Below are 57,373 nucleotides of genomic sequence, written 5' to 3'. Positions count from 1 at the left end.
GTGAAGGCGTTCATCGTCCTGGCCGCGGGCAACGAGGGTTCCGACGAGCTGATCAAGGCGATCCAGGAGCATGTACGCAGCCGGCTGTCGGCGTACGCCTATCCACGCAAGGTGGAGTTCGTCGACTCCCTGCCGAAGACCCTCACCGGCAAGATCCGCCGGATCGAGCTGCGCCAACGCGAACTCAACCCACCCGGCTGAGGCGGGAGCGCGGCCACCCGCGCGGCTGAGGCGGGAGCGCGGCCACCCGCGCGGCCCCAGCTGTTGCTCGCCTGGTCAGCCAGGCCTGTGCTCACCGGCGAGGCGCCGACGCCTTGCCCACGTGCCACAGGCATGCTCAGCGTGGTCATTTGCGGCCCGGCGAGGCGGTGACCGGCGCCTACCGCCAACCGGGGACGGGGCGGATGTCACGACTGCTGGTACGCCTTCGCCTGCAGGTGGTAGAGCTCGGCATACAGCCCGTCTTGTCCGACGAGATCCTCGTGGCTGCCCTGCTCGACGACCCTCCCCTGGTCGAGCACGACGATCAGATCCGCCATGCGTACGGTGGAGAACCGGTGCGAGATCAGCAGCGTGACCCGCCCGGACCGGGCGTCTCGCGCGCCGGCGGCGACCTGCTCGAACAGCGCGTGCTCGGTGTGCGGGTCGAGGGCGGCGGTGGGTTCGTCGAGCACCATCAGCAACGGGTCCGAACGCAGCATCGACCGGGCCAGCGCGAGCTTCTGCCACTCGCCGCCGGACAAGTCCACCCCGCCCTGCCACGACAGGCCCAGCTGGGTCTCGACCCCGCCGGGGAGGCGTTCGGTGAAGCCGGCGTTCGCCTTCGCCAGCGCGCCCCGCACCGCGTCCTCGTCGTCCATCCGGGGTAGGTCGCCGACGCCCACGGCCTCCCGGATCGCCAACTCGAAGCGCATGAAGTCCTGGAAACCGGCCGTGAGCCGCTTCCGGTACGCCTCGATGTCGATGTCGGCCAGGTCGATGTCGTCGAGGAGGATCCGGCCCTCGGTGGGTGCGTACATCCCGCACAGCAGCTTGACCAGCGTGGTCTTTCCCGCACCGTTCTCGCCGACGACCGCAACGACTCCGCCGGCCGGTAGCCGCAGCGAGACGTCGGACAACACGGACCGATCGCTCCCTGGGTAGCGGAAACTCACCCGGTCGAGGTCGATTCCCGTCCGCAGCTGGGTTGGAGGTGGCTCCGGCTCACCACCCGTGACCGAGGGACTGGCCTGCCCTTCGAGCCAGTGGTAGTGCTCGGAGGCGGTACGGGTGCGGAGCAACGACCCGGCAAGATCGGACAGGCGGCCGGCGGCCAGCACCACGGCCGCGGCGAGCCCCAACGTCAGTGCCACATCCCCGGCCGTCGCCCGCCCACCCGCCGCCTCGCGCAGCACCAGGAGCAGGGCGCCGACATAGGTCACGGCAAAGAGCAACCACCCTCCGGCGTTGACGGCCACCGCCAGGAAATGCCCTGTCTCCATGCCCCGGTGCACGTCCCTGCTGACCTGGCGGTGGCGGTCGAGCAGCTCATGGTGCAGGCCGTAGACGCGCACCTCGGTGGCCGGTCCGGCGGTCGAGGCGAGCGTCAGCAGGTGCTCGGCCGCCCGGCGGCCCTCGGCGGTACGCAGGTCGGCGGCCCGTCGCAGGGCTTCGGCGCGCTGGCTCAACCACGCCGCCGGGAGCGCGATGACGGGGACGAGCAGCAGGACCGGCTGCAGCCTGCCCAGCAGAATCGCCGACACCTCCAACTCCGCCAGGAGAATAGGACCGATGACGGCAAGGGTCATGCCCGTCGCCAGGTCCTCCGTGCTGCGTTCGAGTAGCCGCAGCCGGTCCCAGAACGCGGGGACCTCCACGTGCTCCACCCGAGGTGCGCCGCCGGCAAGGGTGAGCACCCGGCGCTGCATCACCATGATCGCCCGCTCCCTCTGCCGGATCGTTGTCCACCGGTAGAACGTCGGCGCCAGCGCGGTCAACGTCAGCCCCACCGCACACACGGCGGCGCCACCGAGGATCTGGTCCGTCCGACTGGACGTGATGCCGTCCACCAGCGGCCGCAGGCCCACGGCGAGAAGTAACGGCGACACCGCGCCGATCACGCGCACGCCGATGAAGGAGAAGACCACGACCGGTCCGATCTCCCAGGCGATGCCGAAGAGCAGCCGCCCCGTCCGCAGCCATGCGTTCACTGCTCGCTCACCGCCGCTTCACCGAACCGGGACGCCTGGAGGGTGAACATCTCGGCGTACGCGCCACGGCGGTCGAGCAGGTCGTCGTGGGTGCCCTGCTCCACCACCCGGCCACCGCCGAGCACGACGATCGAGTCCGCCCGTCGCACGGTGGAGAAACGATGGGAGATGACGATCGTGGTCAGCCCTTCGGTGATGGCCAGGAAGCGTTCGTAGAGTTCGGCTTCGGCCCGGGCGTCCAGGTGGGCGGCGGGCTCGTCGAGTACCAGAACCGAGGCGCCGTGCCGGACCGCGAACAACGCCCGGGCGAGGCCCACCTTCTGCCACTCGCCGCCGGACAGGTCGGCACCGCCGGCGTACGCGGTCGACAGCGGTGTGTCCCAGCCGAGCGGGAGCGCATCGATCGGCCCGGCGATCCCGGCGTCGGCGGCGGCTGCCTCGATACCGGCACGGTCGCCCGCCGCGTCCGCCCGCCCGAAACCCACATTGGCGTACGCCGGCACCTCGAAGCGGGTCGAGTCCTGGAAGACCGGAGCCAGTCGGCGCCGCCACTCGGCCGCGTCGAGCTTCCTCAGGTCGGTACCGTCGACGGTGATCCGGCCCGCCGTCGGCTCGTACGACCGGCACAGCAGCGTGATCAGGGTCGACTTGCCGACGCCGTTGGCGCCGACGATGGCGAGCGAACGTCCCGCGGGGATGAGGAGATCCAGGCCACTCAGGACCTCGACCGTGCTGCCCGGGTAGGAGAACGCGACGCCCTCGAACCGGATCTCCTCGATCGGCCGTCTGTCGACGGCCCGTGTGTCGACCGGGAGTCTGTCGACCGGTGCCACGTCGCTCCCCGGCGGTGTCGCCGGCCGGGTCGTCTCCGGTGTCGCCTGCGGTGTCGCCGCCGAGTGCCCGGCCTCGGCAACGGCGGCAACGGCGCCGCCGTATCGGCGCAACGTCGCCAGCGCCAGCTCGTTCTGCAGGCTCGCCCACGAGGACGTGTGGATACCGGCGAGGCTCACCATCAGCGCCTGCACGTAGACCGCCGCCGGGGCGGGTGCGATCCGGCCCGCCACCGCCTCCCATGCGATCCACGCCAGGCCGAGCAGGACGACGGCGAGCAGGACGAGCGCCGCGACCAGGGGGCGGCGTCCAGCAGGAGCGAACACCTCCAGCATCGACCGGCGCCACAGGGTCGAGAAGCGGTCGAGCAGGAACCCCGACAACCCGAAGACCCGCACCTCCTTCGCGGCTGGCGGGCGTACACCCAGCTCGTAGTAGTACGTCGTACGCCTGGCCAGCTCGGTGCCGCCATGATGGTGCTCGGCCTCTACCCGGGACGCACGCTTGTCCTCGTACGCCGCCCAGATCCCGCCGACGAACAGCGCCGCCCCGAGCGCCGGGTGGAACGGGACGAGCATGACGCAGGCGCCGGCCAGCATGAGGCGCCCGGCGACCACGCCACTCACCGTCCGTACCAACCGCCCGGGCCGCGACCACGGCGAGCGGAACGTCTCCCGGCCCACACTGATCAGATCGAGGGCCGTCGGGTCTTCCAGATGCGCGACACCCGCGGGCGTCAGCACGGCGTCCATGAGTTCCCGCGCCAGGGCGGCGTCGATCCGCTCGCCCAGTGTCGTGACCGCCGCCATCTGCAGAGCGCCGGACGCCCACTGCAGCAGGAAGAAGGCGCCGGCGGCCCCTGCCCACCACAGTGCCGCCCGCCCGGCAGGTGAGTCCAGGCCGTTCGCTGCCACGTCGGGGACCTCCCCGACGACCGCGCCGAGCGCGGCGACGGCGGCGAGGGGAGCCGCCGCGGACACGAGGACCGCGAGAACGCACACCGCACACAACGCAGGGCTCGCCCGGACCGCGACGCCGGCGAGATGCCGGTAGGAACGCACGTTCGTCGACAGGGAGGTCCGGAGTCCGTGGGTCGTCATCGAATCGCGGGCACTCTCATTTCCGGCCCTTCTGTGGTGGCATGGCGAACGTCATTCTGCGCGGGAAAGAGAACAAAAACGAGTCTTGTCCCGCGCCCGCCCGTCATGATGGAATTGAGCCATCGGGCCGAGAGGCCCGTTTTTCTTTCCCTCCGAACCCGCGCCGGCCCACACGTCGGGAGCGAGGAACCCGGCTCTTCCGGTGCCGTCCGCCCGAGCGTGATATCACGGAGGCAGGGACGGGGGCAGGCCATGGCGACATTTCTCCCCACCCCCCAGGACCCGGCGAGTCGTCTGCGCGAGTTGGAGGCGATGATCGACGCGATATCCAGTCTGGTGATCACCAAGCTGGACATCCACGGTCGCATCGAGAGCTGGTCCCCTGGCGGGCAGGCGATGTTGGGCTACACCGACGACGAGGTCCTCGGCCAACCGGTGTCGATGTTCTACACCGAGGAGGATCGGCAGGCCGGGGTCGCCCAACGCGAGCTTGCGGAGGCGCTCCGCTCCGACATGACCACGTTCGAAGGTGTTCGGGTGCGCAAGAACGGCGAACGGTTCTGGGCCGGCATCACCGTCTCGCCGATCCGCGACGACACCGGTCGGACGACCGCCTTCGTCCGGGTGATGCGTGATCTCAGTAGGCGCCGCCACCACGAGGCGCAGCTGCAACGACAGCGGGACGAGATCGTCGAGCTGTCCACACCCGTCCTGCAGATCTGGGACCGCGTCCTCGTCCTTCCCATCATCGGCACGCTCAACTCCCTGCGCACGGCCCGGCTCACCGAAGCCGTCCTGAACAAGCTCGCCGATACCCGGAACGACGTCCTCATCATCGACGTCAGCGGTGTGCCGGTCATCGACACCAACGTCAGCCAGCATCTGCTGCAGACCGTGCAGGCAGCCGCGTTGATGGGTACGGTCAGCATCCTGAGCGGCGTGCGGGCAGAGGTCGCGCAGGCGATGGTGCGCCTCGGTGTCGATCTGGGGCAACTGCGCTCGAGCAGCTCGCTCCGCGACGCGTTACTGCTCGCCCTTCGACACCTTGGCGAACGTGGTGCCGCGGGGCTCAGCCGTACTGCGCCTCGTAGTTCTCGCTGATCAGATCCGCCTTGCGCTGCAACCGCTTGTTGAGCCGGGAGAAGACGGCCTCCACCGAGTCGGTCGAGGAGTAGAGCTTCTGCAGCGCCGCGTCCATCATCTCGCCCGCACTCGGCACGATCGGTCTGATCAGGTCCTGCGGCTTGGTCTTCGGCAGCTGGTTCAGCGCGGTCCGGTAGTTGGGGTCCTCCTTGGCCTTGTCCACCAGGGCCTTCTCCTCCTGGGCGGCCTCCACGACCGGCATGTAACCGGTGTCGATCGTCCACTGGGCCGACTTCGCCGGTTGGGAGAGCCACCGGAGGAACTCCATCGCGGCATCCTTGCGTTCCTGGGCTGCCTCACGCATGACCCCGATACCGGAACCGCCGGTCGGGCAGCCGAACCCGTCGTACTCGGGGAGGAACGTCGTACCGACATCGAACTTCGCGTCGGCGGAGACCGACGCCAGGCTTCCGGTGCTGAGCATCGCACATGCCGTGACCTGGTTGGTGAAGTCGACCTGGGAGTCGGCGGACAGGTAGGCCGCCTTGTCCTTGCGCACCAGGTCGACCATCCAGTTGCCGGCTTCGAGCGACTTCTCGTCGTCGAGGGTGACCTTGAGGCCGTCGGAGTAACGGCCGCCCCACTGCCAGACGTTGCCCTGGAAGTACCAACTCGCATAGACGCCGGCGAGGGCAAGCGCGTATTTCGTGTGGTCCTGGAGCGCCGGTGCCCATTCCTTCAGGTCGCGCCAGTTGGCGGGCCCGGTCTCGGGCAGCCCTGCTTTGCCGAAGACCTCCTTGTTGAAATAGAAGAGCGGTGTGCTCCGCGCGAACGGAATCCACCACACGGTGTCCTTGACGGTGCCTTCGTTGATGAAGTTGTCCTGGTAGAGGTCCGCTGTGTAGTCGCCGCCGAAGTAGTCGTTGAGCGGTTCCAGCTTGTCGGCGAGGTGCATCTTCCGCCAGGTGACCTCAGAAAGAACCACGATGTCGGGGATCTGCCGCGCGATGAGCGACGCGGAGAGCTTCTGGACAGTGGTTTCGTACGAACCCTGGAACTGCCCTTCGACGAAGATCTCGTCCTGCACGCCGTTGAACTCGTCGATCAGCTTGTCCATCGCGATCCCGAGATCACCACCGAACGAATGCCAGTAGACCACGTGCAGGCGGCGCCGGTAGTCCCGCGGAACGCTCCCGACCACCTGGACATACTGTCCACTTCCGCAGCCGGCGGCCAGTGCCGCGGCCGCTCCGCCGGCGGCGGCGAGAAAGCCCCGGCGACTCAGGGCACCTCGTGCCGTCATGCCAGCCCGTCCCCTCATGAAAGAGCCCTTCCCCTGCCAGTCCTCACAAAGCCTGTACGCATGGCGCCGGTACGCATGACCTCAGCCCTTCGTCGCGCCCGCGGTGAGTCCCGCGATGATCTGCCGCTGGGCGAAGAAGAACACGACGAGGACGGGTACGACGACGAACACCGAAGCCGCCATCACGACGCCGTAGTTGGTGTAACCCTCGTCGCTCTTCAACATCAGCAGACCCACCGGCAGTGTCCGCATCGTGTCGGTCGTGGTCACGATCAGCGGCCAGATGAACTCGTTCCACTTCTGCACCAGGGAGATGATGACGACGGTGACGACCATCGGCCGCGACATCGGCACGATGATGCTCCACAGAATGCGCAGATGGCTCGCTCCGTCGACCCTCGCCGCCTCGGTCACCTCGATCGGGAGGGTACGCATGTGCTGCCGGAGCAGGAACATCGCGAACACGCTGCCGAGGCCCGGCACGATCAGTCCGGCGTAGCTGTTGACCCAGCCGAGGCCCGCGACCGTCAGGTAGTTGGGCAGGAGCACGACGGTTCCGGGCACCATCATCGCGCCCAGGAACACCATGAACACGACGTTCTTGGCCGGAAAGCGCAGGAACGCGAAGGCGTACGCCGACAGCACGGCGACACAGATCTCCAGCGCGGAACCCACCACCGCGAAGACGATCGAGTTGACGTAGAGCCGGCCGAAGGGCGCGGCGTGCCACGCGTCGACGTAGTTGCGGAGCTCCCAGGTCCACGGCATCGGGAACCACTCCGGCGGGAAGTGGTGCACCTCCGCCGAGGGTTTGAGCGAGCTGATGATCAGCCAGTAGACGGGCACGAGCGCCGCCAGGGCGACAAGGGCCATCAGCAGATAGAGCGCGATCTTGCCCAGGAGCGGCACGATCGGCGATCCGGTGTCGGTAGGCCCGGACGTGGCCGGTCGCTCCTCGGTGGACGTGGTCGTTGGCGTGGCCGTGCTCATCGGTAGTGCACCCTCCGCTCGAGGAATCGGGCCTGCGCCGCGGTGATGAGCAGCAGGATGACGAACATGATGATCGCGGCGGCACCCGCGCGGCCGGCGTCGAAGGCCTGGAACGCCTCCTGATAGATGAACCACGACAGCGTGGTCGTGGCGTCGCCGGGACCACCGCTGGTCATGATCGCGATGATGTCGAACGCCTGGAACGACCCGATGACCGTCACCACGGCGACGAAGAACGTCACCGCCGAGAGCAGCGGAAGGGTGATCCGGCGGAACAGCGTCCAGGCAGTCGCACCGTCGATCTTCGCCGCTTCGTACAGATCGGCAGGCATGGTCTGCAGCCCGGCGAGGTAGATCACCGCGACGAAGCCGATGTTCTTCCAGAGATAGACGAGCACCAGGGCAGGCAGTGCCCAGCCCGCATCGGTGAGCCAGTCGGGCGAGCCCACACCGATGACGCCGAGCAGCTGCTTCATCAGCCCGAAGTCCGGGTCGAAGATGTAGAGCCAGACGGTACCGATCGCGGCGCCGGTCACGATGTACGGCGCGAACGACGTCGTGCGCACGAGGTTGCGGCCGAACAGCCGCTGGTTGAGCAGCATGGCGATGGCAAGGCCCGCGACCATGCTGCCGATGGTGATCCCACCGGAGAAGAGGATCGTGCGCAGGAGGACGCCGAGGAAGTCGGGATCGCTCAGCATGTCGATGTAGTTGGCGAGCCCGACGAACGGCTTGAACTCCGACAGCAGGTCCCAACTGGTCAGGCTGAGGTAGAGGTTGTAGAGGACGGGCCAGTACGAGAACACCCCGAGCAGGATGACGTTCGGCGCGACGAAGGCCAGGAAGAGGAGATACTCACGGCGCCGCGAGGCACGTGCGCCAGACCCGTCGGGTGGGACCTTGCCCGGCGTGGTGCCGCGGTCGGCCACGGCCGTTGGTGAGCGTTCGGGGGCTGTCAACGGGCGTCCTCCTCCGTCGGGCGGACCACCGCAGGAAAGTTACGCGATCTGCAGAGGTGCCGCAGGATACCGGCGGAGGTTAGGCCTCTTTGCCCTGGTATGCAACACCTTCCCGGAAGTTGTTCACGATCAGTTGTGCGATTGCTCGCCGACGACGGCGTGCGGTGCACTGCCGTTCACCTCACCGGGTCCGTGGCTCGCCGGCGCTCCCGGTCAACGGGTCGTGCGAATCACCTCGTCCCCGGTGGTCGGCATCGGTGGCGGCCAGGGAGGGTAGCAGTCGCCTGTGGGCTTCCTGCGTACGCGCGAACGTCTGCCGCCGAGCTGGCAATTACGCCGGAGCGTGCGGTGACGAACTTCGTGTTCAGGCTCTACGTCGCCGGGGAGGCGGACCCCTCACACGCCGCCGTCGCCCGGCTGCGCTCACTCTGCGAGTCCCGGATCTCCGGGCATTACGAGCTGGAGGTCGTCGACATCACGCAGCGCCCTGACCTGGCCGAGGTCGACGGGATCGTCGTCGTTCCCACCGCGATCCGGCGGGTGCCGTTTCCGGAGCACCGGGTGATCGGCGATCTCTCCGATGACGTACGTACCGCCGCCGGGCTCGGTTTTCCCGATCCGGACCAGCTGGCGGCGGAAAGGCGGGGGTGGCGATGAGCGACGGCGCGGCGCTCGACCGGGTTCCGACCGGAATCAGCGGCTTCGACCTGGTTGCGCTGGGCGGCCTCCCGGCCGGTCGGTGCACGCTCGTGAGCGGGAGTACGGGTAGCGGGAAGACCCTGTTCGCCATCGAGTTCCTGGCCCGCGGAGTCGACCGGTTCGACGATCCGGGCGTCTACGTCACCTTCGAGGAGTCGCCGGCCGACCTCCGCCGGAACGCGGCGGCGATGGGGTTCCCGATCGAGCGGTGGGAACGCGAGGGCAAGTGGATCTTCGTCGACGCCTCGGCCGAGATCGCCGGCGAGACGACGACCGTCGGTGTCTACAACTTCGCCGCCATCACGGCCCGCATCGATGCCGCGGTCCGACAGATCGGCGCCCGCCGCGTCTCGCTGGACTCGGTGGGGTCGATCTTCACCCGTTTTCCCGATGTCGCCACGGTTCGCTACGAACTCCACCGGATCGCCACGGCCATGGAAGGGCTGGGCGTCACCTCGGTGCTCACCGCGGAACGCACCGTGGAGTACGACGGCGTGTCGCGCCTTGGTGTTGAGGAGTTCGTCCTCAACAACGTCATCATCCTGCGGAACGTGCTGAGCAACGAGCGGCGCCGCCGGACCGTCGAGATCATCAAGCTGCGCGGCGCGGCGCATCGCACCGGTGAGTGGCTGTTCACCATCGACGAGCGGGAGGGCATCGTCGTCATCCCGCTCGCCTTCGTCGCACCCCGGGCGACGGCGTCAGCGGAGCGGGTCTCCTCGGGCAATCCCGGTCTGGACGCCCTCTGCGGCGGAGGCTTCTACAAGGACGCGGTCGTCCTGCTCACCGGACCCACCGGGACCGGCAAGACGCTGACCAGCCTGAAGTTCGCCGCCGAGGCGGTTCGTACCGGCAAGTCCTGCCTGCTCTACACCTTCGACGAGAATCACGACCAGCTCGCCCGCAACGCCGCCGGCTGGGGCCTCGACCTCGCCGCCATGGAGGCCTCCGGGCTCCTTCACGTGTCCGCCGACTATCCGGAGATGGCTTCGCTGGAGGTCCACTTCCTCAACATCAGGCGCGCCATCGAGGAGATCCGTCCGTCGCGACTCGTCATCGACACGTTGTCGGCCCTCGAACGGATCGCCACCTCGCGCGCTCTGCTCGACTTCGTGATCGCGCTGGGATCCCTGCTCCGTCGACACAATGTCACCGCGCTGCTGACGGCCGCGCCGAGTGGATACAGGCCGACGGCCGTCTCCTCGGCGATCGCCGTCGAGCTCGGCAGCCTCGCCGACGTCACGATCATGCTCCGCTACGTCGAGGCCGAGGGTCAGATCCAACGCGCGATCGCCGTGCTCCAGACCCGCGGCTCCGCCCACGACAATGCGATCCGCATGATCGACATCGATGCCGACGGGATGCACATCGGCGAGCCCTTGTCAGTCGTGTCGCATGTCATCCCGGGAGGGCATTACGTCCCTCCGACTCAGCAGTGACTACTCAACCGGACTGCTCAACAGGGGACCGCTCAGCAGTGAGCGGGGGCCACCCGACGTCACTCGGGCCTGACATCACTCGGGCCTGACATCACTCGGGCCCGCCGGCCGAACGGCTGGCAGCGATCCACCGGTCCAGGAGCGTTGCCGCCGCACCGGAGTCGATCGCACTCGCGCACCGCTCGACACCGGCGGCGAGTTGCTCCGCCAATGCCGCGTCGCCCCGCTCGACCGCCACCAGTGCGGCAGCGGCATTGAGCAGAACGATGTCGCGGACCGGCCCACCCGCACCTTCCAGCAGCCGGCGTACCGTCTCGGCGTTCTGTTCGACGGCGCCGCCCCGGAGATCGGTCGGCGTGGCACGCGGAAGGCCCACGTCCGCGGGATCGACGGTGGTTCGGCGTACGCGACCGTCCCGGATCATCCACACCTGGGACGTGGTCGTCGTCGTGAGCTTGTCGACGCCGTCGTCGCCGCGGACCACCAGCGCCGAGCACCCCCGCGCGGCGAGGACGTCGGCGAGGACGCCTGCCATCCGTACGTCGGCGACACCCACGACCTGGTGCCGGGGACGGGCGGGGTTGAGCAGTGGCGCAAGGACATTGAAGACAGTGGGAACGCCCAGCTCCCGCCTCACCGGCGCCGCGTGCCGGAGCCCTGGGTGGAAGCTCGGCGCGAAGCAGAAGGTGATGCCGACCTTCTCCGCCAACGTCGCGACCCGCTGCGGCTCGAGGTCGAGATCGAGGCCGAGGTACTCCAACAGGTCGGCCGAGCCGCAGGTCGTGGAGGCGCCGCGTCCGCCATGCTTCACCACCGGGACGCCGGTCGCGGCGACGACGAGGGATGCCATGGTGGAGACGTTGACGACACCGCTGCGATCGCCGCCCGTCCCTACGATGTCGACGAAAACCCCGTTGATCGGGAGGGTGCCCGCCTGGTCCATCACGGCGCGCGCCATGGCCGACACCTCGTCCGCGGTCTCGCCCTTGGCCCGAAGTCCCACCAGGAAGGCACCGAGTTGGGCCGGCGTCACATCGCCGCGGACGACCTGATCCATCGCCCAGGCGGCGTCCTCGGTCGAGAGGTCCCGCCGGTGGGCGAGCGTGCCGAGGATCCGGCTCCAGGACGCGCGGTCCGCCTCGTGCGTACGCGTCTGCATGGTGGTTGTGGTGGTGGTCGGGTCGGGTCTCATGTCGGTCTCCTCCACAGGGTGGGCGCTCGGTGCCCTCGGATGAGACCCGTGCCTGGAGGATGATCCTCGAACGGCCGCCGCACCAAAGGGCGGCCGCGAAAGTGCGCGCGAAGCGTGGGCCGCCTACAGGGCGGGCCACCAGCGAAGCTGTACCGGTCGCGCGATCACGGCCCTCACCATACCGGCCGCCTCGCCGGGGGACCTTCGCCACCGGCCTAAGAACTCCGCCACCGGCCGGAGAACTCGGCCGGCCGGGAGGCTTCCGTCGGTTAGCCTCGTCCTTCGCTGCCCGCCGGTTGCAGGAGGTACGTGAGATGGCCGCGATCTCGGCGACACTGGCCGCCAACGAGCGGATCCGCGCCCGGCTGGCCCGCGGCGAACCCGTCCAGCACCTGGCCTTCGGGGAGGCCGGCATCCCGGTGCATCCTGCGTTGGCGGAGGTTCTCCGGCGGGCGACCGGTCGTGGCGGGTATCCCTCGGTGGCAGGCGACACCGCGGCGCGGGAGGCGGTCGCCGGCTATCTGGGTCGACGTGGCCTGACGGCCAGCCATGCCGATCCCGACCACGTGCTGCTGGCGCCGGGAAGCAAGTCCCTGCTGTACGCCGTCCTCGCGGTCCTGCCTGGTGACGTCGTACTCCCCCAGCCGTCCTGGGTGAGCTACGCCGCGCAGGCCGCGCTGATCGGCAAACGGGTGCTGCACGTGCCGGTGCCAGCCGAGGCCGGCGGGGTGCCGGACCCCGCGCTGCTGGAGGAGGCAATGAGCCGTACGCCTGGGGCGGATGGCAGCCCACGCCCGGGAATCCTCGTTCTCACCAGCCCCGACAATCCCACCGGCACGGTCGCTGGCGAGGCCCTGCTACGCGACGTGTGCGCGGTCGCCGAACGGCACGGCCTCGTCATCGTCTCCGACCAGATCTATTCCGACCTGACCCACGACGGGACGGTGCCGACCAGTCCGGCCGAGCTGGTGCCGGACCGGACCGTGGTCACGACCGGGCTGAGCAAGAACCTCGCCCTCGGTGGTTGGCGGATCGGTGCGGTCGCGCTGCCGCGGTCACCGCTCGGCGTCTCGCTTCGCGACTCACTGCTGCAGTTCGCGAGCGAGGTCTGGTCGGCACTTCCGGGGCCGATGCAGGAGGTGGCGGCGTACGCATTCGCCGATCCCGACGACCTCGTCGCGCACGTCGAGCAGACCCGGCGGTTGCACGGCACCGTCGCACGCGCCGTGCACACGATCCTCCTCGACGCAGGGGCGCGGTGCCGCGCACCACAGGGCGGGTTCTACCTCTACCCGGACTTCTCCTCCCTCGGCACAGCCGGAACACCTGGTTCGATCGGAACGACTCGCTCGGTCGGACTGCCCGCCGACGGCGAGTCGCTCGCGGAGACGCTGCTCAGTAAGCACGGCATCGGCGTACTTCCTGGCTCGGCGTTCGGCGACGACCCGAGCAGGCTCACGTTCCGTGCGGCGACGAGCCTGCTCTACGGCACCGATGACGAGCAGCGGTGGGCCGCGCTGCGCGATCCAGACCCGGTTCGCCTGCCGTGGATCAGCGAGTCCCTCGATCGGCTACGCGCCGGTTTCGCCGCACTGACCGGCGCCGCCGGGGCACGCGGGTGAGCATGGTCGGTGTCATCTCCCGGTCGCGGAGAACCACGCCCCGGTAGGTGAGGTGACGAAGACGACCGGTGCGATGCAGGAGTCAGGCAGGTCGACAGTGGTACTGATCCTCGCGTCACCACTGGCGGTCGCGGGGACGAGGCCGGTCTCCACGTTGACCGTGGTCGCAGCGCCGGTGTCGTCGGTGCTCACGCAGCTGACGATCGCCTTGAACGAAGGGGACGGGTTGACGCCCTGCCGGTCCGGTGGCACCGGGGCTCGGCGGGCGAGGACCAGTCCCTCGACGTTGATCTCCAGCTTTCCGTTGCTGTGGAGCTTGCCCTCGGCCTCGTCGATCTCCCAGGGCAGTCCGCCTCCGGCCAGGTCGCGAATCGGGTTCGCCGTACCCGTGAAGGGTTCGCTGACGGGTGCCATCGTCTCGAACGCGAGCATCTCCCCACGCCCCGAGGCGCTGGCCGCCGCTGGCACGGCGAGCAGAAGGGCGAACAGACTGGCTGCGAGCACGGTCGTACGTCGTCTCATCGTTGTCTCCCTCTCCCCGTGTGGCGGTGACTGCCTCCTTCCACACGTCCGCCACGGACGAAGGGTTCACCGCACTGCCCACTCCGGGCGGGTGACCCGGCTGGTCGGACGTACGCAGGGACTTCAGGGGCGTACGTCGAGCCAGACCACCTGGCTGGGGCGCCACCGGAAACCACCTGACGTCGGAGCCGAGTTTCCCCTTACGTCATGAACGAAACCGAGATACTCGCCATCGGCGAGACGCGGGTCTTGCCAGCGACGCCACGCGCCGCCCTCACACCCATCGGTCAGCGATTCGGGCGCTCAGCCTGCCCGTGAGCCGAGACCCACGCGGCGATCTGCGCGCGGGACGTAAAGCCCAACTTCACCAGGATGTTCTCCACGTGGCTCTCCGCCGTCCGTTGCGCGATCACCAAGGCCGCCGCGATTTCCTTGTTGCTCTGCCCTTTGGCGACGAGTTCGGCGATCTCGCGCTCCCGCCGGGTGAGGTGCACGGCTTCGCCACGCGCAGGGGCCGGCCGCGCGTGGTGCTCCTTCTCCCGCAGCGCAAGGGAGATCGCCTGGTCGAGGTTCAGGTTGGCGCCCTGCAGGACCATCGCGTCGTACCCCTCCGCGCCCAGTGCGTCGCGCACCCGGTTCACGCACGCCTCGTGGTATCCCGCCAGATGTCCGTAACCCGACAGTGGCGCCCCGGTCGACCGCTTCAGCTTCTGCAGTGCCCCGAGCAGGCTGGCCGAGTGCTGGAACTGCCCCACCGAGGCGGCAACCCACGCCAGCACCTCGAGGTTGAGCGCGATTCCGAGCCGTGCGTCCAACGACCGGTTCATCCGAAGGCTTTCCTGTTCGATCACCGTCGCCCGGCGCGCATCGCCCTGACGCCACACGTCGATTCCCATGGCCATCAGGGCGTACGCCTTGCACCAGATGTCACCGACGGCGTCGGACAGCTTCACGCACTCCTCCCCCATGGCGATCGCCCGTTCGGAGTCGCCGAGGAAGGAGTAGCCCATACAGAGCCGGATGAAGGTCAGTGCGAGTCCCTGCTGGTTTCCGGCAGCGAGATGAAGCTGGCGCGCCTCGTCGTACCGGCGAAGTGCGGTGGCACTGTCTCCGGAGTACATCGCGGCAAAGCCGGAGAACAGCGCGACGTAGCCCAGGATTCGCGGCGAGTCGAAATGCTCACCCAACCGCCGGGCCTCGTCGAGCATCACCTGGGCGGCCGCGGTGTCGCCCTGGATGATGGCCAACCAGCTGTCGGACCAGAGTGCGTCGGCGCGGGCCCGCGTGGGGGTGGTGTCCGCGGCGAGCATGCGGTCCAGCCAACGCCGACCCTCGATGAGGTAGTAGCTCCGTACCCAGTGGAAGAGCAGGTCGGCCGCCATCCGCAGGCCGTTCTGCGCCTCGCCGGGGGTCGTGAGGCAGTACTCCATGGCGGCCCGGAGGTCGGCATAGTCGAGAGTCAGCCCGCCGAACCACTCGACCTGGTTCGGTCCGAACTGCTCGACGGCCGTTCGCGCGGCGATCCGCTGGTAGTAGTCCCGGTGCCGCAGTCGGGTCCTCGCCTCGTCGCCGAGGCCGGCCAGCTTCCGTCGACCGTACTCCCGGATGATGTCCAGCTGCCTGTACCTCGCGACCCGCCCGGACTCCTCCCTGACCAGGATCGACTTGTCGATCAGCTCGGCGACGAGATCGATCACGTCCTCGGTCTTGATTCCGTCGCCCGCACAGATCGCCTCCGCGGCCGTCAGGTCAAAACTTCCGGAAAAGACCGAGGTACGCATCCACAGCAACTGTTCGGCGCTCGACAACCGCTCGAAGCTCCAGTCGATCAACGCCTGCAGGGTCTGGTGACGTGGGGCCGCACTTCTGGGGCCGGTGGTCAGAAGCCTGTACCGGTCGTCAAGGCGTTCGAGGATCTGCTCCGGTGTCAGCGTTCTGAGCCTGGCCGCGGCAAGCTCGATGGCCAGCGGAATGCCGTCGAGCTGGCGGCAGATTCCGACCACCGCGCTCTGGTTCGCCTTGGTGAGGGCGAAGTCGTGGTGGACTGCGACAGCACGGTCGACGAAGAGCGCCACAGCGCCGGACTGCGCCGACAGATCACCCGGCAGCGACGTCTGCCCGTCCTCTGGCAGCGTAAGGGGGTGGACCGGCATGGTGTGTTCGTCCGGGATGTTCAGGGGCTGCCGACTCGTGGCGAGGATGCGCAGTCCGGGAGCGGTACGCAGGAGGGCGTCGGCGACCGTCGCGCACGCCTGCAACAGATGCTCGCAGTTGTCGAGGACGAGGAGGACCTGCCGGTCCCTGAGATAGTCGGTGAGGATCCGCAGTGGATCGCGACTCGACTGGTCATGGACCTGGAGCGTCTCGAGCACGGCCTGGACCACCATGCTCGGATCGGACAGCCTGGTCAGATCGACCAGCCACACCCCGTCATGGAATGCCCGCTGCATTCCCGCGGCGATCCGGACGGCGAGCCGCGTCTTGCCGACCCCGCCGACACCGGTGAGGGTCACGAGCCGTGCGTCGGAGAGCAGCCGCCGGACCTCGGCGACCTCGGACCGCCGGCCGACGAATGTCGTCGCGTCTGCCGGCAGATTGCCAGGCCGGTGTGCGGCGTGTGCAACGCTGGACATCATTTCCTCGAGACGCCCAGCCGACCGTGTCCTCGGTCCGGCTGACCGTCATCCGCCAGCGTATGTTCGTCTCCCGTCCACCGCTACCCGGCGGTGCGCACACTGTGGGAACAGGCGGTTTGGTGCGGGCGGATTTCACTCGTTGAAATGCGCGAAAGGTGACGACCCACAATGGGCGCTGAGCGTCGAATACGACAATACGCCGAGTTCTGAGTCACCGGAAAATCCAAAACGCCTGAATACGCCCCACTCCAGAAAGACCCGGGAATTCAGTCGTACGCAACATCGGCGAGCTGGCGGACCAGTCGCTGACCTGACAACAAGGTCATCGGAATGCGTACGAACTGGCGCTCCCCACGACCGGTGCCGATCGGCAGGGGCAGGGCCGCGAGATGGTCGATCTCGTACGGATCGGTCACCACCTCGGCACGGCCGATCGCGTTCACGCTCCAGCCGCGCCACTGCTCGAGGTCGATGTCGTCGACCTCGAAGGCGACCACCGCGTCCCGCACGGCGCGGGCCAGGTCGGAGCCGACGGCCGTACGGATGATGACAGCGTCGCCGTCGAGGACGAAGTTCACCGGCTGGACCGAGGGCAGGGTCTTGTCGGTGAACACGACGCGCCCCACGAGTGCGCCGTCGAGCAGCCGGAGGCACTCCATGACGTCGAGGACTTCGAATTCCTCCATTGTCTGGAAGCTTCGGGCAGCGCCTGCCATGGCGCCCGCCTCGTCAGCGCAAACCATCCGGCATCACCGCAATCGACCTGGTCATGAGGACGCCTCGTGCGAATCCGGGAGGAGCCACCATGCCGCCGTGTTGGGGGGCATCTTCTCGCCCACACCTGGGTCGCTGGCAAGGAGCGGTTCCCCTTGCGCGGGAGCTGCGACCGGACGGGACGAGCAGTTGACGACGCAGGCGAATCCGTCGCCCCGGGTGAACGCCAGAACGCCTGGCTCGCTCGGCAGCCAGCGCAGCTGATCCGAGGACAGCGCGGGAATCCGGTGCCGCAGGGCTATCGCCTCACGGTAGAGGTGCAGCATCGAACCGCCGTCGCGCAGCTGCTGGTCGACCGCGAGCTCGGCGAACCAGCTCGGCTGGGGAAGCCAGGGCCTTGCACCGCTTCCGCGGGAGAAACCGAGGGACTCCTGCGACGACGCCCAGGGCAGCGGCACGCGGCAGCCGTCCCGGCCACGGCGTACACCGCTTGTCCGCTTGAACATCGGATCGGTGAGAACGTCGATCGGCAGGTCGACGACCTCGGGAAGCCCGAGCTCCTCACCCTGGTAGAGATAGGCCGATCCAGGCAGCGCGAGCATGAGCAGGGCAGCGGCCCGGGCGCGCGCCCGGCCGAGCTCCAGGTCTCCAGGACCCGCGCCCGGCGCACCGCCGGCGAACCGGGTCACCGACCGGGGCACGTCGTGGTTGTTGAGCACCCAGGTCACGGCCGAACCTTCCGCCGCGATCGTCTTCATACCGGCATCGATCACACCGCACAGGTCGGTGTCGTTCCACGCGGTGTGCAGGAACTCGAAGAAGAACGTCTGGTGCAGTTCGTCCGGACGCTGGTAGTCGGCGAGCTGGCGGGGGTCGAGGACGCCGACCTCGCCGATGAGGACCCGCTCGCGGCCGTCGGCGCGCATGTACTCATCGGCGATGGAGCGCCACTGGCGCCACACGTCGTGCACCTCAGGCTGGTTCCATGCGTACGGATTCACCGGGTCACCGGTGAGCTCGTCACCGGCCGCGTACTCGTGGTCAGGCAGGCCGTCCCGCTTGTGCAGGCCGTGGGCGACGTCGATCCGCAGGCCGTCGACACCGCGGTCGAACCAGAACCGCACCACCTGGTCGAAGTGGTCGACCACGTCGGGGTGGCGCCAGTTGAAGTCGGGCTGCTCGGGGGCGAACGTGTGGAGGTACCACTGGCCCGGCGAGCCGTCGGGGTTCGTGGTGCGTTCCCAGGCCGAGCCGCCGAAGATGGACCGCCAGTTGTTCGGCGGCAGCTCGCCGTGCGTACCCCTGCCGTCGGCGAAGTGGAACCGCTGGCGTTCCGGGCTGCCGGGACGGGCACGCAGGGCGGCGGTGAACCACGGGTGCTCGATCGAGCAGTGGTTCGGGATCACGTCGATGATCACCTTGATGTCGAGGCGATGCGCTTCTGCGACCAATCGGTCGAAGCTCTCGACGGTGCCGCATTCGGGATCGACCGCGCAGTAGTCGGCGACGTCGTAGCCGTGGTCGTGCTGCGGCGACGGGTAGAACGGGTTGAGCCAAACACCGTCGACACCCAGCATCCGCAGGTACGGAAGCTTCGCGCGGACGCCGTCCAGGTCGCCGATCCCGTCGCCGTTGGCGTCCTGGAAGCTCCGTACGTAGACCTGGTAGATGACGGCATTCCGCCACCACCCGGGTGTGCTCGGCGCGCCCGGGGGGAGCGGCGAGCCCGGGCTGGCCTGCGCCTGGGGCCGGGTGACGCGGGGCGTACGCAGGGCGCGCGGCGCGCGTGCCGGGCCGGCGGACCGGGGACGCGACGCGCGAGCGACGCGGGCCTCCGGTGGCGCTTCGGCGGGGCTGGTGACGAAGGGCATCGGGTACCTCGGGCCTTTGGTCAGCTTCTCGGATGCTGCGGCGCGGAGGGCGACTGGTCGGGACTTAGGTCATCGCCTCTGGGTGCCGTTAGACCACGGTGGCGCCGGCAGATGGCCCCACGCATCGGGGGCTCTACCTAGATGCGTACCTAGATTTGGTCCCGAGCCGGGTCCCGGATCGGACGTTGGCAGGCAAGCCGGGCGGGACCTTGGACCTGAACGGGTCACCGCCGGTCCCGGATTACGCTGACGAGCAGGCCGGCGAAAGTCCCGCCGACCGTGTGTCCAGTGGGGCCTCCGCCCACGATCCCCGACGCTTTTCCGACGATTCCGACGATCGGAGCCAGCCGAAATGCCCATCACGCGACTGAACCACGCGGTGCTCTATGTCCGGAACGTCGCCCGCAGCGTGGAGTTCTACACCGAGGTCCTGGGCTTCCGACCGGTCGACATGACCCCCGAGGGATTTGCCGGCGCGGCGTTCCTGCAGGCCGAGGGATCGGTCAACGACCACGACCTCGGCCTGTTCGAGATCGGCGCGGAGGCGGGGCCGTCAGGTGCCGGCAAGGCGAGCGTCGGGTTGTACCACCTCGCGTGGGAGGTGGACACGCTGGCCGAGCTCGAAGCGGTGCACGGCCGGCTGGTCGAGGCGGGCGCGCTCGTGGGGGCCAGCGATCACAGTACGAGCAAGAGCCTGTACGGAGCCGACCCCGACGGGATCGAGTTCGAGATCGCATGGTTCGTACCGCCGGACCGGATCGACGCCGCCACCCTCGCCGGTCGCACCAGCATCCGGCCGCTCGACCTCGCCAGGGAGAAGGACCGCTACGGCGCGACCACCCCGGGTGCCAGCTCACACGCGTGATGTGCCGTACGTGATCAATGTCCCGATTGTGTCGACTTTCTGTGTTACGTCGGACTCCAGGCGAAAATGACCAATTCAGGGAAAATGCCGTCGGCCGTCATCGTCCGGAAATCGATAGAAACGGCCGACTAGTTGCGCTCTGCCCGCGCCCACTGGTACCAATGCCACTTGACTCGGGGGCCGCAACCACATCCGCGCAAGGGGAGGGACGCTATGGGCGACCCGGTGACCGAGCAGGCCGGCACCGAAGCATCGACCAGTGCAACCGATTATCAACTGATTGGCGGAGCACCCGCCGTCAGCACTGTCGTCAATCGCTTCTACGAGCTCATCCTGACCGACACCCAACTGGCCCCGTTTTTCACCGACGTCGATATGGCCCGACTCAAACGCCACCAGGTCCTGCTGATCTCGCAGGTTCTTGGTGGCCCAGCCGAGTACGACGGTAGGGAACTTCGTGAGGCACATGCCGGCATGGACATCACGAGAGCGGATTTCGCGCGGGTGGTGACACATCTGGTGACGGCGCTGGAAGAAGCGGGTGTCAAACCGGACATCATCGACCGGGTATGCGCCGTGCTCGCGGGGGCTGAAAAGGATGTCGTCTCCGCCTCCAACGCGTGAGCTGAGCAGCTATGGATACGGCCGCACTGCAGAACAGCTGGGCTATTGTCGCCAAATCGGGTGACGAGGTACCACTGTTCTTCTATTCCCACCTGTTCCTCTCGCACCCTGAGCTGCGCGAGATGTTCCCGATTTCGATGTCGGCACAGCGGGACAAATTGGTCGGCGCACTCGGCCGAATTGTCAGTAATGTCGAGCAGCTCGAGGAGGTCACGCCTTTTATTCAGCAACTCGGGCGTGACCACCGAAGATTCTCCGTCGTCGCGGAGCACTACTCGAAGGTCGGCGCCTCGCTGCTGGCGACGCTCCGGCACTTTCTCGGGCCGGCATGGACGGACGAGTTGGCCGCCGACTGGGCGGCGGCGTACGGCCTGGTCGCGAAGGTGATGGTGCAGGCGGCCGAGCAGGCGGCCGAGTCCACTCCCGCCTGGTGGCTCGCCGACGTCCTCTCGGTCGAGCGCCGGACGATCGATGTTGCGGTGGTGCAGGTGCGACCGCAGCAGCCGTTCTCCTACCTCCCCGGCCAGTCCGTCGCGTTCGAGACACCGTTGCGGCCGCGTCTGTGGCGGTACTTCAGCCCTGCCAACGCCCCGCGCGAGGACGGTTCACTCGAACTGCATGTCCAGATCGTGGATGGTGGCCAGGTCAGCGGTGCCATCGTCAGGGCGATGCAGCCAGGTGACACAGTCCGGCTCGGTGCGGCCGTCGGTGATGACCTCGTCCGCTCACCGGGCGACCAGCGCGACCTGATCATGATCGCGGGTGGTACCGGGCTCGCGCCCCTTCGGGCGGTTCTCGAACAGATCGACCGCGAGTGGCAGGCGGAAGGTCGCGCTCCGAACATCCATCTCTTCCACGGTGCCCGGGTGCCATGGAACCTGTACGAGAGCCAGCTGCTCGCCAAGCTGACGTCGCGACCCTGGTTCGCCTACACCTCGGTCGTGTCTGACGACTCCTCCTTCCCCGGCGCCCGCGGACTGGTCGGCTCGGTCGCGGCGCGGAGCATGCAGTGGCAGGGGCGTACCGCCCTGGTCTGCGGTTCACCGCACATGGTCACGTCCACTCTGTCCGAGTTGACGTCGGCCGGCATGCCCCGCGACGACATCCGATTCGAGAAGTTCGCCAGCGCCGGCGGTGACGGCATCCATCCCCCGCTCGAAGCCGCCAGGTCAGGTGACCACTCATGACAGAGATCACGCCGATGCCCACCGCCATCCGCAAGTCCCCTCGCGCAGTGCGCTACGCGACGTTCAACCAGCGCAGACGTGGCTGGGACCAAGAGGAAGTCCGCGAGTTTCTCGCCAGCGTGGCCGACGAGATCCAGGCCGCGGACAACGATCGCGCCGCCCTCCGCGCCGAGATCGACCGCCTCCGCAACAACCCGCCGGTGGACTCCGGTGGCGGCGATCGACCCGAGATCAACGCCCACGCCGTCGCACTGTTCAGCCAGGCACAGCAGGTCGCGGACCGGCTGGTCGCCGAGGCGGTGCAGCACGCCCGGGACCTGATGGTCAGCGCCCGTGCGCAGCAGCGGGAGATCCTGCAGCAGGCGCAGCAGGCCGCCGAGGCGGCGGAGGCCGCGGCAAGGAACGGGATGGCTTCCCAGCCTTCCCACCCGGACGGGCCGCAGGGCAGCCAACTCCCGATCCCGGAGGTCGAGTACGTACGCACCTTCGCCCATGTCGCGCAGGTCCAGTTGCGTTCGGTGCTGGACGCCCTGACCGAGCAGGTGGACAAGCTCGGCGAGGTTCCCCGGCTCGACCACCACGACCTGCCGCACTACCCACCCGGCCCGCCCCCACCCGGGGCGCGCCCCCCGGCCGGTTCGCACCACCTGGCCGGTCAGCCCATGGACCGCCCGCCGCCGCACCTGGACATGCCGTGGCAGCTTGAAGCCGAGGCTGGCCGGACCCGCCGCCCACAGGCCGGCTGAGCCGGCCGACCGACCCCGGATCGCTCCGTACGTCACCTCGGCGAACTCCAACCGGCTCAGGCTGCCGGTCGCCCGACCACAAGGTCACGCCGCCGGTCGCCGGTCAGTTCACGCCGTCCGCGGCGCCGTACTTGCCGATGATTCCCCTGGCCTGGTTGATGGGAATGGCGAAGCCGAGGCCCGAGCCGTCAGCTTTCGCCGCGGCCGCGTAGATGGCGGAGTTGATGCCGATGACCTGCCCGTCCAGGGTGACGAGTGGTCCACCGGAGTTGCCCGGGTGCAGGGTGGCGTCGGTCTGGATCGCTTTGTACGTCACGGATTTCGTCCCAGGGCCCAGGCCAGGCCGGTCGTCCACCCGCAACTCCCGGTCGACGGCGCTGACGATGCCGGACGTGACGGTGCCCCGCAGTCCCTGCGGCGAACCGATGGCCACGACCGGGCTGCCGACCTCGACCGCCGACGAGTCACCCAGCTTCGCCGGCGTGAGCCCGCCCACTCGATCGGCCTGGATCACCGCCAGATCCTTCGCCGGTTCGGTACCGAGCACCCGCGCGGACGTGGTCTCCGCACCGTCCGCACCGGCCAGCCGGACCGTGATGTCGCCACCGTAGGCGGTGGCGACGACGTGATAGTTGGTGAGAATCCGCCCGTCCGGTGACACGACGATGCCCGACCCGGTCTCCTTGCCGAGGCCGGACGTCACGACGATCTCGACCACGCTTCGCGACGCCGCCTGGGCGACCTGCGGAAGTAGTGATCCGCTCGGGTCCTGCTCTACCGAACGGCCGCCGGCGGCAGTCAGGGGATTCGGCGTGGCGCTGTTGGCGCCGAGGATTCCGCCGACGATGCCGCCGATCGCTGACGCGCAGAGTGCGATGGCGGCCACCCCTGCCGCAAGCTTGGCCCGGGTCGTCCGCCATGGCTGAGGCGGTGGCGTACCGGAGTCCAACACCTCGCCCGGCGCCTGCGGAGGTTGCCCGAAACCCGGCGACTCCTCCCGGACAGGCGTACGCCCCGCAGACTCGCCAGGCGACGACTCCTCCCGCGGTGCCCGTGGCGCCGGTACGCCGATACCGGGCATGTCCGACGGAGCCTGGACATCCTGCGATGCGCCCGGTTGTCGGTCTCCACGCGCGCCTTGTCCAGGCTGGGGCGGCCGGTCAGGCACAGAGGAGTCGGTCACAGTTCCAAGCCTCCGTGGGACGTACGGCCGGAACGGGAGTCGTCCGTCCCCTCCTCCATGGGCGATGCGGCGGAGGGCAAACCCGCCGAAAAGCCCACGCCGCCGTCACCACCCGAGCCGGCGCGGCCGCGCTGACACGCCTCAGCTGGTCTCGCTGGGACGTTGGGGTTCCTCCCCCGTGGGCTTGACCCGCACCTGGTGCTCCTCCTCCGATACCTCGAGGTGATGGATAACCTCGCCCAACCGGCTGCACGTGCGTTCGATCTCGTCCCGGGCACGGTCGCGTTGGCTGATGATCGCGGCGAAGAGCAGCGACCCGAGCACGAGCGTCATGTTGAACATCTGGAGGGACACCATGCGCATCAGCACGTCCACGCCGGCGAAGGGGCCGACGGCGCCCACGGCCGCGTCAGCCGTCGTCACCGACACGATCAACGCACAGGGCGCAACGCCGACGAGCTGAAAGCGCAGCGCAGCCCAGCCGATGATCGGGAACGTGAGAAAGATGGCGTCCATGACGTGGGTCCCCACCCACGCGACGCCGAACGACGCCACCAACAGCAGGCCGAGCTCTGCGTACCGGTACCACTGGATGTGCCGGAGTCGCCAGTACTGACGGACAGCCAACAGGAACGGCGTGACGAGCAGGATCCCCATGGCATCGCCGGTCCACCACACCGACCAGACCTGCAGGAACTCCCTGGGTTCCAGTTGCCCCACATAGACACGGACGCCGCAGCCCACGAGGGAACTGATCAGCGTCGAGCCGAAGGCCGCAAGGAACACCAGTGCGAGAGCGTCACGCAGCCGGTCGATCTGCAGCCGGAACCCGACCCGGCGCAACAGGAGATAGCCGGCCAGCGCGGTGGCGGCCGCGGCGCCGGTGTCCATCACCACGCCGACGAGCGGCACGAGGGGCAGGTCGGTGAGGAACGCGGCCGCCGCGATCCCCGGCAGGACTCGGATGCCATAAAGGAGCAGGGCGACCAGGGCCACTCCCGTAGGAGGCCACAGCGGGCTGACGTTCTCGCCGATCTCCCCCGCCAGGAGCCCCAGCTGCCCGGAGCCGTAACAGACGGCAGCGACGGCAAGATTCGCAAGGCCCACCTCTACCGAGGAGGGGATCCGCCGGCCTCGCCAGGTCCGCGCCATGCCGCACGCCTTCGCGTTCTCTGCCTTGCGTTGTCAGCCCGCGCAAATGACGCATGAAGCCAGATTCGCGACACTCCCGTAGCCGACCCGGATATGCCCTTCCCCATGCTTGCACCATCGAGGGGAGCGTCCAACGGGGGTCGAGCGTATGCGTTCAACGAGACGGGCGCCGCAGGGCGAGGGCCACACCGACCATGAGCGCGAGTGGGGCGGCGACGACAAGCCAGGCGGCGGGCGGGTGGGGCAGGAGGACCACGCCCATCACCACCAGCGCGCCGGCGAGTGCGGGACCGAGCACCGGCGTCAGACTCCGCACCCAGCCCGCCAGCATCGCGACGTCCAGAGGCGCTGAGGCTCCGTCGAGGGCGTCCGCGCCTTCCAGCAGGACGAGGTACGCGACGGCCAGCAGCCCGATCGCCGTGGCGCTGAGGACCGGCAACTGGACAGCGTCCGCCGCCGTGGTGACGCCGATCGTCACCACGACAAGACCCCAGGGAACGTACGCACCGAACCCGCCGCCGAGCCCGGACAGCGCGACGGCCAGGGCGGCGCCACCACCGATCCACCGGTCGAGACCTGACGGAAGCGCGGCCACCAGGACCCCGACCATGGCGAGGCCGCAGGCAACGCCGGCCAGCCGGACGACTCCCCCGCCCACCCGCCGCCCGGCCGGATCCCCGCCGGCAGCGGTCGACCCAGCCGTCATCGTGGCTACTGCCGATCCAGAGGCCGACCCAGCTGACGACTCGGACATCAGCGGCCACCTCGCAGCATGGGTTCGAGCCGGACCCGATCGAGCGGCACGCCGGACTCCTCGTCCCACTCCAGGACCGTGACGCCGATGGCCTGCAGCCGGTGGACGAGCGCCTCGCGTTCGAGCCGCCAGATCCGCTGCGCCAGCCGTTGTTCTCTCACCCGGTGCCGGCCGACCCGCTCGACGGGACCCACCGGCGGCTCCCCCGTCAGGACGTCGATCAGCACGACCGGATGGCCGCGTTCGCGCAGGTCGCGGATCGCCTCGACGGCACGCGGGTCGAGCAGCGGTGTGAACACGAACGCCAGCGCACCGGGCGGCAACGCCTGCGGCGGAAGGTGAGCGAGCTCGGGTTCGAGGAAGCTGTTGTCCAGCCGGGAGGACAGGAGGGTCTCGACGATCCGGTAGTACTGCCGGATGCCGACGTCAGGGGACAGCCACCGCAGCGTTCCGCCGAGCGCCACGAGACCCACCCGGTCGGCATAGCGGAGGTACGCCTGCACCACGGCGGCCGCGCCGCGCACCCCGATGTCGAGACTGGACCGCCCAGGCGTACCCACGTCGACTGTCGTGTCGACGACCGCCACGATGTCGGCCGCCCGCTCCGCCGCGAACTCGTTGACGAACAGCTCACCCGGCTCCCCTCGGCGGGTGCTCGCCGCCCAGTTGATCCGGCGTACGGCATCACCCGGCGCGAACGAACGAATCCCGGCGAACTCCACCCCCGAACCTGCCCGCCGCGCGACGTGACTGCCGACCCGGGCGAGCAGCATCGGCGGCACGGCGATGTCGCGGGCCCGCCCCGGCGGCGGGAACACCGTCAGCTCGGTGAGGGTGAGCGCGACCCTGCCGACATAACCCCAGCCGGACGTCCGCAGCCGCAGGTGCAGCGGCCCGAGCCGCCACCGGCCCCAGCGATGTGCGCGGACGGTCCACGTCTCGGTGACCTGCGCGACGCCGAACCGGTGGCGGCCGCGTTCACCCTCGATCCCGAAGTACGTGGAGCCGCGCCGGGTCCGCCGTTGTTCGGACGTACGACTGGACTGACGGTCCACGCCCGATGCGGCCCTGTCGGAATCCCCGCCGTCCACGCTGGCGGTTCCACCCGGACCCGCTCCACCGCCGGTTTCGACGGCCGGCGTCGAGCGCTCCGGCACCCTCGGCAGGGCCAGGTCGAGCGCGATCTCTCCCAGGACGAAAGGCGCTCTCACCTGGACCTCGACCTCGACCGGGTCGTCCTCGAACGCCCGTAGCTCGGACACCGTGGCGGTCACCACCACCCGCTCGGGCCGTGGTTGCCGCAGTGCGACGACCACAGCGACGAGGCAGGGGACCGCGACCACGATCGGTTCCGGCCGCCCGGCCACGAGTCCGCCCAGCACGGCGAGGATCCCGGCCGCCGCGAGGCGCCACACGAGCCGGCTCACCTGCCAGCGCGGCGACGCCTCGACCCCGCCGACTGTCATGGCCGCGGACGCCTGCGCCGACGCTGGCACGCCGTAGGTCGTCATCAATCCCGGACGATCCGCGTCGGCGGAGTCGGTACCTCGGCCAGGACATCTGCCACGACGTCCTCTCCGGTCACCCGGCGTACCCACAGCTCCGGACGCAGCACAAGCCGATGCCCGAGCGCGGCCGCGGCGACCCGCTTCACATCCGCCGGTGTCACGTAGTCGCGACCGGCGAGCATCGCAGCACCCCGCGCCAACTGCGTGACCGCCAGCGTGCCGCGAGGGCTCGCACCCACCTGCGCCTTGGGATGCGACCGCGTCGCCTGGACGATGGAGACGACGTACGCCAGGACATCGTCGTGCACCTCGACACGTTCGAGCGAGGAGATCATCGCGAGCAGTTCGGCCGTGTCCACGACCTGCGCCAGCGACGGTCGGGCGGCACCCCGCTCGAGCCGGCGGCGCACCATGTCGGCCTCGAGGTCGGCGGACAGGTAGCCCAACCGGGTACGCAGAACGAACCGGTCCAGCTGCGCCTCAGGCAACGGGTACGTCCCTTCGTACTCGATCGGGTTCTCGGTCGCGAGCACCACGAACGGCAGTGGTAGCGGCCTGGTGACGCCGTCGGCGGAGACCTGGCGTTCCTCCATCGCCTCGAGCAGTGCGGCCTGCGTCTTCGGCGGCGTCCGGTTGATCTCGTCGGCGAGCAGCAGCTGGGTGAAGACCGGGCCCTCACGGAACACGAACTCCGCCGTCTTCTGGTTGTAGATCGACGCGCCGGTGACGTCCTGCGGCAGCAGGTCCGGAGTGAACTGCACGCGGGCGAAGCTGAGCCCCAGCACCTGGGCGTACGACCGGGCGAGCACCGTCTTGCCCAGCCCGGGAAGGTCTTCGAGCAGGACGTGGCCGCCGGCGAGGATGCCGAGCAGGACGAGCTCGAGAGGGCCGCGCTTGCCGACGATCACGCGTTCCATCTCGTCCAGGACGGCGCTCGCCCGCTCCCGGGTCTGCGCGGGCGCCAGCGTCGAGGCGGTGACGGTCATGGCGTCCCTTCCTTCGATCCGGTGGTGCTCGATCCAGTGCTACTCGATGCAGTGCTACTCGATCCGGTGCCGCTCGATCCAGTGCTACTCGATCCGGTGCCGCTCGACCCGGCGCCTGCTACCTGGCCGGAGCGCAGACGCTCGATCGAGGACACCATGCGCTCCAGGGTCGGCAGGTCGACACCCGGCTCGCTGCGGGCGTCCGATGCCGGCCGGCCCGGCGCCAGCAGTGACCAGGTGGTCGCACCGAGCAGGTCACGACAGGCGTCCTCGGTCCGGGGGTCGGCCGGATCGATGCCGTGCCCTGCCTCCAGGCGAACGCTCGCCGCCTCGACCAGCCGCTTCCGCAACCCGACATCGAAGTCGCGCCGCGAGTACCGGGACCACGCGATCTCACCCAGAATCCGGTCGTACGTCGGAAAGCCCGCCCGCGGGGACGGCTGCCGCCACCGGCGCAGCCACTCCAGCGGAAGCACCATCCCCCGCAGGAACTGAAGGCGGCGTTGCCACTCCAGGGCGCGGGACCTGTCGTGCGGTCCCGCGTCGCCGCGAATGAGGTGCGACCACAGCCATCGCCCCAGGCGGCGCCACCGCGCCCACCGTGGCGTCGAACGCCGACTTCTCCCTGGTCCTTCGAGCTGGAGGAGTTGGCAGAGCAACTCGTTGACGGCAAGCACCGTCAACCCGATCAGCATCCCGCGGAACCGCATGGTCACGACCAGTACGAGCAACGCGAGGACGAGGACGAACCGGAGCCTCCTCACGACCGCGCCCGGTCCTCATGTGCCGCCGCGTCGTCCCGCGCATGCCGCTCGGCCCGGGCACGGAGCTCCGCCTGGGCCCGCCGGTCCGCCTGGGCGCGGAGCTCTGCCTGAAGCCGGTTGAGCGCGGCGACCGCCGCCAGCCTCGCGTCGGCGGGCAACGCACGTCGGGAGAAGCGGGCACGTTCGAAGAGCCCGGCGAGTTCGCGGGCGGCGGCCTCACCGGTCGAGGTGAGCAGCCCGGCCCGGATGGTCCGCGCCAGCAGGTCCGACGGTGTGTCGGTCACGCCACGGGCGACGCCCTGGTGGGCGAGCGCCTCCTCCATGGCCGCGTAGGCACCGATCACCGCGGCCCGAGGCTCGTCCACGTCGGCGAGCGCGGCGAGTCCGGCCGCGACCATGTGCTGCACCTCGTCCGCGGTGGGATCGCCGTCGCCGACCTGCGTGGACTCGAGGCCTGACCGGCGGGCGACCCACGTGAGCGTGCCGACGACCGCGGCCAGCAGCAGGCCGGCCATCGCCACCACCGGCCACGACCAGGACGGCGGCCGACCAGCCCCGTCCGCGCCCGGGTCCGCGGCGCCCTCGCCACCGGGTGCCCCGGGTGGGCGGCCGCCGGTGTCCGGTTCGCCGCGCTGGTTGAACAGGTCCTTCAGCTCGTCGGCATGGCGGAGCAGGAGATAGAGGAGCCCGACCAGGACGAGGAGCTGGACGACGCGGGCGACCAGGCTGGTCCGCTTCGGCTCCACCCCTCGTGGCGGACCGCCGCTTTGGGTGGCGAGCGCGACGACGATGAGGACGAGTCCCGCGACCAGGACGGCCGCGAAGAGCATGACCAGCCCGCGGGTCGACAGCTGCCGATCGTCGAGCGTGATCCGCTCCCGGCCGTCGAGACCCAGAGCGCCGAGGGCGAGGAGAGACACCACCGCGGCCACCACGCCGACCCGCGCGGCCGGATTCGTCTGGGCGGATGTGCGAAGGTCGGCGAGAGCGCGAAACCGTGAGCCCTTACGCACAGTCGCCCCACACCTCCCCAGGCGCGCCTAACCGGTCACCCTAGGACGCCATGATCAGGATCCGTAGCGAGCAGCCGTACCGATTCGGCAACGAAATACCGCGGCATCACGCACTGTCAAGAGTGTCGCTGCCGGTGGTCAGCCCCGCCACCGGACGGCGTACGGGAGGGCGGACGCCGGACCGGAGTACTCGACCAGCCACCGGCCGTCCGGACCCATCACGATCGTGAACCGCTCGTCGACCGGCTCGGCGTAGCCGTCGCCACTGTCACTCACCAACCGCCCACCGCCGGCCCGGGACTGTGCCGGCCCGGGCGGATAGGCCTCGAGGACGATCGCGGTCGTGCCGTCCTCCGGCCGACGCTCCTCGGTCGGCAGCACGGCACCCGCGCGGACGAAGACCGGCGGCCGGCCGAGCGATGCGTCCACCACGACGTCGCCGGGGCCGTCGTGGGCCGCGCCGGTCCGCCGTTCGTACCACCGGCCCGCCGGCAACCGGACCACCCGCTCCCGCGCGCCCTCGACGAGCACCGGCGCCACGAGCAGCGCGCCGCCGAGCAGGAACGCGTCGTCGACTTTCCGGAGCGCGTGATCTGTGGTGTCCTCCCAGGCGAGCGGGCGGACGTACGGCAGGCCGGTGCGGTGGGCTTCCCAGGCAAGGGTGTACCAGTACGGCAGCAGGGCGTACCGCTCCTCCAGGACGCCGCGAACCTGCTCCAGGACCTCGGGTCCGTACGCCCACGGCTCCCGCGGCGGCGTGGACTTCGCACAGTGGGAACGGAAGAACGGAAGGTACGCGGCCAGCTCGAACCACCGCACGAACAGCTCCGCCGGCGGATGGCCATCGAACCCGCCGATGTCGGGGCCGGAGTACGGCACGCCAGACGCGCCGAGCCCCAGCGTGAACGACAGCGTGACGGCGAGGTTGTCCCACCGCGAGGCGATGTCACCGGTCCAGGTCCCTGCGTACCGCTGCACTCCCGCCCAGCCGGCCCGCGTCAACAGGAACGGCCGCCGGTCCGGCCGCAGCCGGCGGACGCCTTCGAAGGTGGCGCGGTTCATCGTCAGGCCGTAGAGGTTGTGCGCCTCGCGATGATCGCCGCCGCGGCCGTCGAGGTCGGCCTGCGTCGACGCCGGCAGGCTGGGATCGCCCCAGGCCGCGAACGCCGACGGTTCGTTCATGTCGTTCCAGAACCCGTCGATGCCGAGGCGTACGTACTTCGCGTGCTGGTCGCCCCACCAGGCGCGCGCCCGCGCGGCAGTGAAGTCGGGGTAGACGGTCGTGCCCGGCCACACGACGCCGTGAGCTACCCGCCCGCGGAGGTCGCGGCAGTACGCATCGGCCGCCAGCCCGTCGCGGTAGAGCGGCATGGACCGCCGTCGCGGTATCGCCGGGTCGACGATCGCGACCAGGTGGATGTCGCCCTTGGCGAGGTCGGCGGCGAACCCGCCGATGTCGGGATAGCGCTCCTCGTCGACGGTGAACACTCGCCGGCGGTCGAGGTGGTCGATGTCGAGCCAGACGCCGGACAGTGGCAGGTCCCTGCGCCGGTACTCGGCCACCATCTCCCGCATCGCAGCCTCGCTGCCGTAGGCCCACCGCGACTGGTGGAAACCGAGCGCCCAACGCGGCGGCAGTGCTGGCCGGCCGGTCAGTGCCGTGTAACCGTCGAGGGCCCGCTCCGGCGGTCCCGGTAACACGTAGTAGCGAAGAGGTCCGCCCGGCAGCTGCATCGCAATCTCGTCACCCACCGTGACGCTTCCGGCCGAACTGTTGTCATAGAACGCGAGATGAGAGCCCGCATCGGTGACAACGAGTGAGACTGGCAGGCACATGGACAACGGATCGTCGCCACGGACGTACGTACCACCCGGATCGCTGTTCCACAGCCGGTAACGGCCGGGTCGCCGGTCGAGTCCGGCCGCGCGGCCGCCCAGCCCGAGAACCATCGCGTCGGGGCTGAGGACGCTCCGATGGGTCCACGCCTCGCCTTCCCACCACGGCGGCTCGTCTCGCCGGAACGACGTCTCACGGTCAGCGCTGGTGAAGGTCAGCCGCCCGCCTGGACCGACCGTGACCGTCAGGTCTCCCGCCCGGACGGTCCAGCAGTCTCCGGCCGAGGCCAGCCGGGCCCGCTCGTCCCACTCCGGCTCCCGACCCGCCTTGCGCCCCGCTTTGTCCCCGGCGTCCTGGCTGGCGTCCTGCCCGGTCTCACCCCCGACGAGCGCGTACGACGGAAGCGGTGTGGCTCCGTCCCACGCCACAAAGACGCCACCCCCTCGCAGGCAGCGGACGTCCAGACTCGCGTCGGTAAAGGTGAAGCGACCGCCCCCGGGCATCGCCCCGGCGGACAGGAGCCGGCCGGGGATGCGCGGCGCCTGCTCCGCGCGCCCGCCTCGGTCCCGCCGTGGGCGGCGCAACACCCTCATACCCTCGCGCCCCCGGCGGGAGCGACGGCGAAACGCCTTCGCGTCCAGCCGGTCCCGGTGGACCGAGTACGCGATCGCGCGAGCGCTGTTGACCGGCCCGATCAGCGCTGCCGATCGCAGCAGAGAATGAATATGGCGGCCCCAACCCCGGTGGGTTGGGACCGCCATGTTCGATTGTCCTGTCTATCCGACGTCGCTGAGAAACCGCTTTGTCAGCGGCCCTCGGCACCCCCACGCTGTTCGGGGAGCACGCCTGCCAAAAGGGCGCGCACCTCGGACTCGCGGTAGCGCCGGTGTCCCCCCAGCGTGCGGATAGAACTGAGCTTGCCGGCCTTGGCCCACCGGGTGACCGTTTTGGGGTCAACCCGGAACATGGCCGCGACCTCTGCCGGCGTGAGCAGAGACTCTGTCTCCGGCGTACGTGTCGTCATGAGCGGCCTCCTCCACGAGAACCGGACGGTTAAGTCCGTCCCGCACCCTCCATTGGTGCTTCGAAATCACTTATTGCAGAAAAGGAAATAACGGACATCCACCCATTACGGTCACGCCGCGTTCTTCATCCCCCACGTGACGTATCGGTGTCAATCCTCCCCTTCCCTCACGTGACTCACCGTAACCCGAATCGGAGCGTTCCGCCCAGATTTTCCAGAATTTCCCGAACATGGCCCGGTGTTTCACGATGCGCGCTCCTTCACGCGCAGCGCCCACCATCGCTTCCGTAGTCGGTGGTAGGCAGTTAGTGCCTCCTCATCGTTACCCTGTGCTACTGCCCTGAGTGCAGTAGTGACATCCGCGGCCGACTTGTCGCTGGTCAGCGTGTCGGCGTCCATCAGGTGGACAAGCCCTCCGTAATCAAGCTCCACCCAGGAGTGCGGGTGGAACGCCTCGATCCAGCGGCCGAGCGCGGCCAGCGGATCGAGCTTCCAGTCCGGCCGGGACTGGCTGAGTAGCCGATGAGCGCGGCCCACCCGGCGTCGCGCCTCCACCATCGGCGTGCGGTAGCGGAGTTCGCGCACCGGATCCATCCCGACACTGCGTTCCTCATCACCAAAGATGACGAACCACACCAGCGGAACGTGCCATCTGGCGGTAAGGATGTGAGGCACGGCGTCCGGAGGGCAATCCCTCAACGCGCCGAAATCGATCCGCTCCAGGCCACCGGCCGGAAGCAGGGCCTTCAGCACATGGTCGGGCAAGGCCGTCATCAGGTCGCTCAACGCCTCACGGATCCGCAAGGCCGGCTCATCCGGACAGAACAGGACGGCTCCGTCGACCTCCATCGCGTACGCCCGCTGCTCGTGCTCGCCCGCGAACGCGCCAGGCGGAAGCACTGGCAGCAGGGCCGCCAGCGCCTCCCGCTGCTCCGCGACCACCAGCGCACCGGGCTGCGCCCGGTCGGGGACACCACCACCGGCCGCCACCCACGACGAGCGCACCCGCTCCGGAAAGGCGGCGACTGGCTCGTAGACGCGTAGGTAGCAGCAGTACGGGGTCAGGACCGAGGTCCGCATGCTCCCATCGTGCACCTCTCCGTTGGTTCGCGGCACCTGTCCGGAGAGATCGGAGTGGAGCCGTTCTCGCTCTATGGTGGTGTCGGACGCCCGCACCACCCATGTGGGCCGCCCGGACGAGGAGTCACCACCGTGGCCGAGTTCTTTGCCCGACATTCCGGGCACGAGCAGGTTGTCTACTGTGCCGACGGTCCGTCAGGCCTGAAGGCGATCATCGCCATCTACTCCACCGCGCTCGGTCCCGCACTCGGCGGTACCCGTTTCCACCCGTATCCGGACGAGGAGTCCGCGCTCGCCGACGTCCTCAGCCTCTCGACCGCGATGGCGTACAAAGCCGCGCTCGCCGGACTCGACCTCGGCGGCGGCAAGGCTGTGATCATCGGCGATCCCGTGCGGGACAAGTCCGAACGCCTGCTCCGTGCGTACGGCCGGTTCATCCAGTCCCTCGACGGCCGCTACATCACCGCATGCGACGTCGGTACGTACTCCCCGGACATGGACGTGATCGCCCGCGAGTGTTCCCACGTGACCGGCCGGTCGGTGGAACAGGGCGGCGCGGGCGACTCGTCGATCCTCACGGCGTACGGAGTCTTCCAGGGAATGCGCGCCTGCGCGTCCCACCGGTGGGGCACACCCTCCCTCTCTGGGCGGCGGGTCGGCGTGGCCGGGGTGGGCAAGGTCGGGCGACGACTGGTCGGACATCTGCGCGACGAGGGCGCGGAGGTCGTCGTCACCGACGTCTCGGCGCAGGCGATCGAGCAGGTCCTGCGCGACCATCCCGACGTGGTGGTCGTCGACGACGTGGGCGCACTCGCGGCCGCCGACCTCGACGTCTACGCGCCGTGCGCGATGGGCGGTGCGCTCGACGAGTCGGCGCTGGCGTCCCTGCGCGCGGGGATCATCTGCGGTGGCGCCAACAACCAGCTCGCCCATCCCGGTATCGACAAGCTGCTCCAGGATCGGGGCATCCTCTACGCCCCCGACTACCTCGTCAACGCCGGCGGAATCATCCAGGTCGCCGACGAACTCGACGGCTTCAGCTTCGAGCGCGCCAAAGCGCGGGCGGCCCGGATCTACGACACGATGCGCCGGGTCCTGGAGCTCGCGGCCGACGAGGGCGTACCTCCCGCCGCCGCCGCCGACCGGATGGCCGAACGCCGGATCGCCGGAGCGAGCGCCCGACGTACGCTCTGGCTCGGCCATCCGGCCGGCGGGACACCGCACGAGTGACGCTGAGACAAATGACCACGCTGCCCATGCTGCCGAACCGTGGGCAAGGCATCGACGCCTTGCGAAGGTCCACAGGCATGGGCAGCGTGGTCATTTACAGCACCGCCGGCGTGCCAGCTGCCGCGTCTCGCCCTATGACCGGCCGGCGACCCACTTCGCGGCGTTGCGGATGATCTTGCGTACGTCATCCCGGTAGTAGGTGGGGTTCTCCTCGTGCCCGGGCCGGAAGTAGAAGACCCGACCCGCGCCGACCGTGTACGCACAACCGGACCGGAACTCGTGCCCGCCCGGGAACGTCGAGTGGAACACCACCGTGTCCGGCTTGCCGCAGCCGAACTCCTCGTCGTACATCTCCTCCGGGTCGATCGAGAAGTCGCTGATCCCCTCGGCCACCGGGTGGTCAGGTGCCAACACCTTGATCTCCTCGGGACCCGCCTCGTGCTTGACGCCACCGATCCGGCCGTCATCACCGATCAGCCGGGTGAATGGCTTCGCCATATGCGAGGAGTGCAGCGCGAGGAAGCCCATGCCGCGCTCCTTCACGTGCCGCTCGATCCGGTCGACGGTCTCGTTGCGGACGGCGTTGTGGAGCATGTGACCCCACCACGCGAGGACGTCGGTCTCGGCGAGAGCTTCCTCTGGCACGCCCTGGCCGGGGTCGACAAGTTCGGCAGTACGCACGTCGAACGCGTTCGGCTCCTGCCGCAGGCCGTCGGCGACCGCGCCGTTGATGTCGTACGGATACATCTCCTTGGGAGCGGTGTGCTCCGACCAGACGAGGACGCGGATCTTTCCTTGTTCGCTCATGTTTCCTCCAGGCGGCGAGGGGGTTGGTTGACTCGGGTCGGCCGCAGGGTCAGGGCAGCCGAACGGTCAGGGGCAGCCGAACGGTCACGGCAAAGCTCGGGTTCAAGGGCTCAGGTTCCGGGCAGGACTCGACTTCCAGACAAGGCTCGGGTTCAGGGCTGTGGACTGCGCGAGCAGAACGCACGGACAGGGTTGGGGTCGATCTCACCGAGGAACTCCTCGGAGTCACAGGTCGGTGCGTACCCGAGGTCGGCGACGGCACCGGAGGTGTCCCACTCCCGGCGGGTGTTGGCCGACACGCCGTGGTAGACCCCGAAGCGGATGTCGTCAGCCTCGATCGCGCGGCCGACCAGCTGCCGCAGGTCCGGCGTCCCGAGCCAGAAGGCCATCGCACCCACCGAACCCGGGCGCCGCTGGACGCCCCCGAAACGTAGGCAGATGACCGACAGCCCGGTCCGGTAGCTGCAAGCGCGGCCCAGTGCTTCCGCGAACGCCTTGGTCGCGCCGTACGCACAGCACGGCCATGGCGGCCACTCCTCCTTGACCGGGTGCCGCTCCTGTTGCACGTAACCGCCCATCGCGTGCACGGAACTCGCGAGGATCACCCTTCGTACGTCAGCCCGCTGTGCGGCCTCGAGGACGCTGACCAGCGCTTCGACGTTCGGGGAACGGAGCGAGTCCCAGGTGGCGTTGGGGTGCGGGTTGGCCGCGAGGTGCAGCACCGTGTCGACACCTTCGACGACCTCGGCCGCGAACGAGCGGTCGGCCAGGTCCCCGCCCCGCACCTCCGGGGGCAACGCCTCCGCACCATCGACGTCACCGTCCCCCACCCCACGGCTGACGTCGCCCGTGGCCGCACCAACGTCGCGGTCCGCCGCCGCGCTGCCGACACCTCCGCCCATTGCTACGGCGCCGTCTCCCCCGGAACCGCCTGGCTGGACGTCGCCCGGCTTGACCAGGTCTACAAGCCGGAGGGAGTACGCCCGGAGTCCGGGTATCAGGAGCCTGGCGACGTGACCGGAGCCCCCGGTGAGCAGCACTGTCCGCTGGGTCATGCGATTGGGTGCCCTGCCGTTCGTGTGAGGGAGCACGGGCTGAGTCCGCGCCTCCAGCCGGCGTACGAAAGGTCTCCGATGACCATGTGTGCGGACACCTTTGTATCCCAGCCAGCGGACTACCTTCGAGCCGATTTCGGTGTCTGGACCGGCTTGCCCGATCCTGGACTCGGTCGGATAGTTTCGAAGTTGACTACACGGGAGAGTTGACAGTTCACCCAATGTCACGCGATCCGGTACGAAGTCGGACACTCGAGTCTCGTCACCCCGGATTCCCGCTCGAATGATTGTGGAAAACCTGTGGATAACGACTGTCGGCGTCGAGGTGCGGGTCGGACCCGGCGTGCGGGATTACGGCGGCTGCCGGTACGGTTGACCTACGAACAGATGAGACCGTGAGCCCGAGGGTGCACGCCGGTGTTTCACACTGTGCCGTGTTGCCCCGGTTTATGTTGTGCGAGGGGGTCGACCCATGGGGCGCGGCCGTGCCAAGGCCAAGCAGACGAAGGTCGCCCGGGAGCTGAAGTACCGCACCCACGACACCGACCTCGAAGCGCTGCAACGAGAACTGTCGAGTCGTGAGGACGGCAAGAACGGCAACGTTCACGCCGAGCAGGATGACCCCGACGGCGAGCTTGACGACGGGGCCGACGAGGACGATCGCATCGCACGTCGCCGCTGACGCGGTCGAACGCGGTCACCTCCGCCCGTAGCTTCCCTCCAGACGCGCGGAGCCCTCACCTGCGAGCACTCTTCCGGCAACCCAGGCGTGGATGCCGCGGTCAACGAGCAGGTCGACCGCGGCATCGACGTCGGCGGATTCCACCAGGGCGAGCATGCCCACACCCATGTTGAAGGTGCGCTCGAGTTCGTCTGACGCCACGCCACCCCACTCACCGAGCAGGGTGCAGATCCGGGGCGGCGACCAGCTCGACCGGTCGAGCACCAGGTCCAGGTTGTTCGGGAGTACCCGGGCCGCGTTCGCGGCCAACCCGCCACCGGTGATGTGGGCCATCGCATGGACGTCGTACGCCTCAGCGAGGGCGAGACAGTCCTTCGCGTAGACCTTGGTCGGCTCGAGCAGCTCCTCGCCGAGCGTCCGACCGAGCTCGTCGACGTGACCGTCGAGCCGCCGGCCGGCGACCGCGAGGACCTTGCGTACGAGTGAGTAGCCGTTGGCGTGCAGGCCCGACGACGCCATCGCGATCACCACGTCACCGGCTCGGACCCGGTCCGGGCCGAGCACCGCATCGGCCTCGACGACGCCGGTCGAGGCGCCGGCCACGTCGTACTCCGCGGGCTCCAACAGGCCAGGGTGCTCCGCGACCTCGCCGCCCACCAGCGCGCAACCGGCGACGACGCACGCCTCGGCGATGCCCTTGACGATCGTCGCGATGCGTTCGGGCACAACCGAGCCACACGCGATGTAGTCGGTGAGGAAGAGCGGCTCCGCCCCACAGACCACGAGGTCGTCGACCACCATGCCCACCAGGTCGAAGCCGATCGTGTCGTGCTTGTCGAGGGCTTGGGCGATCGCGACCTTCGTACCCACCCCGTCGGTGGATGTCGCGAGCAGCGGGTGGCGGTAGTCGCGCAGGGCGGACGCGTCGAACAACCCGGCGAAGCCGCCGATGCCACCCACCACCTCGGGACGGCGGGTCTTCTCGATCCAGTCCCGCATGAGGTCGACCGCTCGGTCGGCCGCCTCGATGTCGACGCCCGCGTCGGCGTACGAGAGTCCACGGTCTGTGCCTGCTGGGGCACCGGATCCACTCATGGCGACGTCCTCTCTCTCCCACGCGGGTTCGGATGAGGGGCACCCTCGGCCGGTAGGTTCACGTCAGGGGTCCCCTCACCCAAGGCCGGTTCGGATCAGGCGCACCCTCGACCAACAGGTTCACCTCACCCGCACCCTCAGCCAACAGGTTCACCGGCCGCTGACCGCGACCTCGAGCTGGTGCTTGCCGAGGCGCGCGCCGTCGGGGATGGCGACCGGGTAGACCCCGTCGAAGCAGGCCCGGCACAGCTGGTTGGCCGGCTGCCCGCTCGCCGCGACCAGCGCGTCGAGATCGATGAAGCCGAGCGAGTCGGCCCCGATCGCCCGGCAGATCTCGTCGACGGCCATGTCGGCGGCGATGAGCTCGGTCGCCGACGCGAAGTCGATGCCGTAGAAGCACGGCCACTTCACCGGCGGGCTCGAGATGCGGACGTGGACCTCGCGGGCACCGGCATCGCGGAGCATGCGCACCAGCGCGCTCTGGGTGTTGCCGCGCACGATCGAGTCGTCGACCATCACGAGGCGCTTGCCCTCGATGACCTCGCGGAGCGGGTTGTACTTCAGCCGGATGCCGAGCTGGCGGATGGTCTGGCTGGGCTGGATGAACGTCCGCCCGACGTAGCTGTTCTTGACCAGGCCGTGGCCGTAGGGGATGCCGCTCTCCTCGGCGTAGCCGATCGCCGCGGGCGTCGCGGACTCCGGCACCGGGATCACCAGGTCGGCGTCGACCGGGTAGTCCCGCGCCAGGTGGCGGCCGACCTCGACCCGGCTCTCCTGGACCGAGCGACCGGCGATCCTGGCGTCAGGGCGGGCGAGGTAGACGTACTCGAACAGGCAGCCCTTCGGCTCGGCCGCGGCGAACTTCTTCGACCGGATGCCGGTGCCGTCGATCGCCACCACCTCACCGGGCTCGACCTCCCGGACGAACGACGCACCCACGATGTCGAGTGCGGAGTTCTCACTGGCGACCACCCAGCCGGTGTCGAGTGCTCCGATGACCAGCGGGTGGATGCCCTGCGGGTCGCGAGCGGCGTACAGGGTGGACTCGTTCATGAAGACCAGGCAGTACGCACCACGCAGAGCGGGGAACACCTCGGCCGCCGCGTCGAGCAGCGGCCGGTCCGCGTAGCTGGCCAGCAGGTTGGTGATCAGCCCCGTGTCGGTCGTGGACCGCTCGTCACCGATCGGCGCCGCCAACAAGCTGGTCTCGGCCGCGCGCTTGGCGGCGAGCTCCACCAGGTCGCCCGAGTTGGTGAGATTGCCGTTGTGCGCCAGCGCGAGGCCGCCGGCCGCGGTGGACCGGAACGTCGGCTGGGCGTTCTCCCAGACGCTGGACCCGGTGGTGGAGTAGCGACAGTGACCGACCGCGATGTGGCCGGTGAGGGACTCGAGGATGGCCTCGTCGAAGACCTGGGAAACCAGGCCCATGTCCTTGTAGACGAGCACCTGGCGGCCGTTGCTCACCGCGATCCCGGCCGATTCCTGGCCGCGGTGCTGCAAGGCGTAGAGACCGAAATAGGTAAGCTTCGCGACCTCCTCCCCCTCGGCCCACACCCCGAATACGCCGCAGGCGTCCTTGGGTCGGTGGTCGTCGGGATCGAGGAGGCGGGGGCGGGCCCAGGCGAGCTCCGGGTTTGCCCGGGGGACCCCCGGATCCCCCGAGGGATGTTGGGGGCTGGAAACGCCACTGTGGGAATGCGATCCATCGCCACTCACCGGCACGTTGTCGAGTCTAACCAGACGCCTTGGCCGGGGCCCACGTCGCGGTCGGCGAAACGCCGACTGAGGTCGGAGTCATCCGCTTTGCCCCGCACTCCCGCACTCCCGCACTCCCGCGCCCCGCGGCAACCCAGGCGCCGGTGTCGTAAGCCCACCCGCCGATTCCGGCAAATGACCACGTTGAGCATGTCTGTGGAACCCCAACCAGGCGTACATGCGTGCTCCGCTTACCGCAGGCATGCTCAACGTGGTCATTCATCTTGCCGATCCGGGGCGTGCACATACACCAGACCGGCGCACCAGAAGGGCCGAAAGGTCCGCCGGTACGGTGACGCCATGTCCGACCTCTTTCCGAGCACGGCTCGGAGCCTGCTGCACCGGATCGCCAGGGAGCAGGCCGAGGCCCGCGCGCCGGCGCTGATGGCCGGTGTGGTCCGCGATGGGGCGCTCGTCTGGACCGGCTCCCGTGGCCGCGTGGACGACACCGTGCCCAGCAGCGACACCCAGTCCCGGATCGGGTCGATCACCAAGACGTTCACTGCCGTGCTCGTCGCCCGCCTCCGGGACGAGGGACGCCTGGACTTCGCCGATCCGCTCGAACGCCACATCACGGGCACGCCGCTCGGCGACCGGACGATCGCCCAGTTGCTGTCGCACACGTCCGGTGCCCAGGCCGAGCGCGACGGCCCCTGGTGGGAGCGGACGCCCGGCGACGACTGGCCAGCGCTGTCGTCGACGTTCGACGCGCACACGGTGAAGCATCCGGGCAGCCGGAGGTACCACTACTCCAACCTGGGCTTCGCCATCCTCGGCGAGGTCGTCGCGCGGCACCGGGGACGGTCCTGGTGGGATGCCCTCCGCGGCGAGATCCTCGAACCACTGGAGTTACGTCGTACGACATATCTCCCGGAGGCACCACATGCCGAGGGATACGCGGTCCATCCCTGGGCCGATCTGGTCCTGCCCGAGCCCGCCCACGACGCCGGCGCCATGGCCCCGGCCGGACAGCTCTGGTCGACCATTGGTGATCTGGCCAGATGGGCGGCCTTCATCGGCGGCGACACGGGCGGCGTGCTGAGCCCGGCCACCCTCGCCGAGCTCCGCGACCCCGTGATCCTCGAGCGGGCACCGGAATGGACGAACGGTTACGGCCTCGGCCTGCGGGTCCTGCGCCAGAACGGCCGGACCATGGTGGGCCATCAGGGCTCCATGCCGGGCTTTCTTGCCGACCTGCTCATCGACGTCGACGAGCAGGTCGGCGCCATCACGTTGGCGAACACGACGAGCGGCGTGGGCGGGGTTGCCACGGATCTCGTCGGGATCGTCCTCGACGCCGAACCGCGGCTGCCGGCGGAGTGGGCGCCGGTGGACGCGCTGGACGATTCCGTCCTGGAGATCGTCGGGCAGTGGTACTGGGGTCCCGCGGCTTTCGTCCTGCGGGCGCGCGGCAGAGAGCTTCTCGAGCTCACCCGGATGTCCGGCGGCGAGCGGGTGCGGTTCCGCTCGAACGGCGACGGCACCTGGATCGGACTCGACGGCTACTACGCCGGCGAGACACTACGGGTCGTACGGGAGGGCGCGGAGCGAGGCGGCAGCACTCGCGGCGGCCCGGGAGACTGCCGGGTCAGTCATCTCGACCTCGCGACGTTCACCTTCACGCGGGAGCCGTACGACCCTGAGGCGCCGGGGCCGGGCGGGGTCGATCCGGCTGGCTGGTCAGGCCTCGACCGGCCGGCCAGCGACGCCTGACCACCGCCAGGCCGAACGCCTGACCCGCAGCCTTCCGCCGGACGTGAACCCGGCGAAGGTCATCGCTGCCTGGCCCCGGGCACGAGCCGGTCCTGGCGGGTGAGGGTGGTTCGGGCCCGCAGGCACATCGCCGCGACGGCATCGGCCTGCCGGCGAACGTCCTCCTCACCAGAGCTCGCGGCCGCCTGCGGTTCGGCGAACGCCCCCAGCGCGCTCATGAGAATGCTCCGGTCAGGGTGCGGGAGGGTACCCTCCAAATCGGCCATTTCGTCGGCACGGTCCTGGGAGCGGGCGTAGCGTGCGAGGATCGCCGTGCCGGCCAGGGCGAGTGCCTGGAGCCCGGCCTGGCCCAGGGCGATCGGATCGATCTCAGTCAGCGGGGCGAGACTCGGCCCGTGAGTCTTATTCGAATACATGTTCGAACTCTAGCAGCCCGTACTCCCCCTCGCTACGTACCAGCGAGGCGACACTCACCACGTTCTGACGCCCGATCACCTGCGGGAGGCGACAACGATGGCGACGAGACCGACCGCGCGGACCCTCATGCCGCGGGCCGCCAGGCTCTTCGGCGATCGGGTGCACGGCGTACCCGCTGATCTGTGGAAGGCACGCACCCCCTGCACCGAATGGTCGGTCCACGACCTGGTCAACCACGTGGTCGCCGAACACCTGTGGGCACCGCACCTGCTCCGCGGCGAGACCATCAGCGAGGTCGGCGACCGATACGACGGGGACGTGATCGGCGACGAGCCAGCCACGCGCTGGGCGGCCGCGATCGACGACTCGCTCGCCGCGTGGGCAGGGGCTTCCGACGACCTGTCAGTGCACCTCTCGATGGGCGACGCGCCCGTCGCGGAGTACGCGAACCAGATGCTCATGGACCTCACCGTCCACGCCTGGGATCTCGCCCAGGCAGCCGGTCTGCCGGACCGGCTCGACCCGGACGTGGTTGAGTACGTATGGGAGTACGCCGAGCAGGTCGTGCCCCAGTGGCAGGGCACAAGCATCTTCGCGCCCCCGGTCAAGGTCGCGGGGAACGACCGGCAGGACCAGCTGATCGGCCTCACCGGCCGCCATCCGTAGGCCAGCGACCGGACACGGCGGCGGGCGCGGCAGGAGCGAGGGGTCCGGACGCCGGACCCGGTGGGAGACGTCGGCGATGCGTGCGTTGGTGAAGGCGAAGGCCGAGCCCGGGCTGTGGCTGGAGGAGATCCCTGACCCGGCGCCGGCAGCCGGTGAGGTCCTCATCCGGATCCTGCAGACCGGGATCTGCGGCACCGACCTGCACATCGTCTCGTGGGACGACTGGGCCCGCGCCCACGTACCCGTCCCGCTCGTCATCGGCCACGAGTTCGTCGGCAGGATCGTCGAGCTGGGCGCCGGCGTCACCGAGCTCGAGGTCGGCGACGTCGTGAGCGGCGAGGGCCACCTGGTGTGCGGGCGCTGCCGCAACTGCATGGCCGGGCGCAGGCACCTGTGCGCGCACACGCAGGGAGTCGGACTGTCCCGGTCCGGTGCGTTCGCCGACTACCTCACGCTGCCGGCGACCAACGTGTGGCGGCACCCGGCCGACATCAACCTCGACGCGGCGACGATCTTCGATCCGTTCGGGAACGCGGTCCACACGGCGCTCACGTTTCCGGTGCTGAGCGAGGACGTGCTGATCACCGGCGCCGGACCGATCGGGATCATGGCGGCGGCCGTCGTACGCCACGCCGGAGCGCGGTTCGTCGTCATCACCGACGTCAACGACTACCGGCTGGAGCTCGCCGGCCGGGTCGGTGTCACCCGCGCCCTCAACGTCGGGCGTACGACCTTGGCCGAGGCGCAGCACGAGCTCGGCATGAAGGAAGGTTTCGACATCGGCCTCGAGATGTCCGGCCACCCGACCGCGCTGCCCGCCATGGTCGACGCGATGGCACACGGCGGTCGGATCGCGATGCTCGGGATCCCGGCGGAGTCGGACCGGATCAGCATCGACTGGAGTCGGGTGGTGTTGTCGATGCTGACGATCAAGGGAATCTACGGCCGGCAGATGATGGAGACGTGGTACGCGATGTCGGTGCTCGTCTCGGAGGGCCTCGACATCACGCCGGTGATCACGCACCGGTTCCCAGCCGCCGACTACGAAGCGGCGTTCGCCACCGTGCGGGAAGGCCAGTGCGGCAAGGTACTCCTGGACTGGGACCAGAATCCGCCCGAGCATGCTGCCTGAGGGTGCCCCTCAACCCGACCGGGTTCGCATGAGCGCACCCCCTTGACCCGACCGGGTTCGCATCAGGGCGCCCCTCATCCCATAGGTTCGTAACAGGGGCAACCTCATCCCATCGGGATTCGCCTCTGGGCGTCCCCCATCCCACGAGGGCACACACCACCCTCGTCCGGCACAGGTCGAAGGGAACGACGTGTACGGCAAGATCCGCGACCACCTCCGCGACACCCTCGACGAGATCCGTACCGCGGGTCTCTACAAAGCCGAGCGCCCTCTCACCACTCCACAGAGCGCGACGGTGGGCGTTGCCGGCGGCCGCGAGGTGCTGAACCTCTGCGCCAACAACTACCTCGGCCTCGCCGACCATCCAGAGCTCATCGCGGCCGCGAAGGCCGGGCTCGACGAGTGGGGCTTCGGGATGGCGTCGGTGCGGTTCATCTGCGGTACGCAGGAGCTGCACAAACGCCTCGAACGCCGGATCTCGGACTTCCTCGGCACCGAGGACACGATCCTCTACAGCTCGTGCTTCGACGCCAACACCGGCCTCTTCGAGACCCTGCTGGGGCCTGAGGACGCGATCATCTCCGACGCGCTCAACCACGCGAGCATCATCGACGGCGTACGCCTGTGCAAGGCGCGGCGCTTTCGCTACAAGAACGCCGACATGGCCGACCTCGAGGTCCAGCTGAAGGCCGCGGCCGATGCGCGGTTCCGGCTGATCGCCACCGACGGGGTCTTCTCGATGGACGGCTACCTCGCACCGCTCGCCGACATCTGCGACCTCGCCGAGCGACATGACGCGCTCGTCATGGTCGACGACTCGCACGCGGTGGGGTTCGTGGGCGCGCACGGCCGGGGTACGCCGGAGCTGCACGGCGTCGTCGACCGGATCGACATCCTCACCGGCACGCTCGGCAAGGCACTGGGCGGGGCGAGTGGCGGCTACACCTCCGCCCGCGCCGAGATCGTGGAGGTGCTGCGGCAGCGGTCGCGTCCGTACCTGTTCTCCAACTCGCTCGCGCCGTCGATCGCGGCCGCGTCGATCCGGGCGCTCGACCTCCTCGACTCCTCTGACGAGCTGCGCGAGCGCCTGCGCGACAACACTGCGTACTTCCGCGCGCGGATGGTCGATCTGGGCTTCGACGTGCTCCCGGGCGAGCATCCGATCATCCCGGTCATGTTCGGCGACGCCGTCCTGGCGGGGCGGATGGCCGCTGCGCTGCTCGAGCTCGGAGTCTACGTGACGGCGTTCTCCTACCCGGTGGTGCCGCACGGCACGGCGCGCATTCGTACGCAGATGTCGGCGGCCCACAGCCGCGACGACCTCGACCGCGCCGCCACCGCCTTCGCGGCGGCACGCGAGAAGGTCGCCACCTCCCCCTCCCCGTGATCCTCCCCGTGATCATGACCGTGATCATGAACCGAATGGGTCGGCGACATGGGCCCGGTGATCATGAAGGCAAACGGGTCCGTGAAGGGAAACGGGGCCATCTGACCTCTGCGGCTTCATGACCACGATCATGATCACCGGAAGTGGTGAGGGCGGTCCTGTGCTTGCCGTTTCAGTGAACCATCAGACGAGCGCGCTCAGCGCCGGGATCGTCAGGTGGCGCTGACGATCATGCCGGCGCCTACGGTGACGTTGGTGGCCTCGTCGATCAGGATGAACCCGCCGGTCCACCGGTTGCGGCGGTACTCGTCGACGAACAGCGGCTGCGCCACGCGAAGATCGATCCGGCCGATCTCGTTGAGCCCGAGCTGGCCGGCCGTCTCGTCGCGGTGCAGGGTGTTGACGTCGAGCCGGTAGTGCAGGCCCTTCACGATCGCCTTGGCCGTGCGCGTGGTGTGCTTGACGAGGATCCGCTGACCTGGCTGCAGGGGCTTGTCGACCATCCAGCTCACCATCGCGTCGACGTTCTGGGCGGCGTGCGGTGCGTTGTGCGGCCGGCAGATCATGTCGCCCCGCGAGATGTCGAGGTTGTCGGCAAGCTGCACCGTCACCGACATCGGAGGGTACGCCTCGTCGATCGGTCCGTCCGCGGTGTCGATGTGGGTCACTCGGGACGTCAGCCCCGACGGCAGCGCCATCACCTCGTCACCCGGCTTGAGCACACCGCCGACGATCTGACCGGCGTAACCGCGGTAGTCGTGGTAGTCGTTGGAGTGTGGCCGGATGACGTACTGCACCGGCATGCGGACGTCGACCAGGTTGCGGTCGCTCGCGACGTGGACGTTCTCGAGATGGTGCAGCAACGACGGACCGTCGTACCACGGCATGCTGGGCGACCGGTCGACTACGTTGTCGCCTTCCAGCGCGGAGATCGGGATGACCTCGAGGTCCGGGATGTTCAGCTTGGTGGCGAAGCCGACGAAGTCCTCGTGGATCCGGTCGAACACCGCCTTGTCGTAGCCCACCAGGTCCATCTTGTTGACACACAGCACCAGGTGCGGCACCCGCAGCAACGACACCAGGAACGCATGCCGCCGGGTCTGCTCGACCAGGCCGTTGCGGGCGTCGACCAGCACCAGGGCGAGATCGGCGTTGGACGCACCGGTGACCATGTTGCGGGTGTACTGGATGTGGCCCGGCGTGTCGGCGATGATGAACTTCCGCCGCGGCGTCGCGAAGTAGCGGTAGGCCACGTCGATCGTGATGCCCTGCTCCCGCTCAGCCCGCAGACCGTCGGTGAGGAGCGCGAGGTTGGTGTACTCGAAGCCCTTGTCGCGGCTCGTGCGTTCGACCGCTTCGAGCTGGTCTTCGAAGATCGCCTTCGAGTCGTACAGCAGCCGGCCGATCAGCGTGCTCTTGCCGTCGTCGACGCTGCCGGCCGTGGCAAACCGCAGCAGATCCATCAGAAGTAACCCTCCCGCTTACGGTCTTCCATCGCGGCCTCGGAGAACTTGTCGTCGGCCCGGGTCGCTCCACGTTCGGTGACCCGGCTGGTGGCGACCTCGGCGATGATCTCCTCGATCGTGCTTGCCGTGGACACCACCGCGCCCGTGCAGGAGATGTCGCCGACAGTGCGGTAACGCACCGTCTGCTCGGTCAGCTCCTCGCCCTCCCGGCGAGGTACGAACTCCGACTCGGCGAGCAACATGCCGTCGCGCAGGAACACCTTCCGCCGGTGCGCGTAGTAGATCGACGGGATCTCCATGCCCTCGTCGGCGGTGTACTGCCAGATATCGAGCTCGGTCCAGTTGGACAGGGGGAACGCGCGGATCGACTCGCCGGTGTGGAGCCGGCCGTTGTAGAGGTTCCACAGCTCGGGCCGTTGGTTCTTGGGGTCCCACTGACCGAACTCGTCGCGGAACGAGAAGACCCGCTCCTTCGCTCGCGCCTTCTCCTCGTCACGGCGACCGCCACCAAGCAGCGCGTCGAACCGGTGCTCCTCGACCATCTCGAGGATCACCGGGGTCTGCAGCCGGTTTCGGGTCTCGCCCGGGCGCTCCCGGATCCGCCCCTCGTCGATCGCCTTCTGGACCGACCCCACGATCAGTCGCACGCCCAACTCCTCGACGCGCCGGTCGCGGAAATCCAGCACCTCGGGGAAGTTGTGCCCGGTGTCGATGTGCAAAAGCGGGAATGGAATCCGCGCCGGCCAGAACGCCTTCTCGGCGAGCCGGAGCATGACACAGGAGTCCTTGCCACCGGAGAAGAACAACGCTGGTCGCTCGAACTCGGCCGCGACCTCACGGAGGATGTGGATCGACTCGGCCTCGAGCGCCTGCAGGTGTGACAATCGGTAATCGACGGACATGAACTCCACCAGCCGTGGCATCGGGACGGGACGGACGCCCTGCGATGCTACCTGGGCCCTCCAGCGGCGGTCCGGTGCCTCTCCGCATCACGGACGCGGGAGCGGATACCCCAGCTGAGCCGGTCACTAGGCTGGCCGGTCATGACGCTGTACATCGTCGGTGCGGGGGGATTCGGTCGCGAAACCTACGACGCGGTGCTCGCGGCGCGTGATCATGCCGACCGTGGCGCCGAGCGCGATCACGAGGGACGCGGGTACGACCGTGGTCACGCTGCCCCCGTGGTGTTCTGTGATCATTCCCGCGCCGGTGAGCGAATCCGTGGGCTCCCGGTGATCCATCCGGACGACGCAGATCCGGATTCCGACCCGGCGGACGATACGGGCGCTGGCTTCGTCGTGGCCATCGCGGATCCGGCGGTACGAATGCGACTTTCCGCCGAGTTCGCCGCCCGAGGATTCACGCCACGCACCGTCGTCCATCCACGCGCGGTCATCGGGCCGGAGACGACGGTCGGTGCCGGCTCGGTGGTCCTGGCCCTCGCCCACATCTCGTCGTCCTGCGTTCTCGGGCGCCACACGCAGGTCAACTACACCGCGTCGATCGGCCACGACGCCGTCCTGGAGGACTTCGCGACGGTCTTCCCAGGGGCAAACGTCGCCGGCGGCGCCCGACTCGGCCACGGCGTCACGGTCGGCTCCAACGCGTGCGTACTCCAGGGTCTCGAGGTCGGATCGGGTGCCTACGTCGGCGCTGGTGCGATGGTGACCCGTTCCGTCACGGCCGGGACGACCGTGGTCGGGGTGCCCGCCCGGCCGCTCACCAGGTCAGCGGCCGCGCCCCCCGGCTGACGGAGCCACGCGGTATTGAAGGAGGTCCCTCGTGGTCGAGGACCTTGCCTGGTCAGCAGGCGCGGAGGAGCTTGCGACCCTCGGCGTCGAGGAGGAGTTCGTCGGTCAGCGCTTCGGCGCGTTCCTCGTCCAGGTCGGACATGAGCGCCCGCTGGTCGGCGACGGCACCCTCTCGCGCGAAGACGACCCGGATCGTCCGCACGATGATCACCGCGTCGAGCCAGAGCGACCAGCGGTCGACGTACTCCACGTCGAGGCTGAGCCGGGTGCCCCATCCCACCGTGTTGCGACCGGCGATCTGCGCCAGTCCGGTGATGCCCGGCCGGACGTCGAACCGGCGGCGCTCGGTGGCGGTGTACCACGTGTCGTACTTCGGCAACAGCGGCCGCGGGCCGACAACGCTCATGTCCCCGCGCAGAACGTTGATGAGCTGCGGAATCTCGTCGAGGCTCAGCCGGCGCAGGAGCCGCCCGAGCCTGGTCAGGCGGCGGTGGTCGGGCAGGAGTTCCCCGCGGGCGTCCCGGCGGTCGGTCATCGTACGGAACTTCAGGACGCGGAACTGCCGGCCGCCCATGCCCGTGCGGCGCTGGCGGAAGAGGACCGGCCCGCCGAGGCGCCACCGGATCAGGAGTGCGACGGCCACCATGACCGGAACGAGGGTGAGGAGGCCGACGAGGGCGAGGACGACGTCGATGCCGCGCTTGAGAGTGCGTCCTGGCTGAAGTCTCACCGCTCACCCCGTGTACATCTCGTCCTCACTGGAACGAACGAGCCGTCATCGGCGGGGTTACGTCGTGGGCGGGGTCCCGACACCAGCGCGCTGTGAGTGGCGGCGGCGCCACCTCGCCCCGGCCTTGGCCGGCTGACTCCTCCGTCATGCGCTGCGCGTCCGGGCATCGCTGTCCCCCATTTCACCGAACCCCATCCACCGCGCCGGGTCGTGTGTGACGCGGCCGGCGGGTCGGATCGCCCGTCGCCCGCGTGCGGACGACCGACGGTACGACTCCGACCCGCCGGGTGAGCCCAGGAACGCAGGACCAGGCCAGGTCCAGGGACGTCAGACCGCCTGCGATCCAGACCACGTACCGCCTGCCGCCCATATCCGGGCAGACTGACGATCCAAGTACATCACTCCCGAGCCGGACATTGCGTTGCGTGGGTGTGGATAAGTCGCAGGCCTACCGGCAATTTCCCGCATTGTGGACTCCCGGGTTGGAAAGCCCGCAAGTGCTCGCGCAGAATGCGCAGGTCGGCCGCGGGGGCCGCAACCGGCACCACAACCAGGTACCCGGAGACCAGGTACCCGAACAGAACAGCGGCTCCCGGAATCACAGCCCCGCGACACGCACCTTCACGCTGCTCACGCATCGCTGATCCACTCGCGTCGACCGATCTGGCTGTCCTCACCACGCCTGTGTGCCTGACAGTCGGGATTTCGGCGAGCCGTTCACGCCTGATGTCCCGACCCGGAGGAGAGCTTGTGAGGCTGTTTGCCGTCGAAATCCCGAGGCCTGACCGTCTTTTTCGCAAACGGCCGTCCTGGAAGACCCTCGCCGTCTATGTCGGTGCCGCGGCACTCACCGCCGGGCTCGCCATCCCGACCTTCAGCGTCGACCGGAGCGGCGTTGATCATGCCGCGGACCAGGGTGGGATCACCGTCACCGGAGACAGCCTGGCAGGCGAAGAGGGGGTCGGCTCGGACTCCGAGAGCGGCGTGTCCGCCAGCGGGGATGGCGGCGACCCGGACGCCGCGGCCGGCGCCGGCGTGCGCGAGCAGGACGGCGACGACGCCTCCCAGTCAGACGACGGGACCAGTGACTCCCACGACGGACACCAGGGCGACGCCGGCGGGAGCGACGCAGGCGAACGCGATGGCGGCACGGTCACCGGCCAGGCCGAGGTCGACCAGAAAGCCCTGACCCAGCAGGAAGAGTCCCGCGCCGGCCGCGGCGACCGAACCGACCGGGGCACGAACGGACGGAGGGCCGGACGCGGCGACGAGAGCGCCCTCGCGGCCGAGCGCAACGGCCACCAGGTCAACATGAACGGCTGGATCCGGGTCCGTGGAATCGACATCTCGAGCTTTCAACCCAATATGGACTGGGACTACTGGTGGCGCCAGGGCATGCGCTTCTCCTCCATCAAGGCCACCGAGGGCACGCACTTCATCAGCGACACCTTCGACGAACAATGGGAAGGCGCAGGCCGGGTCGGAATGCTCCGCACCGCCTATCACTTCGCGCTTCCTGACGGCCCGAGTGGCGCCGCACAGGCGAAATTCTTCGTCGCGAACGGGGGCGGCGGAAAGGCAGATGGTCGAACACTGCCAGGCGTTCTCGACATCGAATTCGGTGAAGCCGTCGGACGGCCGACGTGCTACAACCTCTCGCCCGAGGAAATCGTCGCCTGGACCGGCGACTTCCTCACGACGTACGAGAAACTCACCGGACGCAAGGCGATCATCTACACCAACGGCAACTGGTGGCGCGACTGCACCGGTGACTCCCAGGCGTTCAGCGACCATCCGCTGTGGCTCGCGAGCTACAACCCTCGTCCGGGCAAGGCCCCGGGTGGCTGGGAACGCCACACGATCTGGCAGTACACCGACACCCCGCTCGACAAGAACTACTTCAAGGGTTCGTGGGCGGAACTGAAGGAGCTCGCCCGCAGGTGAGGGGTTCCGGCGGCCTCACGCGCGTGCGTGGTGCGCTGGGGCCGCCGGACCTTGCACACGGGCAGGCAGGCCATCGGGCAGGCAGGCCATCGGCAGGCAGGCCATCGGCAGGCAGGCCATCGGCAGACGGGCCATCGGCAGACGGGCCATCGGAAGACGGGCCAGCAGGCAGGTGGAAACTTGCTGCCAGCTGACTGTCTGGCTCGATGATCTCTCCTTAGCATCCGTACCGGCGCCGGTGACGCGGGCCGTTAACGTCCGGTGCGGTGCCACTCGGTACGCCTGCCACCGAAGGAGACTTCATGGCCGCACCTCGCGACACCGCACCTCGCGACACCGCACCTCGCGACACCGCACCTCGCGACACGGCACCTCGCCATCGGACGCGCCAGCGTCTCGCCGCCCTCGCCGTCGCCACGACCGCCGTCACCCTGAGCCTCTCCTCGCCCTCGCTGGCCGCGATGGCGCCCTACTCCGACGGGCTACTGACCACCTCGGGCCCGCGGGTCGTCCTCGCATCCACCGCCCGCGCCGCGCCCACGACAGCCACCGCATCCACGGCACCCGCCGCATCCACGACACGCACGACATCCGCACGCGCGGCCGGCGTCGACCGGTTGGGTGGGGCCTACATGGGATGGAGCGCCCACCAGGACAAGCCGGTGGCCGCGCCGTCCCGCGCGATCCGGGCCGCCGCCACACAGACCCCCGGCATCGACGTCGCGAGCCACCAGGGCAACGTCGACTGGGCGTACTGGTGGGGGCAGGGCAAGAAGTTCGCCTACGTCAAGGCGACCGAGGGCACCTACTACACCAATCCGTACTTCGCCCAGCAGTACAACGGGTCCTACAACATCGGGATGATCCGCGGCGCTTACCACTTCGCGCGGCCGGACACCACGAGCGGCGCCACCCAGGCCAACTACTTCGTCGACCACGGCGGCGGCTGGTCAGGTGACGGCAAGACCCTTCCTGGTGCGCTCGACATCGAGTACAACCCTTACGGCGCCACGTGTTACGGGCTCTCCCAGAGCGCGATGGTGAGCTGGATCCGCAGCTTCACCAACCAGTACAAGGCGCGGACCGGTCGCGACGCGGTGATCTACACGACGACGGACTGGTGGACGCAGTGCACGGGCAACAACGCGTCCTTCGGCTCGACGAACCCGTTGTGGATCGCGCGGTACGCCAGCACGCCCGGCACACTGCCCGCCGGATGGGGTACGCGGACGATCTGGCAGTACACCAGCAGCCCGCTGGACCAGAACTACTTCAACGGTGCGTACGACCGGCTCCAGGAGCTCGCCAACGGCTGAGCTGACTCTCGGCTGCAGGGCCACGGCAACGCGTGTGTCCCCGCACCTGGCCGTGGCTACGCGACGCCGATGGTGCGGTGCAGCACCCCGGCCTCGCGCCACCGTGTCGCATCGGTGAGCGCCCGGCCGTCGACGAGTGCGCGAATGCCAGGCAGGTCCGCCGGGCCGAGACCGCGGTAGTCGGCGTGGTCGGCCTGCACGATGGCGGCGTCGACCGGCTCGCCCAGGTGGTACGCCGTGAACCCGAGCCCGGTCAACTCGTCGTCGGCGTACAACGGATCGTGCACCACGACGTCAGCCCCCGCCGCCCGCAGTGCGTCGACGGTCGGGAAGACACCGGAGAACGCCGTCTCCTTCACTCCACCGCGGTACGCCGCACCCAGCACCACGACGCGGGCACCCGCGAGATCGCCGTAGGACTGTGCCAGCAACCCCACGGCGTAGGCGGGCATCTCGGAGTTGGCGTCGCGGGCGGCCCGCACCACGGTGGCGGACGGGTCGTTCCAGAGGTAGAGCCGTGGATACACCGGGATGCAGTGCCCGCCGACGGCGATGCCGGGCCGGTGGATATGGCTGTACGGCTGGGAGTTCGAGGCGTCGATGACCGCGTGGATGTCGATGCCGTGCTCGCCTGCGTACCGCGCGAACTGGTTCGCCAACCCGATGTTGACATCGCGGTAGGTGGTCTCGGCGAGCTTCGCCAGCTCCGCAGCCTCGGCCGACCCGAGGTCCCAGACACCGTTGGGCCGCGGAAGATCCGGCCGGTCGTCGAAGTCGAGGACCGCGGCGTAGAGCGCCCGCGCCCGGTCAGCCGCCACCGGGTCGAGCCCGCCGATCAGCTTGGGATAGCGCCGCAGGTCGGCGAACACCCGGCCGGTCAGCACCCGCTCGGGTGAGAACGCGACCCAGAAATCGGTGCCACACGTCAGCCCCGAGCGCTGCTCGAGCGCGGGCTTCCAGCGGGTACGCGTCGTGCCGACCGGCAGCGTCGTCTCATAGATCACCGTGGTGCCGCGGGTGAGGTGCGCCCCGATGTCGCCGGTCGCGGCGTCCATCCAGCCGAAGTCGGGTACGCCCTCGGCGTCGACGAAGAGGGGGACGACGACCACGACATGCGAAGCGTCGGGGATCGCCGCCGCGTAGTCGGTGGTCGCGCGCAGGCGTCCGTCGGCGACGACCTGCTTCAGGCGTACGTCGAGATCGGCTTCGCCGGGGAACGGCTCGGTGCCGGAACCGACCAGCTCCACCACGCGCGGGTTGACGTCGACCCCGATGACGCGGTGGCCCTTGCCCGCGTACTGGACCGCAAGGGGCAGGCCGATCTTGCCCAGCCCGACGACGGCGATCGTCAACGGATCGGTGACATTCACGAGAAGCCGGCCTCCGTGGCGTTGTGGCAGGACATGCGCCAGCGCTCGCTAGAGTAACGTGCCGAGCGTCCGGATCCGGACGAACGAAGGGTCGGGCGCGGTCGGATGCGAGGCGGTGCCGGTCGGAAAGCGCTGCGAACTACGGACGGATCCGCCCTGCCAGCGCGAGGAGAGTCACCCTAGCGCGAGGAGAGTCACCGTGAAGGTCATCAGCGTGGTCGGAGCACGTCCGCAGTTCGTGAAGCTGGCCCCCGTGGCGGCGGCGTTCGCCCGGACCGCTCACGAGCACGTGATCATCCACACCGGCCAGCACTACGACGCGCGGATGTCGGAGGTGTTCTTCGCCGATCTGGCCATCCCGGCGCCGGACGTCCACCTGGGGATCGGATCGGGTACGCACGGCGTGCAGACCGGCGCGATGCTGGCCGCGCTCGACCCGGTGCTCACAGAGGTGTCGGCCGACTGGGTGCTCGTCTACGGCGACACGAACTCGACCGTCGCCGCCGCGCTCGCCGCGGTCAAGCAGCAACGACGGGTGGCGCACCTCGAGGCGGGGCTGCGCTCGTTCAACCGCGCCATGCCCGAGGAGCACAACCGTGTCCTGACCGACCACGCCGCCGACCTGCTGCTGGCGCCGACCGAGCTCGCGATGGGTCACCTGGCCCGCGAAGGACTCGCCGAGCGGTCGCTCCTCGTCGGCGACGTGATGACCGACGTGTGCCTGAAGGTACGCGCGAGCGTGGCTGAGCTGCCCCTGCCGGACGAGCTGCCGGCGGCGGTCGCGGAGTCGTCGGTCGGTTTCGTCGTCGCGACGGTCCACCGGGCGGAGAACACCGACGACCCGGTCCGGCTGGCCGCGGTGCTCGACGCCCTCGCGGGACTCGACGTGCCGGTGGCGCTCCTCGCCCACCCCCGGCTGGAGGCACGGTGCCAGGCGTACGGCCTCGTGCTGCGGCGGGGCGCGCTGCACCCGGTGGCACCACTCGCTTATCCCGACATGGTGCGTGCCCTGCTCGGCGCCCGCGGCGTCGTCACCGACTCCGGCGGCCTGCAGAAGGAGGCGTACCTCCTGGGGACCCCGTGCACGACGCTGCGGACCGAGACCGAATGGGTCGAGACGCTCGCCGGCGGCTGGAACGTCCTCGACCCGGGGCTCACGAAGGTCAAGGAGCTGGCGGACCGGGACAAGCCGGCGTCGGACAGAGGCACCCCCTACGGCGACGGCCACGCCGCCGAACGGGTCGTGGACGTGCTCGCCGAGGCTTAGAACCTCGTCCGCTGCGGTCGGCGGGGTAGGCGGGGTAGGCGGGGTAGGCGGGGTCGCGGAAGCCTGGCTGACCAGGCCAGTCGCCCGAAAACAGGCATCAACGCCTTGCCCCGGTACCTCCAGCCTGGCCGACCAGGACACTCACCTGGCCCGATGCCACCGGCCCAAGCTCGGCGTTAGGAAAGCCTGGCTGACTAGGCAAGTGGCATCTTCGGGCGCTTTCCCTGGCGCCTCGCCGCTCACTCGCCCACAGCCGCGCCGCTCGGTCAGAGCGTGGTGCCGAGGGTCAGGCAGGGACGCGGGCGGGCTGCCTGGGCCCATGACTCGATCCGGGTGAGGAACTCCCGCGCGGTGTCCGGCCAGTGGTATCCCACCCGGGCGGCCTGATGGCCGCGCAGACCCATGGAGGTACGCAGGGCGGCGTCGCGGTGCAGCCGCAACACCGCCGCAGCGGTCGCCTCCGGGTCGTCGAAGGGGACGACGACCCCGCACTTGTGCACCTGCATCAGCGACACCGCCGCCGGCAGCGGGGTGGTCACGACGGGTACGCCGTGGGCCATGTACTCGAGCACCTTCGTCGGCATCGAATGCCGGTAGTTGGGCAGATCCTGCAGAAGCGAAAGCCCGCACATGGCACCGTCGAGGAACGCCATCGCCTTGTCGTTGGGGACGAACCCGTGCCACCGGAGCCAGCCGTTGTCCTGCGCGGCCCGGAGGGCTCCGCGGGAATGGCCATCGGCATGCCCCACGACGTCGACGGTGAGCCCGCTCCCGGCGAGGTGGCGAGCCGTCTCGACCATGACGTCGACCCCGCGGGCGGCGGCAAGGTGGCCGACGTACACCACCCGGTCGTCGCCGGCGGTCGAGACGTTCTCCGGTACGTACGTCGTGTTGGGGACGACGGGATGGATCTGGCGGAAGCGGTTGCGGTAGCCCTCCTCGGCGAGGATCAGCCGCAGGCTCCGTTCGGCGCGGTCCTCGACCATCCGGACGCCCATCCGCGCGAGCGGTCGGAGCAGTCCTGGCAGCCAGCGCTTCGCGATCAGGGCGGCGCTGGTGTCCTCGTGCACGTCCCAGACCACGGCTCCGGGAATGTCCAGCCCGGGCAGTACCAGCAACAGCTCAGGATCGTGAAGCAGGACGACGTCGACCTCATGTCCATGCGTACGCAGCATCCGGCGCGCCGCTCGTAGTGCCTCGCCCCTGGCGCGACCCACCGCCCGCGGCAGGTCGATGGCCGTGAACTCCGGCCACGGCTCGGTGTTGCACGCGGAGAACGGTGCGGCGTAGGTGACCGAGTAGCCGGCGTCGAGCATGGCCCTGATCTGCCGGTGGAGGATCCGCGCGTCCTGCGGGTGATGCACCACCGTGCACACCAGCACGCGCAGTGTCGCCCCGCCCGTCGGTGACCTTCGCCCGGCGGAACCCACCCCCAGCCCGGGCATCGTCAGAGCACCTCGGCTGTCCCGTCGCTGACGCCCCGGGTGTCGAAGAGTAGTCGGGCCGCTCGGAGTGTTTTGGGGTCGTAGGCGGTGTGGGCTTGGAGGAGGAGACTCACGTCGGCGGTGTGGAGGGCTTGGTCGAGGTCTTCCACTCGGGGCACTTCGGTGTCGTCGAGGATCCAGTGGTCGACGTAGGGGTCGTGGAAGGTGAGGTGGGCGCCCATTCGGCGGAGTCGGCGGGCGACGGGGCGGGCGGGTGATTCGCGTTGGTCGGC

The 57,373-nt window shown here is 69.2% G+C and carries 50 protein-coding genes (1 of these 50 cut by a window edge); 19 read left to right on the top strand and 31 right to left on the bottom strand.

From position 1 onward, the window contains the following. Positions 1 to 201, top strand: the 3' end of a protein-coding gene (locus tag ABNF93_RS32070) for an acetate--CoA ligase (RefSeq protein WP_349332012.1). The gene continues 1,365 nt to the left of window position 1, outside the view; 201 of the gene's 1,566 nt are visible here — the last part of the coding sequence; its start codon lies beyond the left edge, outside the window; it ends in the stop codon at positions 199 to 201. A gap of 206 nt (positions 202 to 407) precedes the next feature. Here the strand turns inward: ABNF93_RS32070 and ABNF93_RS32065 are convergent, their stop codons facing one another. Then, the gene (locus ABNF93_RS32065) at positions 408 to 2,189 is read right to left on the bottom strand and encodes an ABC transporter ATP-binding protein (RefSeq protein WP_349332011.1); all 1,782 of its coding nucleotides are present in this window, start codon (positions 2,187 to 2,189) and stop codon (positions 408 to 410) included. Beyond that, complete coding sequence (locus tag ABNF93_RS32060; protein ID WP_349332010.1) at positions 2,186 to 4,120, bottom strand: ABC transporter ATP-binding protein; 1,935 nt, start codon at positions 4,118 to 4,120, stop codon at positions 2,186 to 2,188. The genes ABNF93_RS32065 and ABNF93_RS32060 overlap by 4 nt, the downstream gene beginning before the upstream one ends. Before the next feature lie 252 nt (positions 4,121 to 4,372). Here ABNF93_RS32060 and ABNF93_RS32055 point away from each other — a divergent pair, with 252 nt between their 5' ends. Further along, the gene (locus ABNF93_RS32055; protein WP_349332009.1) at positions 4,373 to 5,221 is read left to right on the top strand and encodes a PAS domain S-box protein; all 849 of its coding nucleotides are present in this window, start codon (positions 4,373 to 4,375) and stop codon (positions 5,219 to 5,221) included. On the opposite strand, the gene ABNF93_RS32050 is transcribed toward ABNF93_RS32055, so the two are convergent. The 3 genes from ABNF93_RS32050 to ABNF93_RS32040 all read right to left on the bottom strand — a co-directional run bounded on the left by ABNF93_RS32050 (position 5,190) and on the right by ABNF93_RS32040 (position 8,455). Beyond that, the gene (locus tag ABNF93_RS32050) at positions 5,190 to 6,506 is read right to left on the bottom strand and encodes an ABC transporter substrate-binding protein (RefSeq protein WP_349332008.1); all 1,317 of its coding nucleotides are present in this window, start codon (positions 6,504 to 6,506) and stop codon (positions 5,190 to 5,192) included. The two genes, ABNF93_RS32055 and ABNF93_RS32050, sit on opposite strands and share 32 nt — an antisense overlap. An 81-nt stretch (positions 6,507 to 6,587) precedes the next feature. Continuing rightward, on the bottom strand, positions 6,588 to 7,496 hold the full coding sequence (locus tag ABNF93_RS32045; protein ID WP_349332007.1) for a carbohydrate ABC transporter permease: 909 nt from the start codon (positions 7,494 to 7,496) through the stop codon (positions 6,588 to 6,590). After that, a complete protein-coding gene (locus ABNF93_RS32040) occupies positions 7,493 to 8,455 on the bottom strand; it encodes a carbohydrate ABC transporter permease (RefSeq protein WP_349332006.1) in 963 nt (320 codons plus the stop codon). Before ABNF93_RS32040 ends, ABNF93_RS32045 begins: the two co-directional genes overlap by 4 nt. 348 nt (positions 8,456 to 8,803) lie before the next feature. Here ABNF93_RS32040 and ABNF93_RS32035 point away from each other — a divergent pair, with 348 nt between their 5' ends. Both ABNF93_RS32035 and kaiC read left to right on the top strand, forming a co-directional pair. Next, positions 8,804 to 9,112, top strand: coding sequence for a circadian clock KaiB family protein (locus tag ABNF93_RS32035; protein ID WP_349332005.1), 309 nt, complete (start codon positions 8,804 to 8,806; stop codon positions 9,110 to 9,112). Beyond that, complete coding sequence (kaiC, locus tag ABNF93_RS32030) at positions 9,109 to 10,593, top strand: circadian clock protein KaiC (protein WP_349332004.1); 1,485 nt, start codon at positions 9,109 to 9,111, stop codon at positions 10,591 to 10,593. The genes ABNF93_RS32035 and kaiC overlap by 4 nt, the downstream gene beginning before the upstream one ends. A 91-nt stretch (positions 10,594 to 10,684) precedes the next feature. On the opposite strand, the gene trpD is transcribed toward kaiC, so the two are convergent. Next, a complete protein-coding gene (trpD, locus tag ABNF93_RS32025) occupies positions 10,685 to 11,785 on the bottom strand; it encodes an anthranilate phosphoribosyltransferase (protein ID WP_349332003.1) in 1,101 nt (366 codons plus the stop codon). A 314-nt stretch (positions 11,786 to 12,099) separates the two neighbouring features. Between trpD and ABNF93_RS32020 the strand changes: the two genes are divergently transcribed. After that, positions 12,100 to 13,407 carry a pyridoxal phosphate-dependent aminotransferase gene (locus ABNF93_RS32020; RefSeq protein ID WP_349332001.1) on the top strand — a complete coding sequence of 436 codons (1,308 nt, stop codon included), beginning with the start codon at positions 12,100 to 12,102 and terminating at the stop codon, positions 13,405 to 13,407. 12 nt (positions 13,408 to 13,419) lie between these two features. On the opposite strand, the gene ABNF93_RS32015 is transcribed toward ABNF93_RS32020, so the two are convergent. From ABNF93_RS32015 to ABNF93_RS32000, 4 genes are all read right to left on the bottom strand, one after another. Further along, on the bottom strand, positions 13,420 to 13,929 hold the full coding sequence (locus ABNF93_RS32015) for a hypothetical protein (protein WP_349332000.1): 510 nt from the start codon (positions 13,927 to 13,929) through the stop codon (positions 13,420 to 13,422). Between the two features lie 287 nt (positions 13,930 to 14,216). Continuing rightward, entirely contained in the window at positions 14,217 to 16,562 is a 2,346-nt protein-coding gene (locus ABNF93_RS32010; RefSeq protein WP_349331999.1) for an ATP-binding protein, read from the bottom strand. Positions 16,563 to 16,831: 269 nt separating this feature from the next. Beyond that, positions 16,832 to 17,251 (bottom strand): pyridoxamine 5'-phosphate oxidase family protein, encoded by a 420-nt coding sequence (locus ABNF93_RS32005; RefSeq protein WP_349331998.1) that lies wholly within the window; start codon positions 17,249 to 17,251, stop codon positions 16,832 to 16,834. 81 nt (positions 17,252 to 17,332) lie between these two features. Then, a complete protein-coding gene (locus ABNF93_RS32000) occupies positions 17,333 to 19,150 on the bottom strand; it encodes a glycoside hydrolase family 13 protein (RefSeq protein ID WP_349331997.1) in 1,818 nt (605 codons plus the stop codon). A 352-nt stretch (positions 19,151 to 19,502) separates the two neighbouring features. Here ABNF93_RS32000 and ABNF93_RS31995 point away from each other — a divergent pair, with 352 nt between their 5' ends. The 4 genes from ABNF93_RS31995 to ABNF93_RS31980 all read left to right on the top strand — a co-directional run bounded on the left by ABNF93_RS31995 (position 19,503) and on the right by ABNF93_RS31980 (position 22,572). Next, positions 19,503 to 20,015 (top strand): VOC family protein, encoded by a 513-nt coding sequence (locus ABNF93_RS31995; RefSeq protein WP_349331995.1) that lies wholly within the window; start codon positions 19,503 to 19,505, stop codon positions 20,013 to 20,015. 213 nt (positions 20,016 to 20,228) lie between these two features. Beyond that, positions 20,229 to 20,639, top strand: a complete 411-nt coding sequence (locus tag ABNF93_RS31990) for a group I truncated hemoglobin (protein WP_349331994.1) — start codon at positions 20,229 to 20,231, stop codon at positions 20,637 to 20,639. A gap of 11 nt (positions 20,640 to 20,650) precedes the next feature. After that, positions 20,651 to 21,826, top strand: a complete 1,176-nt coding sequence (locus ABNF93_RS31985; RefSeq protein WP_349331993.1) for a globin domain-containing protein — start codon at positions 20,651 to 20,653, stop codon at positions 21,824 to 21,826. Then, entirely contained in the window at positions 21,823 to 22,572 is a 750-nt protein-coding gene (locus ABNF93_RS31980) for a DivIVA domain-containing protein (RefSeq protein ID WP_349331992.1), read from the top strand. The genes ABNF93_RS31985 and ABNF93_RS31980 overlap by 4 nt, the downstream gene beginning before the upstream one ends. A gap of 103 nt (positions 22,573 to 22,675) precedes the next feature. On the opposite strand, the gene ABNF93_RS31975 is transcribed toward ABNF93_RS31980, so the two are convergent. The 10 genes from ABNF93_RS31975 to ABNF93_RS31930 form a co-directional block, all read right to left on the bottom strand. Next, complete coding sequence (locus ABNF93_RS31975) at positions 22,676 to 23,653, bottom strand: S1C family serine protease (protein WP_349331991.1); 978 nt, start codon at positions 23,651 to 23,653, stop codon at positions 22,676 to 22,678. Between the two features lie 243 nt (positions 23,654 to 23,896). Further along, entirely contained in the window at positions 23,897 to 24,907 is a 1,011-nt protein-coding gene (locus tag ABNF93_RS31970) for an MASE1 domain-containing protein (RefSeq protein WP_349331990.1), read from the bottom strand. 154 nt (positions 24,908 to 25,061) lie between these two features. Next, positions 25,062 to 25,613, bottom strand: a complete 552-nt coding sequence (locus ABNF93_RS31965; RefSeq protein ID WP_349331989.1) for a hypothetical protein — start codon at positions 25,611 to 25,613, stop codon at positions 25,062 to 25,064. Positions 25,614 to 25,660: 47 nt separating this feature from the next. Then, positions 25,661 to 27,172 carry a DUF58 domain-containing protein gene (locus tag ABNF93_RS31960; protein ID WP_349331988.1) on the bottom strand — a complete coding sequence of 504 codons (1,512 nt, stop codon included), beginning with the start codon at positions 27,170 to 27,172 and terminating at the stop codon, positions 25,661 to 25,663. Continuing rightward, positions 27,172 to 28,155 carry an AAA family ATPase gene (locus tag ABNF93_RS31955; RefSeq protein ID WP_349331987.1) on the bottom strand — a complete coding sequence of 328 codons (984 nt, stop codon included), beginning with the start codon at positions 28,153 to 28,155 and terminating at the stop codon, positions 27,172 to 27,174. The genes ABNF93_RS31960 and ABNF93_RS31955 overlap by 1 nt, the downstream gene beginning before the upstream one ends. Further along, a complete protein-coding gene (locus ABNF93_RS31950; RefSeq protein ID WP_349331986.1) occupies positions 28,152 to 28,919 on the bottom strand; it encodes a hypothetical protein in 768 nt (255 codons plus the stop codon). Before ABNF93_RS31950 ends, ABNF93_RS31955 begins: the two co-directional genes overlap by 4 nt. Then, on the bottom strand, positions 28,916 to 29,932 hold the full coding sequence (locus ABNF93_RS31945) for a DUF4129 domain-containing protein (protein WP_349331985.1): 1,017 nt from the start codon (positions 29,930 to 29,932) through the stop codon (positions 28,916 to 28,918). Before ABNF93_RS31945 ends, ABNF93_RS31950 begins: the two co-directional genes overlap by 4 nt. Before the next feature lie 138 nt (positions 29,933 to 30,070). Continuing rightward, positions 30,071 to 32,530: a glycoside hydrolase family 31 protein gene (locus ABNF93_RS31940; protein ID WP_349331984.1), complete on the bottom strand. Its 2,460-nt coding sequence runs from the start codon at positions 32,528 to 32,530 to the stop codon at positions 30,071 to 30,073. A 44-nt stretch (positions 32,531 to 32,574) separates the two neighbouring features. Next, positions 32,575 to 32,793 carry a BldC family transcriptional regulator gene (locus tag ABNF93_RS31935; RefSeq protein ID WP_020576220.1) on the bottom strand — a complete coding sequence of 73 codons (219 nt, stop codon included), beginning with the start codon at positions 32,791 to 32,793 and terminating at the stop codon, positions 32,575 to 32,577. 243 nt (positions 32,794 to 33,036) lie between these two features. Beyond that, positions 33,037 to 33,873: a DUF8083 family protein gene (locus ABNF93_RS31930; protein WP_349331983.1), complete on the bottom strand. Its 837-nt coding sequence runs from the start codon at positions 33,871 to 33,873 to the stop codon at positions 33,037 to 33,039. A gap of 132 nt (positions 33,874 to 34,005) precedes the next feature. Here ABNF93_RS31930 and ABNF93_RS31925 point away from each other — a divergent pair, with 132 nt between their 5' ends. Then, entirely contained in the window at positions 34,006 to 35,103 is a 1,098-nt protein-coding gene (locus ABNF93_RS31925; protein WP_349331982.1) for a Glu/Leu/Phe/Val family dehydrogenase, read from the top strand. Between the two features lie 132 nt (positions 35,104 to 35,235). Here ABNF93_RS31925 and ABNF93_RS31920 read toward each other — a convergent pair whose 3' ends face one another. Further along, positions 35,236 to 35,910, bottom strand: coding sequence for a ThuA domain-containing protein (locus ABNF93_RS31920; RefSeq protein WP_349331981.1), 675 nt, complete (start codon positions 35,908 to 35,910; stop codon positions 35,236 to 35,238). A gap of 152 nt (positions 35,911 to 36,062) precedes the next feature. Further along, complete coding sequence (locus tag ABNF93_RS31915; RefSeq protein ID WP_349331980.1) at positions 36,063 to 36,965, bottom strand: NAD-dependent epimerase/dehydratase family protein; 903 nt, start codon at positions 36,963 to 36,965, stop codon at positions 36,063 to 36,065. A gap of 472 nt (positions 36,966 to 37,437) precedes the next feature. Here ABNF93_RS31915 and ABNF93_RS31910 point away from each other — a divergent pair, with 472 nt between their 5' ends. Beyond that, positions 37,438 to 37,647, top strand: a complete 210-nt coding sequence (locus ABNF93_RS31910) for a DUF3073 domain-containing protein (protein ID WP_349331979.1) — start codon at positions 37,438 to 37,440, stop codon at positions 37,645 to 37,647. A 15-nt stretch (positions 37,648 to 37,662) separates the two neighbouring features. Here ABNF93_RS31910 and purM read toward each other — a convergent pair whose 3' ends face one another. Continuing rightward, positions 37,663 to 38,742, bottom strand: coding sequence for a phosphoribosylformylglycinamidine cyclo-ligase (gene purM / locus ABNF93_RS31905; protein WP_349331978.1), 1,080 nt, complete (start codon positions 38,740 to 38,742; stop codon positions 37,663 to 37,665). A 150-nt stretch (positions 38,743 to 38,892) separates the two neighbouring features. Next, positions 38,893 to 40,464, bottom strand: coding sequence for an amidophosphoribosyltransferase (purF, locus tag ABNF93_RS31900; protein WP_349331977.1), 1,572 nt, complete (start codon positions 40,462 to 40,464; stop codon positions 38,893 to 38,895). 333 nt (positions 40,465 to 40,797) lie between these two features. Between purF and ABNF93_RS31895 the strand changes: the two genes are divergently transcribed. After that, positions 40,798 to 42,210, top strand: coding sequence for a serine hydrolase domain-containing protein (locus ABNF93_RS31895; RefSeq protein WP_349331976.1), 1,413 nt, complete (start codon positions 40,798 to 40,800; stop codon positions 42,208 to 42,210). 59 nt (positions 42,211 to 42,269) lie between these two features. Here the strand turns inward: ABNF93_RS31895 and ABNF93_RS31890 are convergent, their stop codons facing one another. Continuing rightward, entirely contained in the window at positions 42,270 to 42,626 is a 357-nt protein-coding gene (locus ABNF93_RS31890) for a hypothetical protein (protein ID WP_349331975.1), read from the bottom strand. 97 nt (positions 42,627 to 42,723) lie between these two features. On the opposite strand from ABNF93_RS31890, the gene ABNF93_RS31885 reads away from it, so the two are divergent. The 3 genes from ABNF93_RS31885 to ABNF93_RS31875 all read left to right on the top strand — a co-directional run bounded on the left by ABNF93_RS31885 (position 42,724) and on the right by ABNF93_RS31875 (position 45,812). Then, positions 42,724 to 43,293, top strand: coding sequence for a TIGR03086 family metal-binding protein (locus ABNF93_RS31885; RefSeq protein ID WP_349331974.1), 570 nt, complete (start codon positions 42,724 to 42,726; stop codon positions 43,291 to 43,293). A 76-nt stretch (positions 43,294 to 43,369) separates the two neighbouring features. Beyond that, a complete protein-coding gene (gene tdh, locus ABNF93_RS31880) occupies positions 43,370 to 44,425 on the top strand; it encodes an L-threonine 3-dehydrogenase (protein WP_349331973.1) in 1,056 nt (351 codons plus the stop codon). Between the two features lie 202 nt (positions 44,426 to 44,627). Beyond that, a complete protein-coding gene (locus ABNF93_RS31875; RefSeq protein ID WP_502877662.1) occupies positions 44,628 to 45,812 on the top strand; it encodes a glycine C-acetyltransferase in 1,185 nt (394 codons plus the stop codon). 212 nt (positions 45,813 to 46,024) lie between these two features. On the opposite strand, the gene ABNF93_RS31870 is transcribed toward ABNF93_RS31875, so the two are convergent. Continuing rightward, entirely contained in the window at positions 46,025 to 47,275 is a 1,251-nt protein-coding gene (locus ABNF93_RS31870) for a sulfate adenylyltransferase subunit 1 (RefSeq protein ID WP_349331971.1), read from the bottom strand. Next, positions 47,275 to 48,180 (bottom strand): sulfate adenylyltransferase subunit CysD, encoded by a 906-nt coding sequence (gene cysD, locus ABNF93_RS31865; protein ID WP_349331970.1) that lies wholly within the window; start codon positions 48,178 to 48,180, stop codon positions 47,275 to 47,277. Before cysD ends, ABNF93_RS31870 begins: the two co-directional genes overlap by 1 nt. Positions 48,181 to 48,321: 141 nt before the next feature. Here cysD and ABNF93_RS31860 point away from each other — a divergent pair, with 141 nt between their 5' ends. Then, positions 48,322 to 49,029 carry an acetyltransferase gene (locus ABNF93_RS31860; protein WP_349331969.1) on the top strand — a complete coding sequence of 236 codons (708 nt, stop codon included), beginning with the start codon at positions 48,322 to 48,324 and terminating at the stop codon, positions 49,027 to 49,029. Between the two features lie 52 nt (positions 49,030 to 49,081). On the opposite strand, the gene ABNF93_RS31855 is transcribed toward ABNF93_RS31860, so the two are convergent. After that, positions 49,082 to 49,759 (bottom strand): sugar transferase, encoded by a 678-nt coding sequence (locus ABNF93_RS31855; RefSeq protein WP_349331968.1) that lies wholly within the window; start codon positions 49,757 to 49,759, stop codon positions 49,082 to 49,084. Positions 49,760 to 50,509: 750 nt separating this feature from the next. Between ABNF93_RS31855 and ABNF93_RS31850 the strand changes: the two genes are divergently transcribed. Together ABNF93_RS31850 and ABNF93_RS31845 are read left to right on the top strand one after the other, a co-directional pair. Further along, complete coding sequence (locus tag ABNF93_RS31850) at positions 50,510 to 51,703, top strand: GH25 family lysozyme (protein WP_349331967.1); 1,194 nt, start codon at positions 50,510 to 50,512, stop codon at positions 51,701 to 51,703. Between the two features lie 302 nt (positions 51,704 to 52,005). Beyond that, on the top strand, positions 52,006 to 53,019 hold the full coding sequence (locus tag ABNF93_RS31845) for a lysozyme (protein WP_349331966.1): 1,014 nt from the start codon (positions 52,006 to 52,008) through the stop codon (positions 53,017 to 53,019). Between the two features lie 56 nt (positions 53,020 to 53,075). Here the strand turns inward: ABNF93_RS31845 and ABNF93_RS31840 are convergent, their stop codons facing one another. Continuing rightward, positions 53,076 to 54,371, bottom strand: coding sequence for a nucleotide sugar dehydrogenase (locus ABNF93_RS31840; RefSeq protein WP_349332014.1), 1,296 nt, complete (start codon positions 54,369 to 54,371; stop codon positions 53,076 to 53,078). A gap of 217 nt (positions 54,372 to 54,588) precedes the next feature. Between ABNF93_RS31840 and wecB the strand changes: the two genes are divergently transcribed. Further along, complete coding sequence (gene wecB, locus ABNF93_RS31835; RefSeq protein ID WP_349331965.1) at positions 54,589 to 55,656, top strand: non-hydrolyzing UDP-N-acetylglucosamine 2-epimerase; 1,068 nt, start codon at positions 54,589 to 54,591, stop codon at positions 55,654 to 55,656. 266 nt (positions 55,657 to 55,922) lie between these two features. On the opposite strand, the gene ABNF93_RS31830 is transcribed toward wecB, so the two are convergent. Then, positions 55,923 to 57,101 (bottom strand): glycosyltransferase, encoded by a 1,179-nt coding sequence (locus ABNF93_RS31830; RefSeq protein WP_349331964.1) that lies wholly within the window; start codon positions 57,099 to 57,101, stop codon positions 55,923 to 55,925. 2 nt (positions 57,102 to 57,103) lie between these two features. After that, positions 57,104 to 57,373: UDP binding domain-containing protein (locus ABNF93_RS31825; RefSeq protein ID WP_349331963.1), on the bottom strand; the 270-nt coding region annotated here is incomplete at its 5' end.

Origin of the sequence: Actinopolymorpha sp. B9G3 (genome assembly GCF_040120725.1) — a bacterium.
Lineage (GTDB): Bacteria > Actinomycetota > Actinomycetes > Propionibacteriales > Actinopolymorphaceae > Thermasporomyces.
The sequence above is the reverse complement of the archived record's forward strand: the minus strand, read 5'-3'. Positions and strand labels throughout refer to the sequence as shown.

Bases quoted from the DNA above. Each gene is read 5' to 3' on its own strand.
- ABNF93_RS32060 (WP_349332010.1), bottom strand. From the start codon at position 4,120: ATGACGACCCACGGACTCCGGACCTCCCTGTCGACGAACGTGCGTTCC.
- ABNF93_RS32055 (WP_349332009.1), top strand. From the start codon at position 4,373: ATGGCGACATTTCTCCCCACCCCCCAGGACCCGGCGAGTCGTCTGCGC.
- ABNF93_RS32050 (WP_349332008.1), bottom strand. From the start codon at position 6,506: ATGACGGCACGAGGTGCCCTGAGTCGCCGGGGCTTTCTCGCCGCCGCC.
- ABNF93_RS32045 (WP_349332007.1), bottom strand. From the start codon at position 7,496: ATGAGCACGGCCACGCCAACGACCACGTCCACCGAGGAGCGACCGGCC.
- kaiC (WP_349332004.1), top strand. From the start codon at position 9,109: ATGAGCGACGGCGCGGCGCTCGACCGGGTTCCGACCGGAATCAGCGGC.
- trpD (WP_349332003.1), bottom strand. From the start codon at position 11,785: ATGAGACCCGACCCGACCACCACCACAACCACCATGCAGACGCGTACG.
- ABNF93_RS32020 (WP_349332001.1), top strand. From the start codon at position 12,100: ATGGCCGCGATCTCGGCGACACTGGCCGCCAACGAGCGGATCCGCGCC.
- ABNF93_RS32015 (WP_349332000.1), bottom strand. From the start codon at position 13,929: ATGAGACGACGTACGACCGTGCTCGCAGCCAGTCTGTTCGCCCTTCTG.
- ABNF93_RS32010 (WP_349331999.1), bottom strand. From the start codon at position 16,562: ATGTCCAGCGTTGCACACGCCGCACACCGGCCTGGCAATCTGCCGGCA.
- ABNF93_RS32005 (WP_349331998.1), bottom strand. From the start codon at position 17,251: ATGGAGGAATTCGAAGTCCTCGACGTCATGGAGTGCCTCCGGCTGCTC.
- ABNF93_RS32000 (WP_349331997.1), bottom strand. From the start codon at position 19,150: ATGCCCTTCGTCACCAGCCCCGCCGAAGCGCCACCGGAGGCCCGCGTC.
- ABNF93_RS31995 (WP_349331995.1), top strand. From the start codon at position 19,503: ATGCCCATCACGCGACTGAACCACGCGGTGCTCTATGTCCGGAACGTC.
- ABNF93_RS31990 (WP_349331994.1), top strand. From the start codon at position 20,229: ATGGGCGACCCGGTGACCGAGCAGGCCGGCACCGAAGCATCGACCAGT.
- ABNF93_RS31985 (WP_349331993.1), top strand. From the start codon at position 20,651: ATGGATACGGCCGCACTGCAGAACAGCTGGGCTATTGTCGCCAAATCG.
- ABNF93_RS31980 (WP_349331992.1), top strand. From the start codon at position 21,823: ATGACAGAGATCACGCCGATGCCCACCGCCATCCGCAAGTCCCCTCGC.
- ABNF93_RS31975 (WP_349331991.1), bottom strand. From the start codon at position 23,653: ATGCCCGGTATCGGCGTACCGGCGCCACGGGCACCGCGGGAGGAGTCG.
- ABNF93_RS31970 (WP_349331990.1), bottom strand. From the start codon at position 24,907: ATGGCGCGGACCTGGCGAGGCCGGCGGATCCCCTCCTCGGTAGAGGTG.
- ABNF93_RS31965 (WP_349331989.1), bottom strand. From the start codon at position 25,613: ATGACGGCTGGGTCGACCGCTGCCGGCGGGGATCCGGCCGGGCGGCGG.
- ABNF93_RS31960 (WP_349331988.1), bottom strand. From the start codon at position 27,172: ATGACGACCTACGGCGTGCCAGCGTCGGCGCAGGCGTCCGCGGCCATG.
- ABNF93_RS31955 (WP_349331987.1), bottom strand. From the start codon at position 28,155: ATGACCGTCACCGCCTCGACGCTGGCGCCCGCGCAGACCCGGGAGCGG.
- ABNF93_RS31940 (WP_349331984.1), bottom strand. From the start codon at position 32,530: ATGGCGGTCCCAACCCACCGGGGTTGGGGCCGCCATATTCATTCTCTG.
- ABNF93_RS31935 (WP_020576220.1), bottom strand. From the start codon at position 32,793: ATGACGACACGTACGCCGGAGACAGAGTCTCTGCTCACGCCGGCAGAG.
- ABNF93_RS31930 (WP_349331983.1), bottom strand. From the start codon at position 33,873: ATGCGGACCTCGGTCCTGACCCCGTACTGCTGCTACCTACGCGTCTAC.
- ABNF93_RS31920 (WP_349331981.1), bottom strand. From the start codon at position 35,910: ATGAGCGAACAAGGAAAGATCCGCGTCCTCGTCTGGTCGGAGCACACC.
- ABNF93_RS31915 (WP_349331980.1), bottom strand. From the start codon at position 36,965: ATGACCCAGCGGACAGTGCTGCTCACCGGGGGCTCCGGTCACGTCGCC.
- ABNF93_RS31910 (WP_349331979.1), top strand. From the start codon at position 37,438: ATGGGGCGCGGCCGTGCCAAGGCCAAGCAGACGAAGGTCGCCCGGGAG.
- purM (WP_349331978.1), bottom strand. From the start codon at position 38,742: ATGAGTGGATCCGGTGCCCCAGCAGGCACAGACCGTGGACTCTCGTAC.
- ABNF93_RS31895 (WP_349331976.1), top strand. From the start codon at position 40,798: ATGTCCGACCTCTTTCCGAGCACGGCTCGGAGCCTGCTGCACCGGATC.
- ABNF93_RS31890 (WP_349331975.1), bottom strand. From the start codon at position 42,626: ATGTATTCGAATAAGACTCACGGGCCGAGTCTCGCCCCGCTGACTGAG.
- ABNF93_RS31885 (WP_349331974.1), top strand. From the start codon at position 42,724: ATGGCGACGAGACCGACCGCGCGGACCCTCATGCCGCGGGCCGCCAGG.
- tdh (WP_349331973.1), top strand. From the start codon at position 43,370: ATGCGTGCGTTGGTGAAGGCGAAGGCCGAGCCCGGGCTGTGGCTGGAG.
- ABNF93_RS31870 (WP_349331971.1), bottom strand. From the start codon at position 47,275: ATGGATCTGCTGCGGTTTGCCACGGCCGGCAGCGTCGACGACGGCAAG.
- cysD (WP_349331970.1), bottom strand. From the start codon at position 48,180: ATGTCCGTCGATTACCGATTGTCACACCTGCAGGCGCTCGAGGCCGAG.
- ABNF93_RS31860 (WP_349331969.1), top strand. From the start codon at position 48,322: ATGACGCTGTACATCGTCGGTGCGGGGGGATTCGGTCGCGAAACCTAC.
- ABNF93_RS31845 (WP_349331966.1), top strand. From the start codon at position 52,006: ATGGCCGCACCTCGCGACACCGCACCTCGCGACACCGCACCTCGCGAC.
- ABNF93_RS31830 (WP_349331964.1), bottom strand. From the start codon at position 57,101: ATGCCCGGGCTGGGGGTGGGTTCCGCCGGGCGAAGGTCACCGACGGGC.